Here is a 57,671-nt window from a genome sequence, read left to right as displayed (position 1 = left end):
GGATGTTCGTGATCGTATCGAGGAAATCGGTAGAAATATTGACAAAAACGGGAATTTTTTAGATGACGACAAACAACTTTTAGGTAACTATATTACTCATGAAGAGATTTGGGCTTGTACAACTTGTAATGCTTGTGTGGAGGCTTGTCCATTATTGATAAACCCTCTTTCCATACTAATTGATTTGCGCAGATATTTAGTAATGGAGAAAACTGCTGCTCCTAGCGAATTAAATTCTATGATGAGCAATATTGAAAATAATAATGCCCCTTGGCAATTCAGTCAAAATGATAGAGCCAATTGGACTAAAGAATAATTTTAATTTATTTTTGTAAATAAACGTAAAATATGGATCGACCTATTAAAACCATGGCAGAATTTAAGGCAGAAGGAAAATCCCCTGAAATACTTTTTTGGGTGGGATGTGCCGGAAGTTTTGATGATCGAGCCAAAAAAATAACAAAATCATTTGCTTCTTTACTTCAAAAGGCCAATATTGAATTTGCTATTTTAGGGCAGGAAGAAGGTTGTACCGGAGATCCGGCCAAAAGAGCCGGAAATGAATTTCTATTTCAAATGCAGGCCTTGATGAATATTGAAGTTTTAAATTCATATGAAATAAAAAAAATTGTTACCGCTTGTCCTCATTGTTTTAATACATTAAAAAATGAATATCCTCAATTAGGAGGAACATATGAAGTTTTACATCATACACAGTTTTTACTTTCTCTTTTAAATGAAGGAAAAATAAAAGTTAAGGGAGGAATTTATAAAGGAAAAAAGATAACTTTCCATGATCCCTGTTATTTGGGAAGAGCTAATGATGTGTATGAAGCTCCTCGTGAATTGTTGGCCCAATTGGAAGTTAATTTGTTAGAGATGAAAAGATGTAAACAAAACGGTTTATGTTGCGGTGCGGGTGGAGCACAAATGTTTAAAGAACCGGAACCCGGTACCAAAGATATCAATGTTGAGCGAACAGAAGAGGCTTTACAACTTAATCCCGATATAATAGCAACGGGATGTCCATTCTGCAATACGATGCTTACAGACGGTCTTCAATCAAAAAATAATAACTCTCAAATCTATGTTAAAGATTTAGCAGAGTTATTGAATGAAAATTTAAGCTAATCTTATCCACCTCTCCTACTTATAATTCTTTTTTATTATAACTGTATCTTATTCAGTTAAATATATCATAATCTGTCTTAAATATTTATTTTTTATTTTGAAATATTATTAGTTTATTTGCTTTAAAATAAAATATTTATTCCATTTATTACTATTTATATTATATATCGAATTAGAAAAAAAACTATTATATTGTATTAAAATTATAGTTCTTGAATAGTAATCTTTAGTTGATCAATTTCTTTAAATTTATCATAAATCATTTAAAAATTAATTACGTACACCAAGCCAATAAAAACCACCACATGAGAAAAACTAACCGAAAAATATATTTTGTTATCCTATATTTATTCACAGCGATAGGTATATATGCTCAACATATTAATGAAAAGAATAACATACACGAAGATTCCCTATTATCCAAAGAAAAAAAAGATTCGCTTAAGATTCAAGAACTTAAAATGCAAGTTCAGGAATTAAAATTAAGCCAAATTGCCCTTCTGAATGAAAAGAAAAATATGGGAAAAACAGATTCCCTAAAAAAAGCATTACAAAAAAAACAAATTGATTCATTACGGGCGATCACCAAAGGGTATCCTGTTGTAATTGATAATGACACTTTATTCAATTTATATGCTCGGAGAGGCGGCGTAATGCCTGCAGACCGGGCAAGTAAGGTAAAGGAAGTGATAATAGCGGAAGGAAAAAAACTAAAGCTTAAACCCGATTCTATATACATGTATGAAACCGAATACGTTACAGATATTATGTCCGGAGACAAGGTTATAATTACTTTATCGGATCAAGATGGTTTATGGCAAAATACCACTCGTCAAGATCTTGCCAAAAAATATACAGCAATTATTTCTAAAAAAATATCTGAATTACACTCCAAATATGGTCTTCAACAAAAAATTAAGTCATTTTTAATTTTATTTTTAGTCATTATTGCTCAAATAATTGCCATATACTTTACCCAAAAATTATTTATAAAAATTAAGAGTCGCCTCAAGAAAATAATTAATGAGAAATTCAAAGCAAATAAATTTCTTACGAATGATCGACAGGAAGTTTTATTGGTTTCTATAACAAAAGTTACCAAATATTCATTTATCATTGTCCAATTAATTATATCTATTTTTATCATATTTTCGATTTTCCCTGAAACAGAAAAATATGTATATCACATGTTTACTTTTATGGGAAATCTTGCTAAAGATATGGGAAATACCATTATACATTATATTCCCAATTTAGTTAAGATAATTTTTATATATCTAATTTTCAAATACATAATAAAAATATTAAAGTATTTTTCAGGAGAAATAGCTGAAGAAAGAATTAAAATCAAAGGCTTCTATCCGGATTGGGCGCATTCAACGTTCAACATACTTCGATTCTTACTTTATTCTTTTATGTTTATTATGATTTGGCCTTTACTTCCTAATTCTAATTCTCCCGCCTTTCAAGGGATTTCCGTATTTATCGGTCTTATTATATCGTTAGGATCCACTACCGTAATAGGAAACTTAATGTCCGGATTGGTTATTACTTATATGCGTGCATTTAAAATCGGAGATCAGATTAAGCTGAATGATACGATTGGTAATGTCGTAGAAAAAACACCTTTTGTAACGAGAGTTAGAACTTCAAAAAATGAATTGATTACTATTCCTAATTCTTTTATTCTTTCTTCTCAAACAGTTAATTATAGCGCTTCGGCAAGAAATTACGGGATTATAATATATTCAGATATTACGGTGGGTTATGATATTCCCCGCAAACAAGTGGAAGATTTACTTATTGAAGCAGCTACTAATGCAGAAGGAGTGTTAAAAAATCCTGCTCCATTTGTATTGGTGAAAGAATTGGAAGATTTCTATTGCTGTTATCAGATTAACGCTTATACGGATCGGGATTTGGCTATGCCTAAAGTTTATTCAAATCTTCATAAAAATATTATGGATCGTTTTCATGAAGAAGGAATTGAAATTTTATCGCCTCATTTTTATGCAGAACGCGATGGAAATGAAATTGTAATGCCTTCCCAATATAAACACCAATCTAATGATTGAACTGACACAACACAATAAAAAAAGGCCTTAAAAAGGCCTTATCTTCTTTTATTTTTATAGTTTAAATTGGGAATCGTCTAGTTTAGGGTTTATTTTATAGCTGGTTATCGTTTGAACCGCTGTTTGGCCGGGTACTTTGGTTTTTATTTTGGTGGAGAACTTATATCCTTCAAAATCTTTGTAATCTAAATATTCTTTTGATACAACTTCATTTTCTTTTAAAGTTTCTTCTTTTACTTTAAATCCCGTTTCTACATCGAAATAAAGAATAGTTTTAATGGGTCCTTCTGTAACCGTAATTTTATAAACTTCTTTACCGTCTAAATTTTTTTTACCTTCTAACACCGCATTATCTTTGGTAATATACAATTCAGAAAAAATCCCTTTCTTAACTTTCATTTCATTTAATTCATCTTTTTCACCGGTTGCAGGTAAATTTGAAAATAATTTTTTCCCGTCAAAACCTTTAATAATGGTTTGACCCATGATTGATATTTTAGATACAAATTTATTAGGTGCTTTGTATTTAATTTCTAAATCAGCAGGTTCCGGCAACTGAGCAAATGTTATTTTGCCCTCAGAAATCAAAGTGGTTATTTGTTGTAATTTTTCTTTACTGCCGGCCACAGCAACGTAATAATGATTTAAAACGGATTCCAACGTTGGTTCTTTTTCAATCTCTTTGGATAAGACCGTACAATGAGTACCGGTTACTACATTTGCTTTCGCTATAAAAGAAATAACCAGTAATAAGGTAAGTATTTTTCTTTTCATTTTATTTAATTATTTAAAAAATTAATATGTATTATTAAAAATTGATAATTTACAGAGTTACTAATAAAACAACCATTGAATTCGACCGGTATATTCAACTGTTTTCTTATTCATAATTTCTTTTCAGAATTATTCTTAAATAACGATCCTATTTCCAAATATTCAGAACATTTAGAGACTTAGGCTTCTATATATTATCTTTCCCTTTGTGCTATTACTTCCTTTAAAATATTTAATACCCCATCTTCATCATTGGAATCTGTTTTAAATTTGGAAATTTCTTGTAATTTAGGATGTGCATTTTTCATTGCGTAACTAAAATAACTTTCCTGCATCATTCCTATATCATTTAAAAAATCTCCAAAAGCCATAGTTTCTGCTTTAGATATGTTTAATATTTCTTGAACTTCTTTTAAAGCAAATCCTTTATCGGCATTTTTAACGGAAATATCCAGCCAAAATTTACCTGATACAACTACTTGGTAATTTTCGCTAAGGTGTTTCACATAAGGCAAAATATTTTCTTCCGAACCTACACTGTTGTATATCGCCATTTTGACTATCTGATCATCAATAGGCTCCTGAAAGCTCGGAATAATTTTCCTTTTAGGATAATAAGGGGCTATTTGTTTTTCAAATTCCGAAAATCCTTCTTCAATATATGCACTTTTTATACCGCATAAAAGCATTTGAGTATCGGGTAAGGGACGTATCAGTTGGGCTACTTCATGGATAACATTTTGATCCAATTCATGTATAAATAACTGCTTTCCTTTGTGTACTACGTTTCCTCCATTTTCAGCAATAAAATATATTTCATTCTTAATTTTTTCAAAAACCCCTAAGAGACTTTCATACTGTCTTCCACTTGCTACGACAAAATTTATATCCAACTTTTTCAGTTTTTCATATATTGTAAAGAACTCTTGATTGAGTGTATAATCTGAATGAAGCAGTGTTCCATCCATATCTGTAACTACCAGTTTTAACTTACTATAGTCCATATATTATTTTAGTTAGCTTTTAAATTATGTTTTATTGTTAATCCGTTTATAAAATCTGAAATTCCCATTCTTTTCTTTCCTTCTAATTGAACTTCAGTTAAAAAATAGAATCCATCGGCGGCTGCAATTTTAAATGTTTTTTTGCCTTCAATACATACAGTTCCAATATCTAGAATATGTTTTTCAATTTTATAATGCCCCTTATAAATTTTTAATATTTTAGACTCTCCATTTATCGACAAATGGGTAAAAGCAGCAGGATAAGGACTTAAACCTCTTATTAAATTGTGTATATTTTCTAAAGGTGCATCCCAATGTATTTGACAATCTTCTTTAAATAATTTAGGAGCATATTTATATTCAACCCCCTCTTTTAAAATTTGTTTTTGAGGTTTTAATGTTCCTTCTGAAAGGCCTTCAAGAGTTTTTACTACTAATTGTTTTCCTAAATTTTTTAGTTTATCATGTAAAATTCCGGCGTCATCGGAATCATTAATTTCAGTCTTAGCTTGCAACAAAATTTCACCGGTATCAATTTTATCATCAATAAAAAATGTGGTAACCCCCGATTCTTTATCTCCATTGATAATAGCAAAGTTAATAGGTGAAGCTCCTCTGTATTGAGGCAATAAGGATGCATGTAAATTAAAAGTTCCTAATTTTGGAATAGACCAAACTTCTTTAGGCAATAAACGAAAAGCTACAATAACGATTACATCCGGATTTAATTGTTGAAGCTGATTTATAAATTCGGGATCTTTCATTTTTGCGGGTTGGAACAAAGTCAAATCTTGACTTACTGCATATTTTTTAACGGCTGATTCAGCCATTTTTTGTCCTCTTCCTGCCGGTTTATCAGGAGTAGTTACTACTCCCACTACTTCATATCCGGATTTTATTATTTCTTCTAAAGGAGCTACAGCAAACTCCGGAGTTCCCATGTAGACTATTCTTAGAGCTTTTCTTGTCATGTAAAATACGCGTATAAATTTTGTATAATACAAAGGTAAACATTGTATTTTTTGTATTATACATTTATCACTTTTTTATATTTATACATTTTACATTTTTGTTCTGAAAAAAATCATTATATTTGCAGTTCAAAAAAAACGAAAATTTTATGTATGCAATTGTAGAGATAGCAGGGCTTCAATACAAAGTTGAGCAAGACCAAAAATTGTTCGTAAACCGTTTAAAAGCAAATATTGACGACGAAGTAACTTTTGACAAAGTATTGCTTACCGATAATGGTTCTGTAACAGTTGGCGCCCCGGTTATTAATGGAGTGACAGTAGTCGCTAAAGTTTTAGATCAAGTAAAAGGAGACAAAGTAATTGTTTTCAAAAAGAAAAGAAGAAAAGGTTACAAAGTAAAAAACGGTCACAGACAACAATTTACTCAAATTCAAATTGTTTCCATAGGTGGTGCAGAAGCTCCTAAAAAGGCAGCAAAAAAAGCAGCTCCTAAAAAAGAAAAAGAAGCGGAAGTTAAAGAAGTTAAAGCAGAAGATTAATTTAATAAAGTAATTAAAGCATGGCACACAAGAAAGGAGTTGGTAGCTCCAAAAACGGTAGAGAATCACATTCCAAAAGATTAGGAGTAAAGATTTTCGGTGGTCAAGACGCCAAAGCAGGTAACATCTTAGTGAGACAAAGAGGAACAACTCATCACCCAGGTGATAATGTTGGAATGGGAAAAGACCATACTTTGTTTGCTCTTACAGATGGTGTAGTAGTTTTTAGAAAAAAACAAAATAATCGTTCTTATGTTTCAATACAACCTAGTACTGAAGCTCAAGCTTAAAAATTTAATACGATTATATTAAAAATATGAAAATCCGGTAGTAACTATCGGATTTTTTTTATTTATTAATTTTTAAATAAAAATCGACTTTATTGGTTTAACTTTAAATCAACAACAACTAAAAACTATGAATACATACCCTTAGGATTGAATTTTAATTAGTTATCTATGTACTATGATTTTTTTAAAATAATCTAATGGAGACATTATGAATTTAACAATTTTAAATGTTGCCAGATATAAACAAGTAATGACAATTATAGCTGTAACACCTAAATTTAAGAGAAAGTTTGGGTTAAAATTCAATAGAGGAAATAATTCAACATATAAAAAATTTATAATAATGTGATGCATCAAGTAAATTTCCAAAGTTTTAGAACCATATTTACCCAGGGTATCCGGTATTACATTTATAATTCCAATTGAAACCGTTATTGCTAAAACATACGCTAAAATCCTATATAAAAATCCTTCATATCGGGTACTATAATTTTTTATGTAAGGATCTTCCCCGAATAAAGAAATCAAAAATTCTTTATTTACAATGAAGTAAATACTAATAAATACTACAACCAAAAATAATATTGCATATAATTTATAGATATTCCTTATCCTTACAATACTGACTTCCTTACAAAAAGCACCAAGTAAAAAATAAGGAAAAAAGGTAAGTATTCTAAACATGAATATTTCGGTATCTAAGAATCCTACGCCCAAAGGGAATAAAAAAGAGATTAATAAAAAAGAAACTTTTGAAACCTTATCTTTTGCAATTAAAAATAAAAAACGCCATACTAATAATCCAATGATATACCATCCTTTGGGTTTAATAAAAAAAATTATCCAATTTTTAAATCCTGTAAAAATTATAGGAAATGAATAAATAAATTGGAATATGGTAAAAGTAATTATTAATGATATAAAAGATTTTTTATATTTTTCCCAAGTAATATTTTTTGAAAAATAACCGGATATAAAAATAAATAACGGCATATGAAAGGTATAAATAAAACCAAAGATCGTATCCACTATATGCCCGCTATTATATTGCAAGGTATGTCCATAAACCATTAAGAATATTAATACGAATTTTAACGAATCAAAGAGCTTATTTCTTTTCATAAGAACTATATTTTATTTCCAAAGAATGTTATTATCTTTCATGTAATCATAGCAGCAGTATTTAGTATTAGTAGTAGTTTTATTTATTTTTATAATTTAAAAATTTTTTCGGCATTTTCAGAAGTTATAGCCCCTATTTTTTCAGGCAACATCTCATAGATATCTGAAAGTTTATCGGCAATAATTTTTAAATAGGATGATTCATTTCTTTTGCCACGAAAAGGAGAAGGTGCCAAATATGGAGAATCTGTTTCCAAAACAATCTTTTCAATAGGAATTTCTTTTAAAAACTGATCTATTTTTCCATTTTTAAAAGTAACAACTCCTCCGATTCCCAAATAAAAGCCTAAATCTATAAACTCTTTTGCCTGTTCTAAGTTACCCGTAAAACAATGAATTATGCCATACAAGTTTGCATCTTTTTCTTTTCTTATGATTTCCAATACTTCATTAAAAGCTTCTCTAACATGAATAACGATCGGAAGTTTATATTGTTTAGCTAATTGAATTTGTTTTACAAAAGCATACTTTTGAATTTCCAAAGTTGAAGTATCCCAAAATAAATCCAATCCTATTTCTCCAACAGCCGCAAATTTTTCCTCGGAAAGTTTATTTTCAATAAATGCTAACTCCTTTTCGTATGAATCTATTTTTACATCGCAAGGATGAAGCCCCATCATTAAAAACATGTTTTCAGGATATTTATTTTTAAGCTCTTCCATCTTAGGATAATAAGATGAATTTATGGAAGGTAAGTAAAAACGTTGTACTCCATGATCCAGGGCTCTTTGAATCACTTCTTCTCTATCGTGATCAAACTGTTCAGAATATAAATGAGTATGACTATCTATCAATAGCATTGTTTAATTTGGGTATTTTTTAATTTTTCTTAATAAGAATCATTCATTTTTTTTCTTAATTCCTGATATTCTTCTTTAAAAGCACCCGGTGGTAAAAGAGGCTCTAAATTCTGAATATTTTTTACGATGCTATATAAAAATTTTTTATAGGCTATCGTGTGAGTATTTTGAATTTTGTGTTGTAAAGAAGTGTTTACTTTTTTCACCATTTGCATGGTTGAAAATTCATCAGGTGAAATATGGGCATTTTTAAATTTCTCCCAAATATATTTTATGGCTACATCATTTGGATGTATTAAATCTTCTTTATAAAAACGATAATCCCGTAAATCATCCATCATAAATTCATACGATGGGAAATATTCACAATTATCGTATGATTCGACCACTGAATGGATGGCACATAAAAGTTTGGATTTACTTATATTATTTTCAACCATACCATCTTTACTATGTCTTACCGGACTTAATGTAAAAAAAATCTTCATGTTTTTCTTTCCCATATCCGTCAACATTTCAATGATGTTTTTCAAAGAAGTTTTTATTTGATGTTCTGCCAATAATAATTTAGAAAAATGTGTATTCGGAATTTTATGACAATTAGCTACTATTATATCAAATTGATTTAATTTGTATACAAATGAAGTTCCTAAAGTAATTATAACCATATCGGTCTCTTGAAGAAACTTATTAGCTAAATTTATATTCTTATTGATATGAGATAATACCCTATCTTTTGATATATCATTAAAAGAAGAATGATGATCCCAACTTAAATATAATTCTTCATATTTGAAAAGTTCTGATGATTGATATTCTTCCTGAGAATAAATTCTCATGATTGCATTTTCAACAGCTAAAGGATGGAATATAACACCAAAAGGATTATGAAATACTGAAAACTTATACTGAGATAATTTATTGGAAATTTCGGTAGCGAAACAGGAACCTATAGTAAATATTTTACTTTTGTAATCAAGTTTAATTGAATTTGGATTATATGGTAATTCTGTTCTAAATATCATCTTTATTAACTTTCCCTAACTAATAAATAATCGATCAGTTTATAAAAAGACTGTTTTTTGGTAGCATCTGCTTTAACTTTATCTAAATAGTTTTTTGCTTGATCTGAATAGGTTTTAATTAATTCTAAACATGAATCTCCTACATTCAAATCATTAAAAATAGCTAAAACTCCTTTTACTTTGTTTATATTTTCTCCTGTAATAGTATACCAACCATTTAATTTTTGCCTCTGTTCTTCATTTGCTTTTTGTCGAGCTAAGATGTATAAGATCGTTTTCTTATTTTCAACAATATCTCCTGCATGTTTTTTCCCTACAGATTTTTGATTTCCAAATACATCCAAATAATCATCCATTATTTGAAAAGCAATTCCCAACGATTTGCCAAATTCATACATATTTTTTGAGTCCTCTTCATCTGCTTCTGCTAATAATGCGCCCATTTGAAAAGCACAAGCACACAATACAGCCGTTTTTCCGGTAATCATGTTAATGTATTCTTCATATGACACATCCGATTGTTTTTCAAAATTCATATCATACTGCTGTCCTTCACAAACTTCTAAAGCAGTTTGAGAAAACAAATGAAAACATTTTTTAAATAATTGAGGTTCCAAGTCCTCTAACATTTGAAAAGACTTAACCATCAACGCATCACCCGATAGAATTGCAACATTTTCATCATATTTAACATGAACGGTTTCTTTGCCTCTGCGCAAAGTGGCTTTATCCATAATATCGTCATGCATCAAAGAGAAATTGTGAAAATACTCTATCCCTAAAGCAGGTTTTACGGCTCTTTCAATATTTTCTTTAAATAGATCACACGACATTAATAAAAATATAGGACGTAATTGTTTTCCGCCTATTGATAAAATATAATTGATGGGGTCATAAAGTTGATGGGGAGGATTTGTTAATTTATGTTTACTTATAGCATCTCTAATAATTAATCTATATTTATCTAAAAAAGGCATTTTTTCGTATTTTCCTATATATATTGTTACAAAGATAAGGTTTTGTAAAATATTCTTCCTACCCTTGTGAATAAATTTACTATCAATATTTTACATTTGATAGGAATAATTAATTTTTTATAGATTTTAAATATAAATAAATAGTTTTTTTTTAAATGAACACTATGGTAGAATTGGATAACATAATCCCACAAAAAGAATTTGCTAAATTTTCATATCCTATAAATTGGAAAATAACACCTGTCCAACATTGGGCTGTCATTGGACCAAATGGAGCGGGAAAATCTTTATTGATTGATATTTTATTAGGTAAATATGCTTTACAAGAAGGTAAAATTAATTATACTAAAAAATTTAATCGTCTCTCTGATTTTATAAAAATAGTTGCTTTTAAGAATATTCATGCCCTTTCCAAGACTCAAAACAGCTATTACCAACAAAGGTGGAACAAAGGATTGGAAGATGAAACGCCCCAAGTTAAGGATCTATTATTCAAGAATACTGATTTACAATGGATGGAATATCTCATTTCCTTAGTAGGAATTGAAGACTTAATGGAGAAAAATATTGATCTCCTTTCGAGCGGAGAACTCAGAAAATTTTTAATTATTCAATCTTTATCCACTAAACCCGAAATTCTAATATTAGACAATCCGTATATTGGCTTAGATACTAAAGCCAGACAAGTTTTAGATCAGATTTTACTCAACCTTAAAAATTTACAAAACTTACAGGTAATAGTACTCATCTCAAACATTGCTGATATTTCTCCAATCATTACTCACGTTTTACCCATTAACAACAAAACATTATTCCCAAGTAAAACCTCTCAAGAATTTTTTGAAGATAAAAAACTGCAAAATGAATTGTTTCCTCATTTTAATTATGAATTAAAAAAACTTCCATACCCCTCTAATCAACCAAAGGAAATTAGTTATAACTATGCTTTACAATTAAATAATTTAAATATCCGATATGGTAACCAAACCATTTTGAAAAACATATCTTGGAAAGTTAAAAAAGGTGAAAAATGGGCATTATCCGGTCCTAATGGCTCCGGAAAATCAACTTTATTGAGTGTAATTGCTGCCGATAATCCTCAAGCATATGCCAATGACATTCTCCTTTTTGATAAAAAAAGAGGAACAGGAGAAAGTATTTGGGATATTAAAAAGCATATGGGATATATATCACCTGAAATGCATTTATATTATCAAAAAAATGTAACATGCTTAGAAGTAGTTGGATCGGGATTTTTTGATACTATTGGTTTATACAGAAAATGTGATCAAGAGCAAATAAAAGTATCCTTGCAATGGATGGAAATTTTGGGAATTGAAAAACTTAAAAATTCTTCTTTTCTCTCTATATCTACAGGAGAACAACGTTTAGTTTTATTAGCTCGTGTATTTGTAAAAAATCCTTCGCTCGTTATTCTTGATGAACCCCTTCATGGACTGGATATGAATAATAAATTTCGTGTTCTGCAAATTATCGAAAAATTTTGCGATCCAAGCAAAGCTTTGATCTACGTGACCCATTATAAAGAAGAACTACCTTCTTTAATAAATCACGAACTGTCCCTAACTAAAATACAATAAAATTCTATTTCCAAAATCAAAAAGGTGTTTTATAGGCATGGTATGTATAAATTGTGTTGGGGACCAGCTCCCACCTAAGGGCAACCCAATAAATAAGATAATATATTTATTTAATGCGCAAACCTTAGCAGGTATTGATATATTTATAGATTTAAAAAAACTGTTAGATGAATTTACCTGTACTAAGGTAAACAAAGTTATTATATTAGAAAGCCAAAACCATCTAACATAATCAACAGCAATCAAGCATATCAAAAGAATAGCTATATATTGACATGCTAAAAATGAAAATATATTATTTGATTTTAAACGAAAATTTTTTTTCAAATAAATAAACATGCTTAAAAAAATTAAACATGTATTTAAAAAAAAGCCTAAGAGATAAATTGGATGTTTTTTAAAAATAGGGATTTTCCACATAATTACCTCATCTGTTGAATTAAAGACCCAATAAAGCTCTTTAATACTATTCAAATGATCTGTTCCAAATTTATTCCAACTGTTTATAATTATATTTATATCCTTATTGCTGCCATTAAAACAAATTCCTACCAATAAAAAAACAAAAAAAGAAGGGATTAATAATGAAATTTTCTTAATAGATACACTATTTAAATTAGCAATATTGAGACAATAAAGCAAAGGGAAAAAAGTAAAAACAAAATAAGCTTCATGTATAAGAATCATAAATATGCTCATCAAATTACATATCACAATTTTTAATTTAAAAGCTTTTATTTTGTTAATAACATATAATTGGAAAAGAAAATAAATAATCAATAAAACATCTAATGTAAAAAACATTTTATAAGCAATAACATTGATAAGCATAAAGCTTCCAAATAAAATATAAGGTTCTAACTTATTTATGTAAAATTCTTTTATTATAAAATACATCAAAAGAATTATAAGTATAATTTCAAAAATAAGTTGAAATTTAAAAGGTTCAATAATAGGTGTGTTATTAGCTAAAAAAAATAAAATACTCCCGAATAATCCCCTTCTAATAAAACCTGCTTCATAATTTATATAAAACCCTTTAATAATTAACCATTCATTGGAATAATAACCTATAAACTTTAGTATAACTTCAATTAAAATAATTAAATATACTAATAAAGTAATCTTTTTTATCATAATTACATTTTCACGCTTATTGTAATAATAAACAAAAATAATTTCAAATATAATTTATTTAAAATAAATTATAGTGATATTAATTTTTATTATTCATTAATATATAATTACTAAATTAAAATATTATATGACTATTAGCTTAATAATTTTTTGAATAATGGATAAAACAATAAGATATGAACCCATTTTTTATTACATTTTGATAAATTTCAGATTTATAATTTCACAAACCCAAAAAGTAATGCCTTAAAAAAATACACAAATCAATATAAAGTAAAAATATTTTTTATTAAATTTATTTTGGCAATTAAAAAAATTATCATAATTTAGCGCCCAATTATAATTAATACAAAGAATGTCATTGTTTACTAACATAATTAGCATTATTCTGATTCTGGGTCAAGCTCAGGGTGAGTAATGCTTGTGTTGTAAATTATACAAAATATAAAAAGCCTTTCTCACTCTAAGGAGAAAGGCTTTTTAATGTTTTTTAATCACAAAAAGAAAACGATACCAAGGATGGATAAATTATTCATTTTCGACACTACTTTAAGGGATGGAGAACAGGTCCCGGGGTGTCAATTAAATACAATTGAAAAAATTGAAATTGCTAAAGCACTAGAAGAATTAGGGGTCGATGTTATAGAAGCCGGTTTTCCCATTTCGAGTCCGGGAGATTTCACTTCTGTAGAAGCTATTTCCAAAGCTGTAACAAACCCTACCATTTGCGCTCTAACCCGTGCTGTTGAAAAAGATATAGAAGTAGCTGCCGATGCTCTCAAATATGCCAAGAAAAAAAGAATACATACAGGAATCGGAACTTCTGATTTCCACATAAAATATAAATTTAACTCTACCAGAGAAGAAATCATAAAAAGAGCCGTTGCCGCAACAGCATATGCAAAAAAATTCGTTGAAGATGTTGAGTTCTATGCTGAAGATGCGGGAAGAACTGACAATGAATACTTAGCCCAAGTGGTCCAGGCAGTTGTAAATGCAGGAGCAACAGTTATCAATATCCCTGATACCACCGGATACTGTCTACCTACAGAATATGGCGAAAAAATAAAATACTTAATTGACCATGTAGATATGAAAAATGCCATCTTATCTACTCATTGCCATCAAGATTTAGGAATGGCAACAGCCAACTCACTTATGGGAGTTATCAATGGCGCCAGACAAGTAGAGGTAACCATTAACGGAATTGGGGAGAGAGCAGGAAATACATCACTTGAAGAAGTTGTTATGGCTATAAAAAGTCATAAAGAATTATCTATTGACACAAATATTAATACAAAGAAAATATACCCGGTAAGCAAAATGGTTTCCAGCTTAATGAATATGCCTGTTCAACCTAATAAGGCAATAGTTGGTAGAAATGCTTTTGCCCATTCTTCCGGAATTCATCAAGACGGAGTATTAAAAAATCTTTCAACTTACGAAATCATTGATCCTAAAGAAGTTGGAATAGATGACAATGCTATAGTGCTTACCGCCCGAAGTGGTCGTCATGCCCTTAAAAGCAGACTGAACTTACTAGGAATTAAAGTAGAAGCGAATGAATTAGCCAATATATACGAACGATTTTTAGAACTTGCTGATAAAAAGAAAGATATTAATGACGATGATCTTTTAATATTAGTAGGAAAAGAACCTAATGAAAGTAACCGTATAAAACTCGATTACTTACAAGTTACTTCCGGAAAAGGAATTAAAAATGCTGCAATTGTTACCCTAAATATAGCCGGCGAAAAATTCACTTCGACTTCTTTCGGAAACGGACCTGTAGATGCAGCAATTAACACCGTGAGAGACATTCTTAAAAAACAAATGACTATTCACGAGTTTTTAATTCAGGCTATTAACAAAGGAAGTGACGACTTAGGAAAAGTTCACATGCAAGTTGAATATAAGGGTAAAAATTATTACGGATTTTCAGCAAATACCGATATTGTGACTGCTTCCGTTGAAGCTTATCTTGATGCGATAAATAAATTTACCGTTTAACACTATATACAAAACCAATTAAAAAAGAGAATATACCATGAAAACACTTTTTGACAAAATTTGGGATGCTCATACGGTTACGTCCATACAAGATGGGCCTACCCAATTATATATAGATAGGCATTTTTGCCATGAAGTAACCAGTCCCCAAGCCTTCAACGGACTAAGAGAAAGAGGATTAAAAGTTTTTAGACCTTCTCAAACAACGTTAACTGCCGACCACAATACACCCACTTGTAATCAAGATCAACCGGTAAAAGATCCTGTATCCAAAAAACAATTAGATACTCTTTCTAAAAATGCGGAAGAATTTGGTCTTACCCTTTATGCTCTTGGAAATGAGAGAAACGGAGTGGTTCACATTATTGGTCCTGAAAACGGCTATACCCAACCGGGAATGACCATCGTTTGTGGAGATAGTCACACTTCTACACACGGTGCCTTCGGAGCTATTGCATTTGGAATCGGAACCAGTGAGGTTGAAATGGTTTTGGCCACTCAATGTATTCTTCAAAGCAGACCCAAAACAATGAGAATTAATTTTAACGGAGCCCTAAGTGAAGGAGTAACAGCTAAAGATTTAGCATTATATATGATATCTACCCTTACCACAGGAGGAGCTACCGGTTATTTTGTTGAATATGCAGGAGAAGCTATTCGAAACCTTAATATGGAACAACGAATGACTCTTTGTAATTTAAGTATTGAAATGGGCGCACGAGGCGGATTAATTGCACCGGATGAAACTACATTTGAATATCTTAAAGGTAAAGACTTTGCTCCTAAAGGAGATAAATGGAAGGAAGCAGTTGAATACTGGAAAACGTTGAAAACCGACGAAGGAGCCCAATTCGATAAAGAATATACTTTTGACGCTACTAAGATTGAACCTATGGTTACCTACGGTACTAACCCGGGTATGGGAGTATCTATAACCGGATCCATACCTACTTTAGACGGATTGGATGAAACCGGTAAAATATCTTTCAAAAAATCATTGGATTACATGGGCTTTAATCCGGGAGAAAAAATGGAAGGAAAACCCATTGACTATGTATTTATTGGAAGTTGTACCAACGGAAGAATTGAAGATTTTAGAACCTTTGCAAATTTTGTAAAAGGCAAGAAAAAAGCAGAAAATGTAACCGCTTGGTTAGTTCCCGGAAGTCATCGTGTAGCTCAACAACTTATCGACGAAGGATTATATAAAATATTAGAAGAAGCAGGATTCGAAATTCGTCAACCCGGTTGTTCTGCTTGTCTTGCTATGAACGATGATAAAGTTCCGGCCGGAAAATATGCCGTTTCCACCACTAACCGAAACTTTGAAGGAAGACAGGGTCCCGGAGCTAGAACAATTTTGGCCAGCCCTTTAGTAGCTGCTGCTGCTGCTGTAACAGGAAAAATATCCGATCCTAGAAAACTAAACTAATCCTCTAAAAAAACAAAATGGAAAAATTTAAAACGATAACATCAACCTATGTTCCACTACCAATTGAAAATGTGGATACAGACCAAATCATACCCGCACGTTTCTTAAAAGCTACTAATAAAGAAGGTTTCGGAGATAATTTATTCGCTGATTGGAGATATGATAAAACCGGAAATCCAAAACCGGATTTTGTATTGAATAATCCAACATACAGCGGGAACATATTAGTTGCAGGAAAGAATTTCGGAAGCGGTTCCAGTAGAGAACATGCTGCTTGGGCAGTTTCCGGATATGGCTTCCGTGCAGTGGTTTCCAGCTATTTTGCTGATATTTTTAAAAATAATTCCCTTAACAACGGATTACTTCCGGTAGTAGTAAGTCCTGAATTTTTATCGGATCTTTTCGAAAATGTCCATTCAGACCCTAATAATACTATTACTATTGATCTGGAAAAGCAAACAATTACCAATAATAAGACGGGAAAAACGGAAATTTTTGACATTAACTCTTATAAAAAAGAGTGCCTTCTTCAAGGGCTTGATGATATAGATTATTTATTATCTAAAAAAGATAAAATTGAAGAATATGAAAAAAACCGTGTTTTTCAATACTAAATTAGATTCGATTTTATCATCTCATTTTTCTAAGTAAAGGTCCCATTGGGTCTATCACGTATCATTAATAAAAACAACAGTATGATAGAAATTATGGATACCACTCTCCGTGATGGAGAGCAAACTTCCGGGGTTTCATTTTCCATGCAAGAAAAACTAAGCGTTGCCCGTCTACTCATAGATATGGGATTAAATAGATTGGAAATTGCTTCTGCTAAAGTTTCTGAAGGAGAATTTTTAACTGTTCAAAAAATAGCCTCTTGGGCAGAGAACGCCGGACACTTAGATAAGTTAGAAATTTTAGGATTTGTTGACAAAGGGGTGTCCTTAGATTGGATAAAAAGAGCCGGGTGTAAAACTATCAATTTATTAACCAAAGGGTCTCTTAAACATGTAACAGAACAATTACGCAAAACACCCGAACAACATGTAAAAGATATTAAGCATGATATTTCACTTGCAGAATCCATGGGGATTTCGGTGAATATATATTTGGAAGATTGGTCTAATGGTATGATTCATTCAAAAGACTATGTTTTTTTTATGATAGATCAACTGAAAGACCTTCCTATCCAACGTTTTATGCTTCCTGATACTTTAGGAATTCTTAACCCCCTTAACACAAAACTTTTTTGTACGGAAATAGTTCTTCGTTACCCGAATATTCACTTTGATTTTCATGCGCACAATGATTACGATTTGGCTGTTGCCAATGTAATGGCCGCAGTAGATTCCGGAATTCAAGGAATTCATGTTACCATGAACGGATTAGGAGAAAGAGCCGGAAACGCTCCATTACCCAGTGTAATTGCTGTTCTCCATGATCAGATGAAGATAAAGACTTCCGTAAAAGAATACATGTTAAATAAAGTAAGTCGTGTGGTAGAAACCTACTCAGGACTAAATATTTCATCCAATCAACCGGTAATCGGAGAAAATGTTTTTACCCAAACAGCCGGAATACATGCCGACGGTGACAATAAAAACAATCTATATTACAATGATTTGCATCCGGATCGATTCGGTCGAGTTCGAGAATATGCTCTGGGTAAATTATCCGGAAAAGCTAATATTAAAAAAAATATTGAAGCTTTAGGAATTGAATTGGATGAAAAAGATATGATTAAAGTAACCAACCGAGTTATTGAATTAGGAGACAGAAAAGAAATTATTACACAAGAAGACCTCCCATTCATCATTTCGGATGTTTTAAATACCAATGAAAATGAAAAGAAAGTGAAAATACTTTCTTATGCTTTAGTTTTAAGTAAAGGTTTGCATCCAACAGCATCCATTCGTATGGAAATTGACGGAAAAATGTATGAACAAACAGCATCAGGTGATGGACAATACGATGCATTCTCTGAAGCTATCAGTCTCATTTATGAAAAATTGAACAAGGCTAAACCTATTCTTACTAATTATAAAGTAATTATTCCACCCGGAGGACAAACGGATGCTCTTGTACAAACGGTTATATCTTGGAAGTTAAATGATTACGAATTTAAAACTAGAGGACTGGATGCTGATCAAACAGAAGCTGCTATAAAAGCGACTGAAAAAATGCTGAATATAATTGAAAACCTTCATTAAAATTGGTAATTATTTAAGGAAATTAGGTTTTCAACTTATATAATTTAAAAATTTTAATCGTTTATATAATTTTGATACGGAAATTATTTCCAAACTAAAATGTACTAACGCTTTAAATTCAGGTATGATGAAAACTTTTTAATCCTAAACCGGTATAAGGATTAAAAAAGCATAACAAATAAAGAATATAAATATAAAGAATATACAAAATGAAATTAAATATAGCCGTATTACCCGGAGACGGGATAGGCCCTGAAATCATAGCTCAAGCCTTAGAAGTAACTAAAGCTATATGCACAAAATTTAATCATGAGCTTACTTTTAAAGAAGCTTTAGTTGGAGCAATAGCTATAGACAAAACCGGAAATCCATATCCGCAGGAAACCCATGATTTATGTATGGATTCAGATGCCGTCTTATTTGGAGCTATCGGAGACCCTAAATATGACAACAATCCATCTGCTAAAGTTCGTCCGGAACAAGGTCTATTAAAAATGAGAAAAGAGCTAGGGTTATACGCAAACCTTCGTCCTATAAATACCTTTCCATCCTTACTACATAAATCTCCGCTTCGTCCTGATCTTGTTGACGGTGCAGATTTTATGTGCGTAAGAGAATTAACCGGAGGTTTATATTTTGGTCGTCCTCAAGGAAGAAGTGAAGATGGTAATACCGCTTACGACACTTGTGTATATACCAGAGAAGAAATTGAAAGAATTGTTAGGCTAGCTTATAAACTTGCAGGACAAAGAAATAAAAAACTGACTATAGTTGATAAAGCAAATGTACTTTGCTCTTCTCGTTTATGGAGACAGGTATCTCAAGAGATTGAAAAAGAATTTCCCGATATCGAAACTGAATATATGTTTGTTGATAATGCTGCCATGCAAATTATTCAATGGCCTAAGCGTTTTGATGTTTTAGTTACAGAAAATCTTTTCGGAGATATACTCACCGATGAAGCTTCCGTTATAACCGGATCTTTAGGAATGTTACCTTCTGCCTCAATCGGTATTCATACTTCCGTTTTTGAACCCATACATGGTTCCTACCCGCAAGCTGCCGGAAAAAATATAGCAAATCCACTAGCTACCATACTTTCTGCGGCATTAATGTTTGAATATGCTTTTGATTTAAAAGAAGAAGGAGCACTAATCAGAAAAGCGGTGGACGCTTCAATGGAACAAAAAATAGTTACCGAGGACATCGCATTCGATGGTAAAGCTTATTCAACTTCTGAAGTTGGTAATTGGATTGTAGAATATATTAAAAATTCATAGTTTAGTTAATAAAAGGGCTTTCATATAATGAAGTCCTTTTATTTCTTATTTGATTTATAAAACTTTAAAATCTAGTTATAACCAAAAGAAATTCTACTTTAAAGAATAACTGTCTTTTTCAATTAATAAATTATCTGTTTACCTTACTAATTAGATAAATAAAATTATTTAGGTTACTTGTTTTTTAATTAATTATTATAAAAAGATTCATAAATTTCAGAGTATATCCAAAATACAAAAAAAATCACCATTGAATAAATCAATACAATATAAATAGCAAACTTTAATTTATATTTTTAACATTAAATTTTAATTTAATTTCATCAAATATTATTTTATTTACAAATAATATTTGGACATAACAAAAAACAATCTTAATTTTGTCCCATTATTATAAAATTTATACTTAAAACCAATGTATCAACATAACTACATACTATTACTTCTTCTCGTTCTGGTCAATATGTATTAATCAGAGAAAGGGATATACGTAAAATCAATTGTAGTTATTAAAAATATTCATAAGCCCTTTCTCTTATTAAGGAAAGGGCTTAAATTTTATAAAAAATAAAATAAACTAAAAAAATGAAATACCAGTTAAGAAGTCACACCAGTACACATGGTCGAAGAATGGCTGGAGCCCGAGCTCTATGGAGAGCTAACGGTATGCGCGAGGAACAAATGGGGAAGCCTTTAATCGCAATTGTCAATTCATTTACTCAATTTGTACCCGGACACGTGCACTTGCATCAGATAGGTCAATTTGTAAAATCAGAAATAGAAGCTTTAGGCTGTTTTGCTGCCGAATTCAATACCATTGCCATAGACGACGGAATAGCCATGGGACACGATGGAATGCTATATTCTCTTCCTTCCAGGGATTTAATTGCCGATAGTGTTGAATATATGGTAAATGCGCATAAAGCAGATGCCATGATTTGCATAAGTAACTGTGATAAAATTACTCCGGGTATGCTTATGGCCTCCATGCGCCTCAACATACCGACTATATTTGTTTCCGGAGGTCCTATGGAAGCCGGAGAATTAAATAATCAACATTTAGATTTAATAGATGCTATGATTAAATCTGCAGACTCAACGGTTTCAGATAAAGAAGTGAATGCCATTGAACGATCTGCCTGTCCAACTTGCGGATCATGTTCCGGTATGTTTACGGCTAATTCCATGAATTGTTTAAACGAAGCAATTGGATTAGCACTTCCCGGAAATGGAACTATAGTGGCCACTCACGCAAACAGAAAAAAATTATTTAAGGATGCAGCTGCCCTAATTGTTAAAAACGCTTATAAATATTATCAAGAGGGAGACGAATCGGTTTTACCTAGAAATATTGCAACGAAACAAGCTTTTTTAAATTCAATGGCGCTAGATATAGCAATGGGAGGTTCTACAAACACTATCCTTCATTTATTAGCTATTGCCAATGAAGCTGAAGTAGATTTCACTATGGACGATATTGATGCATTATCAAGAAAAACGCCATGTCTTTGTAAAGTTGCTCCTAATACAACAAAATATCATATACAAGACGTAAATAGAGCGGGAGGAATTATAGGTATTTTAGGAGAATTGGCTAAAGCTGATTTAATAGATACATCTACCCACCGTATCGATGGTTATACTTTAAAAGAAGCAATAGATATATACGATATTACTAAACCAAACCCTACTCAAGAAGCATTGGATTTATACCAATCGGCACCGGGGAATAAATTTAACTTAGTAATGGGATCACAAAATTCAACCTATTCTACTCTGGATATCGATCGTTCCGAAGGATGTATTCGAGATTGGAATCATGCCTATACTAAGGATGGTGGTTTAGCAATATTGAAAGGAAATATTGCCCTGAACGGCTGTGTTGTTAAAACCGCAGGTGTTGACGAAAGTATATTTAAGTTTACAGGAACTGCTAAAGTATTTCAATCTCAAGATGCCGCTTGTGAGGGTATTTTATCGGGAAAAGTTCAATCGGGTGATGTAGTAATTATTACTTATGAAGGACCTAAAGGAGGACCCGGCATGCAAGAAATGCTCTATCCTACTTCATACATAAAATCTAAGCACTTAGGAAAAGAATGCGCCTTAATTACAGATGGTAGATTTTCGGGAGGAACTTCAGGTTTATCTATAGGGCACGTTTCTCCCGAAGCTGCAGCCGGAGGAGCCATTGGTTTGGTTGAAGATGGAGACATCATTGAAATCGATATTCCTAATCGAACCATTAATGTTAAAATATCCGATGAAGAATTGAAATTCCGAAGGGAACAAGAAATTTCCAAAGGATCAAATGCATTTAAACCGCAAAGAGATCGAAAAATTTCAAAAGCTTTAAAGGCTTATGCTAGTATGGTTAGCTCTGCTGATTTAGGGGCAGTAAGAATAATATAATAAATGACTAAACAATAAGAATAAAGACTATGAATACTAATATTTCAGGAAGTGAGGCTTTAATACAATCCTTACTTAAAGAAGGGGTAGATACCATATTCGGATATCCGGGAGGCGCTATTATGCCGGTATTCGATGCTTTATACGATTATAAAGATAAAATCAATCATATTCTTGTACGTCATGAACAGGCGGCGGCACATGCTGCACAAGGCTATGCCCGTGCCAAAGGAAAACCCGGAATCGTTTTGGTAACTTCTGGTCCGGGTGCCACTAACACAGTAACAGGGATAGCAGATGCCATGATTGACAGTACTCCCCTGGTAGTAATTTCGGGACAAGTGTTTTCCGGTTTACTGGGAAGTGATGCTTTTCAAGAAGCTGATGTGGTAGGAATAACCAAGCCGATCAGTAAATGGACGTATCAGATACGAAATGCAGAAGATATTCCCTGGGCTGTAGCCAGAGCTTTTTATATAGCCAGTAATGGTCGTAAAGGTCCGGTAGTTTTAGACATAACCAAAGATGCTTTGCAAGGACAAATCGAATATGCCCCTGCAAAAATCAATTTTATAAGAAGTTATCAACCCATTCCGGATTTAAAACCGGAAGAAATCCGTGAAGCAGCCAAACTTATCAATGAAGCTAAAAAACCGTTGGCGTTAATCGGTCAAGGAGTTATCTTAAGCGGAGCGGAAGAAGAACTTAAAAAGTTTTTGGAAAAAGCTGATATTCCCGCCGCATCCACGATGTTAGGTTTATCGGCCATTCCTACTGACCACCCTTTAAATGTGGGACTTTTAGGTATGCATGGTAATGTAGCCCCAAATGTGAAAACTAATGAATGTGATGTTTTAATAGCTATAGGTATGCGATTTGATGATCGGGTAACCGGTGATTTAAAAACGTATGCTAAACAGGCAAAAATTATTCATTTTGATATTGATCCTTCCGAAATTGATAAAAACGTAAAAACTCATGTAAAAGTTTTAGGTGATGCAAAAGCAACTTTAGCAGAGGTAACCCAATTAGTTAACGAAAATAAGCACACCGAATGGTTAGACAGTTTTAAAGAATATTACGAGAAAGAATACGATGCTGTAATTGAAAAAGAATTGTATCCTGAATCCGGAAGCTTAAAAATGGGAGAAGTCGTAAGAAAAGTATCTGAAGCTACCCATCATGAAGGTATTTTAGTTACCGATGTTGGACAAAACCAAATGATGGGCGTTCGATATTTTAAATATAAACAAAGCCGAAGTGTTATTACTTCCGGAGGACTTGGTACTATGGGATTTGGTTTGCCGGCTGCCATTGGAGCAAAAATTGGTGCTCCTGATCGAACCGTTTGTTTATTTGTGGGCGATGGCGGAATTCAAATGACAATTCAAGAATTGGGAACAATCATGCAATATGACATTGATGTAAAAATTATCATATTAAACAACCATTTTCTAGGTATGGTGCGTCAATGGCAAGAATTGTTTTTTGACAAAAGATACTCTGAAACTCTTATGAAAAATCCAAATTTTGAAGCTATTGCAAAGGCCTACAATATTAAATCTAAAACCATAAGTAAAAGAGAAGAGTTGGATCAGGCAATTGAAGAAATGATTAATCATAAGGGATCTTACTTGTTAGATGTTCAGGTTGAAATTCAGGGTATGGTATATCCGATGATTCCGGCCGGTTCGTGTGTTACTAACATTTTATTAGGAGAAACTAACCAAATATAAATCTATGTTATGGAAACTATTGAAACTCAATTTAACTCTGTCGCCCAACAATACGATAAACAGCGAAGAAAATTAATTCCCTGTTTTCAAGATTTTTATAAAATAGCGGTTGAAAATATAAACCTTTCATCATCTTCTCCTAAAATTTTAGATTTAGGGGCCGGTACCGGATTATTATCCGAATTTGTTCTTCAAAAATATCCAAATGCTCAAATTACTTTGGTTGATCTGTCAGAAAAAATGTTAGAAGTTGCTAAAAATAGGTTTGAAACTAATACCTCTATCCATATAATTCGACAAGATTTTACCACATATACATCGACACAACCATTTGATGCCGTCGTGTCCTCATTGGCTATTCATCACTTGGAAGACTCGGATAAAATTAAACTTTATAATTCCATTTTTTCTTATCTTAAAGAGGAGGGCACATTTATAAATGCAGAGCAAGTTTGCGGTGAAGATGATTATTTTTCAAAATTTTATGATACCCGTTGGAGATATCAAATTGAAAATAGCGGACTTACCGCTGATGAAATTAATGCTTCGTATGAAAGAATTAAATTAGACAAAAGAAGTCCCATACTTGCCCAATTAAAATGGCTGAAAGATGCGGGTTTTAAACATGTTGATTGTCTTTATAAATATTATGACTTTGCTGTTTTATATGCTAAAAAGTAGAAATAACCATGAAAAATAAAACGTTATATACTGTAACTATATTTTCTGAAAACACTGTAGGACTTTTAGGTCAAGTAACCAGTGTTTTTACCAGAAGATTTTTAAATATTGAAACTTTATCGGTATCGCCGTCAGCTATTGAAGGCATACATAAATTTACCATAACGGTACTTTGTGATAAAGAAATGATTGAAAAAGTAGTAAAACAAATCGACAAATGCGTGGATGTGTTGAAATCTTACTATAATACCGACGATGAATTAATTCATCAGGAAATTGCTTTGTATAAATTACCCACTCCTGAATTTTTAAAAATTGGTTCGGTGGAAAATTTAATTAGAAAATATAATGCTCAGATACTTGAAATTAACGAGATTTGTGTTGTCATTCAAAAAACAGGGCATTACACCGATACGCAAGCTTTGTTTCAAGAATTGAGTGAAAATATTAAAGTATTGCAATTTATTCGTTCTGGAAGAATAGCTGTAAATACTTCAAAAATAGAACGCTTAAGTGATATGTTAAGTGAATTAAAAATAAAAGAATCTTTAATAAAAAATTAAAAATACTAACAAAATGGCACAAATGAATTTTGGTGGAGTAATTGAAAATGTAATTACTCGTGATGAGTTTCCTTTAGAAAAAGCTAGGGAAACATTAAAAGATGAAACCATTGCTGTTATTGGATATGGAGTACAAGGTCCCGGACAAGCATTAAATTTAAGAGATAACGGCTTCAATGTAATCGTTGGACAACGTAAAGGAGGTAAAACCTGGGATAAGGCTATTGCAGACGGTTGGGTTCCGGGTGAAACTTTATTTGATATAGAAGAAGCAGCATCAAAAGGAACTATTATTCAATATTTATTGTCAGATGCCGCACAAATTGAGGTTTGGCCTAAATTAAAACCTCACTTAACTGCCGGTAAAGCTTTATATTTTTCTCATGGTTTCGGTATTACTTTTAACGACCGCACCGGAATTATACCTCCTAAAGATATTGATGTAATTTTAGTTGCACCTAAAGGATCAGGAACCAGCCTTAGACGTATGTTCTTAGAAGGAAGAGGGTTAAACTCCAGTTATGCAATTTTCCAGGATGCTACCGGTAAAGCTAAAGACAGAACTATCGCTTTAGGTATTGGTGTTGGTTCAGGATATTTATTTGAAACTGACTTTAAACGTGAAGTTTATTCTGATCTAACTGGGGAAAGAGGTACTTTAATGGGGGCTATTCAAGGAATTTTATTAGCTCAATATGAAGTGTTACGTGAAAACGGACATACTCCATCTGAAGCTTTCAATGAAACAGTAGAAGAACTTACACAATCTTTAATGCCTCTTTTTGCTGAAAAAGGTATGGACTGGATGTATGCAAACTGTTCTACTACTGCACAAAGAGGTGCATTAGATTGGATGACTCCTTTTCATGATGCCACTAAACCTGTATTTGCTAAATTATATGCAGAAGTAGCTTCAGGAAATGAAGCACAAAGATCAATCGACACCAACTCTAAGCCTGACTATCGCGAAAAATTGGAAGAAGAACTTAAAGCTCTTCGTGAAAGCGAAATGTGGAAGGCCGGAGCTGTTGTTAGAGAATTACGACCGGAAAATAACTAATTAATAAAATTTAAAAAGGAATATATAAAGTAATATATTCCTTTTTTTATTTTCTATTTTTTCAAAATTACATTTAAATTTATAACTAATAATCTTCAACATTTCTAACTTAAGGTGTTATTAAGTTAGCCGTTAATTAAATGTAAATGTATAGGATAATACTATAATTATATATGTTCTTATATACTATGTTAAGATAAAAGATTTTATTCAAATTATACTTTATTTTAATTATTATAAAAACAAAATAAAAGATTTGTAAATTAAACGTTTAAATAATTATCAAATATCTATTTTCTTTGTTACTTTTGCGTAGAAAAATATAGAAAATGTCAGAAATCAGAGTTCGATTTGCACCCAGTCCTACCGGATATTTACATATTGGAGGAGTAAGAACCGCTTTATATAATTATCTCTTTGCAAAAAAAAATAAGGGAAAATTTATCTTGCGTATTGAAGATACCGATCAAAACCGCTATGTTGAAGATGCCGAAAAATACATAAGTGAATCGTTGAAATGGTGTGACTTAGAATTGGATGAAAGTCCGGAAAAAGGAGGGCCCTATGCTCCATATAAACAATCTGAAAGAAAAGACATCTATAAAAAATATATCGAAGAAATACTTAAAACAGATTTCGCTTACCTGGCTTTTGACACGCCGGAAGAATTAGAAAAGTTACGAAAAGAGTATGAGGAACAAGGCAAAGTATTTTCTTACAACCATGAAATCAGAAATCAACTCAATAATAGCCTCTCTCTATCGCCCGATGAAGTCCAAAAAAAATTAAATGAGGGAGTTCCTTATGTGATCCGATTTAAAATCCCGCCACACAGAACTTTGGTTTTAAAAGATATTATTCGAGGCAACTTTTCTATCGATACATCTATTTTAGATGATAAAGTTTTAGTTAAGACTGACGGAATGCCTACCTATCATTTTGCCAATATAGTAGATGACCATACCATGGAAATTACCCATGTGATAAGAGGAGAAGAATGGCTTCCTTCCCTCGCCTTACATGTATTGCTCTATGAAGCACTGGGATGGAAATCACCGGAATTTGCCCATTTGCCTTTGATTTTAAAACCGGAAGGTAAGGGTAAATTGAGCAAACGAGATGGGGATAAATACGGATTTCCTGTATTTCCTCTTGCTTGGAAAAACGAAAAAGAAGGTACTTCCTCCATCGGATACAGAGAAGAAGGTTACCTGCCTGAAGCCTTTATAAATATGTTGGCATTATTAGGATGGTCACCTTCTAATGACAAGGAAATACTATCTCTGAACGAAATGATCCAAGAGTTTGAATTGGAAAAAGTCCATAAAGCAGGAGCTCGTTTCAATCCTGATAAAGCAAAATGGTTTAATCATGAATATATTATTAAATCCAAAGCCTCTGACTTACTCCCTGAATTTCAAAAAATTTTGAAAGAAAAAGGTATTAAGACAGAAGACACTAAAGATATTCGAATCATCGAACTATTAAAAGAAAGAGTTAATTTTGTAAAAGAAATATGGGAAGTAGGTTCTTTTTTCTGGATTACGCCTTCAACTTACCAAGAAAAAAGTTATAAAAAGGTTGTCAAAGACGATACTAAAGCAATACTTACTCAATTAATTTCTAATCTCGAGTCTGTTTCTTTCACCGAAAAAGAATTACATGACAAGATTCATAAATTTGTGGAAAACTCAGGATTGGGATTTGGAAAAGTAATGCAACCCTTACGTTTGGCTCTAGTTGGTGATCTTAAAGGACCGGATATTCCGGTTATTATGGAAATAATAGGAAAAACAGAAAGCTTACAACGTTTAAAAAATTTAGAATCAAAAATTTAAAATAATAGGTCATGAAAATCGCATTAGCTTCAGATCATGCAGGATTTGAATATAAAAATTATATATTTAAATATCTCACTGAAAAAGGAAACCAGGTACATGATTTTGGAACCTATTCGGGAGAAAGTGTAGACTATCCGGATTTTGTACATCCTTTAGCTATTGCTGTTGAGAAAAATGAATTTGATTTCGGCATACTTTTCTGTGGCAGCGGCGAAGGGGTATCCATAACCGCAAATAAACATTCCGGAATACGTTGTGCCCTTTGTTGGCAAACAGATATTGCCCGTTTAGCCAGACAACATAACAATGCGAATGTGCTTTCCATTCCTGCGCGTTTCATTGCCAAAGAATTAGCTCAGGATATAATTGATACTTTTTTATCCACTCAATTTGAAGGGGGAAGACATCAAATGCGTGTAGATAAGATATCCAAATGGTAAAGCGAATTTTATAAATATGACAAAATTTCATAAATAATTTTTGGAATAGATATTGACTTTTTATGTAATACAAAATATTGTATATTTGAAATAATAAATAACTAAGCAAATGGATTATAAAGATTACGGAAACACTCTTGAACCATCGTTTCAAAAAAATGCCATAGCTAAACAGCAAGCTACATTTATATCTAAAGTATATATGTGGATGAGCTTGGCTTTATTTATAAGTGGTTTTACTGCTTATTTCACAGCAAATTCTCCGGGATTATTAAGCTTAATGTTTGGTACTACCGGCCCTACTTTCTTATATTATGCTTTAATTTTAGGCGAATTAGGATTAGTATTTGCTTTAAGCGGAGCAATCCATAAAATGACTTTAGGATTAGCATCGGCAGTCTTTTTGTTTTATTCTTTTTTAAACGGAATGACTTTGGCTATGATTTTCTTGGCTTATACCTTTTCATCTATAGCTACCACATTTTTTATTACTGCCGGTACATTTGCTATAATGAGTTTATATGGTTATTTTACCAAAACAGATCTTACAAAATTTGGAAGAATTCTATTCATGGCTTTACTAGGTGTACTATTAGCCATAGTTGTCAATATTTTCTTAAATAACTCCATGTTGGATTTAATTATTTCAGTAGTTGGAGTTTTAATATTTGTGGGATTAATTGCTTATGATACTCAAACTCTGAAAAATATAGGATCACAAATAAACTCTGAAGATGGAGAAAGTTATTCTAAAATTGCGATTCAAGGTGCCTTGTCTCTCTATTTAGATTTTATTAACCTTTTCTTATTTTTACTTAGATTTCTTGGTTCAAGAAGATAAATTTACTTTTTGAAAACGTCAAAATAGTTTAATAGGTGAATAAAGTTTTTATTCACCTATTTATATATAATAAAATACCATTATTAAAACAAAATATAAATCTAATAGAAACTATAAAATTTGTAATTTTAAATTTATTTATAAATAAATATGGAGAACAATCCACAAGATAATAAAAATAATAAAAAAAAGCCCTTATTAAAAACAATCCTTGGTTTAGTTTTATTTAGCTTTTCCATCATCTTATTTATTTCATTCCTCTCATTTTACTTTAATTGGAAAGAAGATCAAAGCCAATTAACTTCTTATCTAAATAAAAATGTTACAGCGCAAAATATAATCGGTAAAACAGGCGCTTACTTAGGGGAAATATTTATTTTTGATGGTGTAGGAGTTATTGCATTTTTTATTCCGTTCTTCTTATTTATTTTATCTTTTAAAGTATTATTTAATAAAGAAATTCTAAAAATATGGAAACTTCTCTCTCATGGAATTTTCTTTATTATTTGGACCCCTATATTTCTAGCTATGATTTTCGGATCTAAATGGTTGCTTTCCGGTTTGATAGGCTATGAAGTATATGACTATTTAAAATCATTATTGGGCAGTGTGGGTACAGGTATTATATTGTTGCTGACCCTGTCAATATATTTTATCCTTGAATTTAATTTGAGCGTGGATCATGTAAAATCTAAATTGCATTCAACACCTTCTTTCAAACCGTCTAAAAAAGAAAAAGAAGAGGATGTTTTAAAAGAACCTTTTGAAGAAGACCAAATTTATGAGAAAATAAAAGAGCCTAAAACCGTTCAATCTGAAACTGTTATCTCAAAAGTTCCAACAAAAAATGAAATTCAAGAAGAAAATTTAACAGGTATACAACAAGCCGAATCACTAATAGAAGAGGAAAGTAATCCTATAAATTTATCCAATACCAATATATCGGTAGAAGAATCTTCCCATCCTGACACAACCACTCATTCTACAGAATTAGAAATTGATATTCCTACTACAGAAGAAACGGTTGAAGATGATATTTCGCTGACTATAGAAGAAACTAAAAAAGAAGAAATTTTATCTGAAAATGAGCCTAATAAAAATATTTATGACCAATTCGGACCTTATGATCCTAAATTAGATTTACCTAAATATAAATACCCTACTCTTGATCTTTTAACTAATTATAATACGAATAATAACATTACGATAAACAGTGAAGAGTTAGAAGAAAATAAAAATAAAATTGTAACAACACTTGCAAATTATGGCATTGGAATTTCAAGTATCAAAGCAACGGTCGGTCCAACAGTAACTTTATATGAAATTATTCCTGAAGCAGGTATCCGTATTTCCAAAATTAAAAATTTGGAAGATGATATAGCCCTTAGTCTTGCAGCTTTAGGAATTCGTATTATTGCTCCGATACCCGGAAAAGGAACTATCGGTATTGAAGTACCCAATAGTACCGCAACGATGGTTTCCATGCGTTCGGTTATCGCTTCACAAAAATTTCAAAAAATCGATATGGAATTACCAATTGTTTTTGGAAAAACCATATCTAATGAAACTTTCGTTACAGATTTAGCTAAAATGCCTCACATGCTCATGGCCGGGGCTACAGGACAGGGAAAATCGGTGGGATTAAACGCCATTATAACTTCTCTGTTATACAAAAAACATCCTAGCGAATTAAAATTCGTGTTTGTAGACCCTAAAAAGGTGGAACTTACCTTATACAACAAAATTGAACGTCATTTTCTTGCAAAATTACCGGATACGGATGAAGCCATTATTACCGATACGACTAAAGTGATTAATACTTTGAATTCACTTTGTGTGGAAATGGATAATCGTTACAAGCTTCTCCAATCAGCTTATGTAAGAACCATCAAAGAATATAACCAAAAATTTAAGGAACGTAAATTAAATCCTGAAAAAGGTCATCGATTCTTACCGTATATTGTTTTGGTTATTGATGAATTTGCTGATTTAATTATGACCGCCGGAAAAGAAGTAGAGCTTCCTATCGCCAGATTAGCTCAGTTGGCCAGAGCCATAGGAATTCATCTTATTATAGCTACACAAAGGCCTTCCGTAAATGTTATTACCGGAATGATTAAAGCCAACTTCCCCGCTCGTGTTGCATTTCGCGTAACTTCAAAAATAGATTCAAGAACTATTTTAGATGGAAATGGAGCCGATCAATTAATCGGGAAAGGAGATATGTTGTTTACTACCGGTAATGAGTTGATACGTATGCAATGTGCCTTTGTTGATACACCCGAGGTTGATAAAATAACGGAATATATTGGTTCTCAACAAGGATATCCTGATGCTTATTTATTGCCGGAATTTTATGAAGAAAATTCAAGTGTAAGCTCAAACGATGCGGTTGAAGCAAAAAGAGATGAGCTTTTTAATGATGCTGCTCGAGTAATTGTAACCGCTCAACAAGGATCCACCTCTTTGATTCAACGTAAATTATCATTGGGTTATAATAGAGCCGGAAGAATTATGGACCAACTTGAAGCGTTCGGCATTGTCGGGGCTTTCGAAGGAAGTAAGGCACGTAAAGTTCTGGTTACCGACCTGGTTAGTTTGGAACAATTATTGGAAAATTTAAACCCCTAAAAAACATTACCTAATAATATGAAAAAGATATTTGCATTCTTATTTATTTGTTCTTCATTTTTAATATGGGCTCAAAAAATTGATCCGGAAGCAAAAAGACTTTTAGATACAGCTAGTGCGAAACTCAGCCAAAATTCAACATTTTACGTAAAATTCAATTATTTATATTCTATACCCGGACAAAAAAGTATATCTGAAATTGGACAGGTTTATGCCGCTAAAGAAAAGTATCATTTAATTCTGCCCAGTATTACCCAAATTTATGACGGAAATAAGATTTACACTATTTCTAAGGAAGATAAAGAAATCACTTCTTCTGATAAAGAAGACGGTGAAAGCCTATCTCCTACCAATATTTTAAGTCTTTATAAAAGCGGTTTTAATATTACTTTTGAAGGAAATACAACTATTAATAATGTTAAATGTTCCGTTATTAAATTGGTTCCTATTGATACCAAAAAATCAAAATCTATACTTCTTGCTCTTTCTAATAATAAGATCATAAGAGTATCTGAAAATTATAACGACGGAAGTTCTTTAATTTTAATGATCATTGATTTTAAAGAAAATTTAATTGTAAATAAATCTTTACTTACATTTGATAAAAATAACTATAAAGATTACACACTAACAGAGTTATAAAAGATGATTAAAAAGTTAGACTGGTATATTATCCGCACTTTTTTTGGTCCTTTTTTATTTATATTTAGCGTTTTAATGTTCATCTTTGTAGTTCAGTTTGCCTTTAACCAAATGGATAAATTTTTAGGTAAAGGACTGAACTTATGGGACATATCTAAATTATTATATTATCTGGGCTTGGATGTGATTCGTCTCGTTTTACCTTTAACTATCTTGTTGTCATCAATTATGACATTTGGTGGTTTCGGAGAGCGATATGAACTAGCTGCAATGAAATCAGCTGGAATTTCATTAGCCCGAATAATGTATCCTCTTTTTAGTCTTGTAGTCTTACTGGCCATCTGGTTATTTTATTTCTGTAACACCACACTTCCCGAAAACCAACGAAGAGCGCGTAATATGCTCATCAATATTGCACAAACAAGACCTGCCCTGAATTTTGAAGAAGGACGATTTATTAAAGAAATGAATCCTTTAAGCATTAAAATTGGCAGGAAAAGTGGTGAAAATGATAGTGAATGGGATCAAGTATTTATTCATAAAAATGCTTCTCCTTTTGAAGATCAACAAACCATTATAGCAGATAAAGGAAATATAATTTCCAAAGATAACCATTACTTAAAAATTGAATTATATAATGGATATATATATCAAGATAACATTAAAGGTAAGAATTTAAATGAACTAAAAAAACAACCGGGTAATTCTATTAAGTTTGACACCTTAACACAATATTACGATATTTCGGATATAATTAAAAAGTCATTAGATAAACAATCCGAAGGGGATAATTTTAGATATAAATCAGTATCCGAATTAAGCACTTATATAGATTCCATCAAAACTTCCAATACTGTGTACTTTAAAGGGCTTGGAGAAAATGGCATGAAGCTTTTATTAGGGGAAACAAACTCATTGGATTCCCTAGATTATAGTCATTATAATGAAGATTTTCCGTTTGAATGGTCCAACTTAGATGAAAACACTAAATATAATTTAGTTAAAGCCGCCATAAATCAGGTTACTCTTTCTAAGTATGAATTAGGTTCAAAAGCCACCGAAATGAAAGCGGTAGAAAAATTTATAGCTAAAATGATTTTATGGCAGCAAAAAAATATCATTTCATATTCCGTTACCTGTATTGTATTTTTCTTGATAGGAGCTCCGCTAGGATCAATCATTAGAAAAGGGGGAGTCGGTTTACCTGTAGTTGTTGCCATAATAATATTTATCATTTTTTATATTTTAGGGCTTTATATGGAAAATTTAGCAAAAAATCAGGTGATCGACGCCTATTGGGCTTCTTGGATTCCTAATGCAATATTTCTACCTGTTGGAATTTTTCTAACTATAAAATCCATGAGAGATTCTGAACTATTTGACGTGGATAATTATTTAAAACCTTTTAAAAGATTTATTAGTAAATTTATCAAACAAAAAAAATTAGAACACAGTAGATACCAATGATTATTACAGACTTAAAAATGAATACCATATCAGAAGCTCTTGAAGAATTAAGACAGGGAAAGGTAATTATAGTTGTTGATGATGAAGATCGTGAAAACGAGGGTGATTTTGTTGCTGCAGCTTCAACTATGACACCTGAAACTATAAATTTTATGACTAAGTACGGAAGGGGTTTGATTTGCACGCCTTTAACTCAAAAAAGAGCTGAAGAACTGGACTTGGAATACATGGTCGGAAAAAATACTGACCCTAAGCAAACGGCTTTCACTGTTTCAGTAGATTTACTTGGACATGGGATTACTACAGGTATTTCCGCTTCTGATCGATCCAAAACCGTTAAAGCTCTTGTCGATGAAAATATCAAGCCAAGTGATTTTGCACGTCCGGGTCATATTTTTCCTTTAGTTGCAAAAAAAGGAGGAGTACTTAAAAGAGACGGACATACTGAAGCTACAGTCGATTTATTACAATTAGCGGGACTTCCTTCTACCGGAGTTTTAGTTGAAATTATGAATGAGGATGGAACAATGGCTCGTTTGCCTCAATTAATGGAAGTTGCTAAGAAATTTGATTTAAAAATTATAACTATTAAAGACTTAATTTCATATCGTCTTAAAAATGATTCTTTGATTGAAAAAATCGACGATGAAATAATCAAAACCTATTATGGTGAATTACGATTTGTAACGTATAAAGATAAAACCAATGATCAAATTCATTTTGCCTTAGTGAAGGGAGAAATTAATGAAGATGAAATCATACCTGTAAAAGTTTGTGCTAATAATATATATTTGGATCTTTTCAAAACCCTTGCTCAAGGAGAAGAAACTATTGTAAATAGAGCTATTAATTTTATTAATGAAGAAGGTAAAGGGGTAATTATTTTTATAAACAATCCTTCCAATACAGATGTAATTGAAAATCATTTGAGCGAACTCAAAAAATACATATCGGGAGAAATAGCTGATTTTGGCATACAATCCGATGAAAGGGATTTAGGAATCGGTGCACAAATAATTAAAAATTTAAGAATAAAAAATATCAATGTCTTAACAACCAATCCTAATAAAAATTTCCCTCTAAGTAGTGGATATGGAATTAAGATTGTAAATGAAATTAAAATTTAAATTTCATTCTCATAAATTATAAATAAAGAAGCTATATAGTAGCTTCTTTATTTAACCAAGTATTGAATTATAAAATGATATTTTGGATCTGATTCGTTAATGACAAGTAAAGGATCTTTCTTCTTATTTCTTGCTTCTATAATTTTATTTTTATACTTCCTTAAATAAATATGCTTGTGTAAATCTTCTTCTGAGGCTGTTTGTAAATTTATTTTAAGAACTTGGAATGGATTTAAGACGAAAGAATCAAAAATTCTTGAGACCATTTCAGAAGTTATATCATAAACATCTTTAATTTGTTCCATCGACACAAAACCACCTAATCCTTTTCTAAAACTCAATATTCTTTTAGTTATGATTTCATTTTCAATTACGGAATTTATATCGTTAAAAGATGCTGTATTAATATCCTTTTTTTCATTGGAAATTTGTAGTACTTTTATATTTGATGCATTTTCAATATTTTGAGAAGGAAGCTTAATGTACGATTCCAATTCATTATATTTTACAGTTGATATCACATAACATTTTTTTAAATCCTCTTTGGATTTGAACTTTCCACCGATAGAATTTTTATATCTTATAATGCTTTCCGCTTGTTTTTCTGAAAAACCTATACGCATCCAATCGTTTACATTATATGTATTCGGGTCAAATGTTAATAACCGATTCTTCTTTACTTTACTAGAATTAGTAGTTGTTTCATTAAAGCCGTTCTCCGGTAATAACAGAAATGGAGATATTTTAGCATACATTTCCTCGGAGATTACATAGCAAGATTTAAGCTGTTCTTTAGAAGTAAATTTACCTCCAAGCATAGCCTTATAGTTAATAATTACCTGTGCTTGTTTTTTAGAGAAACCTAAACTCTGCCATTCTTCTGTATTATAATCAGTTGGATTAAAAGGTTCTATAAATTTATCTTTTTTATCCTTTACCTTAAAATTCTGTTCATTAATTTCTTCAACAAATTGAAAAGGAGTAGCATTATTATTCTCAAATATCGAAGAAATTAAAGCATTCCTATGAATTAATAATTCTAAAATACATATAATTATGAGCAACAAAAGAACACCTATACGTTGCTCTTTTATCATTTTAAGGCGTAAATTCATAAAAGTTAATATAAATATATAATTACAAGAGCTTAATTTTTAAAATGTTACCATTTATTATGGTAACGTAAAAAAATTATATTTTTATATTAAAAAAATGAAATACTATTTCTTTTAAATCGCTGTAAAATAATAACCTAAAATTCAAAATAGTTCATAGTAAGTTAACAATCCCTTTAAAATTGCGAACTCAATGGATACTTTACAAAACTATTATGTGAAAATTTAATTCAAAAATATTTAGCTATTTTTTCCTTTTTCTGCATAGCTCATATCATTAACCGATTCGATGATATATTTTCCATCTTCAAATACAACTTTACATACTGAAGCGTTTTCCAAATCCTTAACAAATAACCTTTTACCTCCCAGATTATGAAGCATTAGAGTTATACTTAATCCGTGAGATACGATCAGAACGTTTTTATTTTCCTTATTCTTACTTTCAATCTGTACGATATCCGATAAAGCTTTATGCGTTCTTTTTTCAACTGTATTAAAATCTTCTGCCATTTTCATAGGATCTAAAATACTTATGGTATTGACCGCTTCTTTATAAGTTATTTCTTTATTCTTGTCAAAGATATCATTAAATAAATCCTGAGCATTAGTGTAATGTAGATATAAGGCAACATCCTTAAACATTTCCGTAGCTAAGGCAGTTTCATACGCTCCAAAACAGATTTCTCTTAATTCAGGTTTTTCTGTAACCGGAAGTTCTTTTTGATCTGAATTCTTTAAAATTATATTGATAGTCTCTCTGGTTCTCCTTAAATCACTGCAAAAAGCTGAAGAAAATTTAACATCTTTCAATCCTTTACCCAAATTTTCTGCCACCTCAATCCCTTCTTTTGTTAACGGTGTATCACTCCAACCTTGAACTTTGTTTAATGTATTTAAAATTGTCTTACCATGACGTACTATGTAAAATGTAATCTTAGATCCCATATAAAAAATATTAGCATTTTAAATACAAAATTAGAAAATTTTGTTTGTTATAAGAATAGAATAATCATTATAGTTCACTAGTATTTCACACTGTTGATTTATTTAAACTTAAAATTAAAAAACAAAATATATCTTAAAAATAATTATTTTTAATCGTATAATTTTTAAAAAATTTTATTCGTATAAAAAAATAATTATTATTTTTGTTATGTTAATTTAGATTTTAAAAGTTAAAAATCTTAGTTATGTTATTACGCAATTTAACATTGCCGGTTAATAAAATTACCCTTTTATCTTACCCTATCTACTTCAGTAGGCAGGTTAGGCTTTGATTTTCGATTTTTCCAAAGCCGACACTTCCGTTTTTTATACAGTAATTTATCTAGTACTGTTTTTTCAATTTATCCATTTACTATATTATTTATACATAAGATGAATATTAATATTGTTGTTGCAACAGAAGAACATTATCAGTACGCTGAAGAAATATGCGAAACTATTTACCAATCGGCTATTGTAAGGGGTACAGGTATTGCTAAAAGAACACCTGAATACATCCAAAAAAAAATGGATCAAAGACAAGCGATTTTAGCTCTTGATAATACAAAATTTGCAGGTTTTTGTTATATAGAAAAATGGCAGAACGGAGAATTCGTCGTCCATTCAGGATTAATTGTTCATCCTGACTACAGAGGAATAGGTTTAGCCAAAAAAATAAAACATTTTATTTTTGATTATACCCGCAAAAAATTTCCTGAAGCTAAAATTTTCGGTATAACTACCGGTTTGGCTGTAATGAAAATTAATTCGGAATTAGGATATAAGCCGGTACCCTTTTCTGAACTAACTGAAGATCCTGATTTTTGGAATGGCTGTAAAACGTGTACGAATTTTAATATTCTACAAAGTAAACAAAATAAAATGTGCTTATGTACCGGAATGTTATTCGATCCTAAAGATCAAAAAAAAGATAATAATATCTCCCATAAAAATAGTTTCGATAAAAAGGTCATTACTCATCTCAATAAAATAAAAGAAGTATTTCACTTAAAATCTAAAAAGGATTGTAATAATTCCCAAATTAAAACCATCTAAAAAAATCTTGATTATGAAAAAAGCAGTTTTAGCATATAGTGGAGGACTTGATACTTCCTATTCCTTGGTTAAACTAACTAAAGAACACGATATGGAAGTTCATACAGTTATAGTAAACAGCGGAGGATTTTCTGAAGAAGAATTAAAACAAATTGAAAAACGAGCATATGAGCTGGGTTCCAATCATCATATAACCATTGATATTACTGAAAAATTTTATAAAAATTGTTTACGCTATCTCATTTATGGAAACATATTAAAAAACAATACCTATCCCTTATCAGTTAGTGCAGAAAGAATATTTCAGTCACTGGCTATAGCGGAATATGCAAAAAAAATAAATGCGGAATATATAGTTCATGGAAGTACGGGAGCCGGTAATGATCAAATTCGATTTGATGTAGCCTTTGAAGTCATTTCCCCTAAATCAAAAATAATTACACCGATTCGTGATGAAAATGTTTCTCGTCAAGAAGAAATTGACTACTTACAAAAAAACGGAATAAACATGAATTGGGAAAAAGCAAAATATTCCATCAATAAAGGAATATGGGGAACTTCTGTAGGAGGTGTTGAAACACTTTCCTCTGATCTCCCTTTGCCGGACGAGGCCTTCCCTACTCCCCTCTCTGAAACCACTCCTTCCATAATTGAACTTGAATTTTCTAAAGGAGAACCTATCGGATTAAATGGAGAAAAAATGAATCCGGTGGCATTAATTCAAAAACTGAATGAAATAGGAGGAAAATATGCCATTGGACGAGATATACATGTAGGAGATACCATTTTAGGAATTAAAGGAAGAGTAGGTTTTGAAGCTCCTGCTCCTATGTTACTGATTAAAGCGCATCATCTGCTGGAAAAACATACCCTATCCCGTTGGCAACTCTTACATAAAGATTCATTGGCCAATTGGTATGGTACTTTATTGCATGAAGCTCAGTATTTAGACCCTGTAATGCGTGACATTGAAGCGTTTCTTACGTCCTCTCAAAAACGGGTTAGTGGAACCGTAAAGATTCAGTTGTATCCCTATTATTTCCGCATGATCGGTATAAAATCTCCTTATGATATGATGCAATCAAAAGTTGCTACTTACGGTGAAGAAAATGAAGCTTGGGACAGTAGAGATGCCCGAGGATTCATTAAAATTTTTGGAAATCAATTAAAAATTCATCATAGTTTCAATGATTTAGAATAATTTACGAACTTTATCTTGAATTAAAGTAAATAAAAATTGAAAGTATAGTTTAGTTTAAAAAACCAATGAACAAAATAAAAGCCAGTATTGTGGGAGGGGCAGGATATACTGCGGGCGAATTATTGCGAATCCTCATTAATCATCCAAAAATAGAACTCACATCCGTTTACAGCACTTCCAATGCGGGAAATCCTGTCACAACGGTTCATGAAGACCTTATAGGTGAAACCGATTTAATTTTTTCTGAACGCATTGATAAAGAGGCAGATGTTGTTTTTTTGTGTTTGGGACATGGTAAATCCAGGGATTTTTTGACAGAAAATATATATTCTAAAAACACAAAAATCATAGATTTAAGTAATGATTTCAGGGTTAAACCTCATCATGTGTTTCAAGACAGGACATATATTTACGGTCTTCCCGAATTACAAAAAGAAGAAATAAAAAAGGCAAAAAATATTGCTAATCCCGGATGTTTTGCCACCGCCATACAATTAGCTTTACTTCCCTTAGCAAAGAAAAGTTTATTGTCGCAAGATATTCATATCCATGCTGTAACCGGCTCAACCGGTGCGGGGCAATCACTTTCAGCAACTGCTCATTTCAGTTGGAGAAATAATAATGTTTCCTTTTACAAAGAATTTAGTCATCAGCATGAGGCAGAAATTTCACAAAGTATTCATCAATTAGGAGCCAACCGACATCAACTCTATTTTTTACCTATGCGAGGCAATTTTACTCGAGGGATTCTTGCCGGCATATATTTAAAATCTGAAATTACAAAGGAGGAAGCTTTTTCTTTATATCGTGAATATTATCAGGATCATCCATTTACCTTTGTTTCCAACACTCCTCTATCAGTAAAGCAGGTAGTCAACACAAATAAATGTATGTTAGAAATACAAAAACATAAAGATACCTTATTAATTACTTCGGTGATTGATAATTTAAGTAAAGGTGCTTCGGGTCAAGCCGTACAAAACATGAACCTTATTTTCGGATTTGAGGAATCGGAAGGTTTACATTTAAAACCGGTGGCATTTTGATAAAATTAGAGTTATAAATTCACTATTTCCTCTTAATATGATTAACTAGAAAAACTAAAAATACAATATCAGTTTCCTTAGTTTATTTAGAAAGTTCTTATGGTTCTTTTAGAGATGTTAACTAAAAAAAGGATAAATTACTGATTTTAATGAATAATAAAAATTATATAATTAGTACAAAATTATAATATGAAAATAGCAATTATTGGAGCCGGAAATTTAGGACTGGCAATCGCAAAAGGAATTATTAACAGCAATTTTGCTGAATCATTATATATTACTAAGCGAAATATTAAAACCTTACATGAACTGGAAAATAAACAAAATATAATTCTTACCTCAGACAATAAAGAGGCAATTAAAAATTCAGAGATTATATTGTTTGCGGTTCAGCCTAATGTCTTAACCAATGTTTTACAAGAATGCCGGCATTTATTTACGGAACATCATACTTTACTATCAGTAGTTGCCGGATTTGATTTAAGTAAACTAGAAGAAATCATAGGCAATCATTTTCCAATTATTAAGGCCATGCCTAATACCGCTATATCGGTGAATAAATCCATGACCTGTCTTTGTTCCAATAAAAAAGGAAAGGATCGAATCAATATCGCGTTGGAAATCTTTAATCAACTGGGACATGCTGTAGAAATTCCTGAAGAGCAAATGCAAGCGGCAACAATTATTTGTTCCAGCGGTATAGCTTTTTGGCTGAGGATCATTCGTGCACATATGTTGGGAGCTATAGAAATGGGACTGGAACCGCAAGAAGCTCTATCCATGATTACTCAAACTTGTATGGGAGCGGCACAATTAATTGAGTCTAAAAAAAGTCATCCCGAGCAAGAAATTGATAAGGTTACAACTCCGGGCGGATGCACCATAGCCGGAATTAATGAAATGGATCATCAAGGAGTTAACTCTGCCATTATTAAAGGGCTTTTAGCTTCCTATACTAAAATCAATCAGCTGACTAAGAAATAAATAGTAAAGTTTCACATGAATACCACAAAAAAACAATAATAAAAATTTATAAAGGATACTAATATGAGTCTATTCGATGTATATCCTATCTACTCTGTAACCCCTGTTAAAGCATCAGGTTGTACCGTATGGGATGAAAAAGGAGATGCTTACCTTGACTTTTATGGTGGGCATGGGGTTATTTCCATCGGTCATTCGCATCCGACGTATATCAAACATTTAACCGAACAAATCAATTCCATCGGTTTTTATTCCAATTCAATTATAAATCCTGTTCAGGAAAAACTGGGTAATTTATTACCTCAAATTTGCGGATATCCCGACTATTCGTTATTCCTCTGCAATTCAGGAGCTGAAGCCAATGAAAATGCTTTAAAATTAGCCTCTTTTCATACCGGAAAATCAAAAGTTTTAGCCTTTAAGAACAGTTTCCACGGGCGTACTTCCGCAGCGGTTGCCGTGACCGATAATCCAAAAATTATTGCTCCTATCAACGCTCAACAGGAAGTGGTATTTTGCAAATTAAACGACATTAAAAGTGTTAAAAAAGAGATTGCTAAAGGGGGTGTATCTTCCGTAATTATTGAAGCTATTCAAGGAGTGGGTGGATTGGATGAAGGAAGCACTGAATTTTTTCGGGAATTGGAAAAAGTTTGTAAAAATAATAAGGTAGTTCTAATTCTGGATGAAATTCAATGTGGATATGGACGATCCGGTAAATTTTTTGCCCATCAATATCATGGAATCAAAGCAGATATTATATCGGTAGCGAAAGGGATGGGAAACGGATTTCCTATCGGGGGGATCTTAATTTCTCCTGAATTTACTTCTTCTTTTGGATTATTAGGAACTACTTTTGGCGGAAATCATCTCGCTTGTGCCGCAGCATTAGCGGTTTTAGAAGTTATGGAGGATGAAGATATTTTAAGCAATGTTCAAAAACAATATGAATATTTCATTAAAAAATTTTCTTCACTATCGAAAATTAAGAAAATTAAGGGTAAAGGATTAATGCTGGGATTAGAATTTGATTTCGAAGTCGCAGATCTCCGTAAAAAATTAATCTATGAAAAAAAGATTTTTACGGGTAATTCCAATAATAAAAATCTACTGCGTGTGCTTCCGCCGTTAACTATTTCCAAAAATGAAATTGATATGCTTTATGACAGTTTACAGTCTTGTCTTTAACAACCTTATAAAATAAGAAATAATGAAAAAGTATACTTCTGTCGATGATATTACAGACCTAAACGAGATGTTAAATTTGGCTAAGAAGATTAAAGCTACTCCTTTAGCCAACCAAGTTTTGGGAAAAAATAAAACTTTAGGGCTTTTATTTTTTAATCCGAGCTTAAGAACGCGATTAAGCACACAAAAAGCAGCTCGCAATCTGGGTATGGATTGTATGGTTATGAATTTAAACACAGAAGGCTGGACATTAGAATTTGAAGATGGAACGGTAATGGATGGTTCTGCTTCCGAACATATAAAAGAAGCCGCTAAAGTTATATCAGTTTATTGTGATATAATAGCCATTCGAAGCTTTCCCACTTTAAAAGATAAGGAAAAAGACGAAGCGGAAACAGTCATTTCTTCTTTCGTTAAATACGCCACCGTTCCGATCATCAGTTTAGAAGGGGCTACAGAACATCCTCTACAAGCTTTGGCTGATGCGTTGACCATTGAAGAATACAAAAAAACGGAACGTCCTAAAGTAGTGTTGAGTTGGGCTCCACACCCAAAAGCTCTTCCTCAATCTGTTTCCAATTCATTCGTGAAAATGATGAAAAAAATGGAGGTGGATTTTGTTATTACTCATCCGGAAGGATACGAATTGAACCCTGAAATTACCAAAGGTGTTCCCATTGAATATAATCAAGAAAAAGCATTTTTAAATGCTGATTTTATATATGCTAAAAATTGGAGTAATTACAACGATTATGGTAAAATATTAAATGAGGACCCTCATTGGACCATCGGAAAAAGACAAATGGAATTGACAAATCACGCTAAATTCATGCATTGTTTACCGGTACGAAGAAATATGATTGTAACTGATGATATATTGGACAGCGATGCCTCGATAGTTATACCTGAAGCAAATAATCGAACGTATTCTGCTCAAACCATTCTTACTCGAATACTGGAAGGGCTCACATAAATATTAATTATTTGATTTTTGGTAAAAAACAGGTATTTAACTAATTACTAACAAACAACCCAATAAGTTGAATATGGAAAAGAAAAAATTAACCGTTATAAAAATAGGAGGAAATGTAATTGATAATCAAAAAGTCCTTACTCAATTTTTACAAGATTTTTCTAAATTGGAAACCCCAAAAATTTTAGTCCACGGAGGGGGAAAAGCAGCTACAAGATTAGCGGGTAAATTGGGAGTTGAATCGATCATGATTGAAGGACGAAGAGTAACCAACGAAGAAATGCTAGATGTGGCAATAATGACGTATGCAGGACTTTGCAATAAAAAAATTGTAGCTCAACTTCAAAGTTTACAAACCTCTGCTATCGGGCTAACCGGTGTCGATGGAAATTCTATTGTATCGAAAAGGAGAGAAAATAGCACCTATGATTATGGATATGTAGGGGATATCATTGAAATTAACTCCGAATGGATTAAATGTTTACTCGATACCGATACGATTCCTGTATTCTGTGCAATTACCCACGATAAAAAAGGACAGTTGCTTAACACGAATGCTGATTCCATTGCACAATCTCTGGCTGTGGGCCTATCCGCTTTTTATGAAACCACTTTATTGTATTGTTTTGAAAAAAAGGGTGTTTTACAAAATATTGAAGACGAAAATAGTATTATTGAAACTATAGATTACAGTTCATATCAACAGTTAAAAAAGGATAATATTATTCACTCGGGTATGATCCCAAAACTTGATAATTGTTTTGAAGCGCTGAAACAGGGAGTTAAAAATATTATTATTTCTAACCCTGAAATAATTAACAACTTTAATCATTCTCATACTTGTATTACCTTATAATTAAGTCTTATGAAAACCATTGAACAACTAACTTATGAAGCAATTGATCTGTTAAAAAAATTAATTGCAACGCCCTCATTTTCCGGAGAAGAACATCATACCGCTTTATTGATTGAAGCTTGGTTCAGACATCATTCAATTCCTTATGAAAGAGAGAATAATAATATATGGGCATATAATAAATATGTGGATGAAAACAAACCTTATTTATTGCTGAATTCTCATCAAGACACTGTTTTTCCTAACAAAGACTATACTCATAATCCTTTTGATGCCATTGAAAAAGAGGGTAAAATATTCGGTTTAGGTTCCAATGATGCCGGAGGATGTTTGGTGTCTCTTTTAGCCACGTTTACCTATTTTTATTTACATAAGAATATGAAATATAATTTAATTATGGTGGCTTCCGCTGAAGAAGAAAACAGTGGAAAAAAAGGTCTAAACAGTGTGTTGGCTCACTTGCCACCATTAGAATGTGCTATTATAGGTGAACCTACTCAAATGCAACTTGCCATTGCTGAAAAAGGCTTGCTTGTTTTAGACGTTCTCGTAAAAGGAACTGCCAGTCATGCAGCTCATAATAATCCTGATAATTCCATTTATAATGCTTTTGAGGTAATTGAATGGTTTAAAAATTTCTCATTTGAAAAAATATCAGAAGTTTTAGGACCTATGAAAATGACAGTTTCTCAAATTGAAGCAGGTAAACAACACAATCTTGTACCTGAAGAATGTCGCTTGGTGGTAGATATCCGTGTGAATGATTGTTATACAAACGAAGAGATACTATCAATAGTAAAGAAAAATTTATCTTCTGAAAGGGTGATAATTACTCCCCGATCATTGAAACTTAAATCTTCTTCCATTCCCAAAACTCATCCGTTAGTTATATCCGGAATTGCTCTGGGGAGAGAAACTTATGGGTCTCCTACTCTTTCAGATCAAGCCGTCTTACAATGTCCTTCTTTAAAAATGGGGCCGGGAAATTCTTTACGATCTCACACTGCCGATGAATATATTTTTAGGGAGGAAATTGTAGAAGCAATTCCTCTGTATATAGAATTATTAAATCAAACGATCTTATAAAAGATAATTGAAACTATTAAATTTAAAAAAATGAAGCTTTGGGAAAAAGGTATACCGACTGATCAGAGAATTGATTTATTTACCGTAGGTAATGATCGAGAATTAGATATTGTTTTAGCTAAATATGACGTGTTAGGTTCGTTAGCTCAAACTAAAATGTTGTATCAAGTAGGGCTTATTACGGAAAATGAAAAAAAAGATTTACTTCAAGCATTAAATGAAATTCTCACAGATATAGAAAATCATACGTTTAAAATTGAAGAAAATTTTGAAGATGTACATTCTAAAATAGAATTTTTACTAACTGAAAAAGTGGGCGATGCCGGTAAAAAGATTCATACGGCTCGTTCCCGCAATGATCAGGTTTTAGTTGATATGAACTTATATCTGAAAGATGAATTAAAAGTGATTAAAGATCAAACTCGTAAACTTTTTGATCTTCTACTGGTTCTTGCAGAAAAAAATAAAAACATTTTATTGCCCGGATATACGCATTTTCAATTAGCTATGCCCTCTTCCTTCGGAATGTGGTTTTCTGCATATGCTGAAAGTTTGATTGATGATGTAATTTTACTTAATGCAGCTTTAAAAATAGTCGATCAAAACCCTTTAGGATCAGCAGCGGGATATGGTAGTTCTTTTCCTATAGATCGAACGTTTACTACTCGAGAATTGGATTTTAAAACATTAAAATTTAATTCCGTTGCCGCACAAATGAGTCGAGGTAAATCGGAAAAAAGCACGGCATATGCTCTTAGCAGCTTGGCCGGTACTTTATCCAAGTTAGCAATGGATGTAACTTTATATTTAAGTCAAAATTTTAACTTTCTTTCACTTCCCACCCATTTGACAACAGGTTCCAGCATTATGCCTCATAAAAAAAATCCTGATGTTTTTGAATTGATACGAGGAAAATGCAATAAAATACAAGCTTTACCTTATGAGTTGACTTTAATAACCAATAATCTTCCTAGTGGATATCATAGAGATTTACAGTTATTAAAAGAAGGAATTATTCCGGGAATACAAAATTGTAAGGCATGTTTAGAAATGGCTCATTATTCTCTTCAAGATATACAAGTTAATAAAAATATCCTCGATGATCCTAAATACGATTATTTATTTACCGTAGATGCTCTTAATGAATTGGTAGCAGAGGGAATTCCGTTTCGTGATGCTTATAAAATAATCGGTCAAAAGGTGGAACAGGGAACGTTTCAATCCCCTAAAAAAACTACTCATACGCATGAAGGAAGCATAAACAATTTGTGTTTAGAGGAAATTAAAAAGAAAATGGATGATTATTGGTTGGATTAAAACATCCTATATACGAGTAAAATCAAAGTTAAAAAAGATACACTTGTCCATAAGATAACTCCCAAAAGTAAAGGTTTTATACCAATTTTTTTTAAGGTTTGCAAACTTAATCCTGCTCCTATTAAAAATAAGGTTACGGTTAGTCCTCGTTTAGCTGCCATAACCAACCCATGATCGAAAGTGCTAAATACAGGAAAGTATTGGGGTAAATAGGTATTACTTATCATGGCCGCAATAAATAAAAATATAAAGTAAGGTAGTTTTATTTTCTTATGTATATTTTCCTTATCTTCTTTAAAAGTCAATATAATCAGAAAAGATAAGGGAATGATCCATAAGGCTCTTTCCAGCTTAACCATCGTCGCAATTTCTAAGGCTCTTGAACCATAGTGCTGTGCAGCGCCAACAACAGAACTTGTATCATGTATAGCCAATGCAGACCAATATCCGAATTGTTCTTGTGAAAGATGTATTAGATGTCCGATTGCCGGAAATATAAATAAAGCAATGGAATTTAAAATAAAAATAGTCGCTAACGACAGGCTGGTTTCTTCTTCATCTGCATGGATAAGCGGGGCAACGGCAGCTATAGCACTTCCACCACATATAGCAGTTCCTGATGATATCAACAAAGTTATTTTCCTGTCAATTTTAAAAAATTTTCCTATCAATATTCCCATGAATAAGGTAAGAAAAATTGATCCAACCGTTAATAACAATCCTTCTTTACCAACTTGAATAGCTGTATTTAAATTCATCCCAAATCCCAATCCTATAACAGAAAGTTGAAGAAGATAGCGCGTTATTTTTTTAGTAAAGGCGGGATAAGGATTACCAAAACTAAAGGAAAATAACATTCCAAACAATAACGCTAGAGGGGTGTCTATAGATACAACCAGGCAAAGTAAACCTAAAAGAATAAAAATTATTTTTTTTACCCGATCATTGGCGACTAATTTTTTCTTGGTTGTTGCTTGATTCATTGTACAAATATCCTTTACTGAATACAAATCTGCCAATGAAAAAATGTTATACCTTATAACGATGGGTTATAATGTGAAGTAGCAAATTTTATAAAAACATCTGAATTTCCTTCGGGAACTCCTTGCTTATAAACAAAGTAAAACCAGCGTTTTATATTTATACCCTCTATATCAATTATTTGAAATTCTCCTTTTTTTATATCTTTAGCTACTGCTGCTATGGATATAAAACCTATACTGTTGGTATGGGTAAGGTAGGACTTGATGCCTTCTGTACTTCCTAAATGCATAGCAATGTTCAGATCTTTAAGCTGTATATTGACAGCTTGGAAAGCATCTCGTATAATATCCAAACTTCCTGAACCTAATTCTCTCAAAACCAGGGGTACTTTTTGTAATTCCTCTAAAGTCAAAATTTCTATTTTTGAAATTTCCTGTGAGGTGTGTGCAATGGCAACAATTTCATCTTTTAAATAAGGAATGTATTTAAGTTGCTTATTTTTGGGTTTGCCTTCAACCATTCCTAACTCAATTTTTTTTTCAATCAGATATTTTTCAATTTCTTCTGTATTTGCGGTTATAAGAGACATTTTAATTTTCGGATATTTGGAATGAAATTGAGACATTAAAGCAGGAAGTAAATATTGGCCTAAAGTAGTACTTGCTCCTAACTGAAAAGTTCCTGAAAAATTTTCTTTTAGTAAATCAAAATCATATCGTATTTGTTTATAGATATTCATGATTTTTTCTGAATGGATCAATAATATTTTACCAGCATCGGTAAGCTCTATTTTATTTCCTTTTCGAAGAAATAGGGTTAAATCATATTCTGATTCCAACTCCTTTATATTTTTAGTCACAGCAGGTTGTGAAATATATAATTCCTCGGCAGCTTTGGTAAAACTTAAATTTTTAGCTACAGCATAAAATATTTTCAATCGGAAATCAGACATTATAATTTTTATTATTTCTTGCTAAGTAAATTACTATAAATATTTTATTAAATCATACAATTATTGATTTATGAAAAAAATTGAACCTATTCAAATTAACTTTTATCCTTCGATCCTGTTTTTCAACACAAGTGTAAATGTATATATATGGAATAATTTTTGTTTTGGATGGGTATTAAACAATGTTAATTTTAAATAGACCTAAAAAACCAAATTATGAAACAATTAAAAAAAATTTTATGGGCTTTTGCATTAATGGGTACGCTGAGCTTTTCTTTGACATCATGCAAAAATGAGCCTAAAGATTCAGATTTAGTTACCAAGGCAAAATCCGTTATTCCTGAAGGAGTTACTATTGATGTTAAAAAAGGGGTGGCTACACTTACCGGAGAGTATAACGATAATGACGCTAAACAATCAACTGAAAATGCTGTTAAAGCAATACCGGGTATTAAATCTGTTGAAGATAATGCAACGGTTAAATCAGAATCAGGTGATGTAGTGGTTTCCGTGGATTCTGTATTGAAATCTAAAGTAAATGATATTTTAAAAGGGTATACCGGTGTTACAGCGGATATAAATGATGGTGTGGTAACTCTTAACGGTGAATTAAATAGAAGCGAATTGCCTCGACTTATGCAAGCAATTAATACGCTGCAACCTAAAAAAATTGAACAAAAATTATTACTAAAATAGAAGTATGGCTTTACAAGATAAATACGCAGATTTAATAAATAAGGCGAAAAGTCTGGGAACAACCAATCTTTCTGTTAAAGAACAAAATAATGTTCTTTATATTGATGGAGAGGTTCCGAATGGAGAGTCTAAAGATCAGTTGTGGGCTGCTTATAATAAAATTGATCCTGATTTTAGATCCGCTGATTTAATTTTAAATATTAATGTATCACCTAATGCTCCTTCTTCAAAATATAAAGTAACCACTCAAAGTTCTAATTTAAATATTAGAAAAGGACCGGGTACGGATCAACCTATTTTAGGAAAAGCCGCACATCAATCTACGGTAACTTTTCTGAGCAAATATAACGATGATTGGTATTTAATACGATCTGAAGATGGAACCGAAGGATATTGTAATACTGAATATTTAACGGCTATATAAAATTATTATACTTAAATATTTTTTGAGAGGGCTGGAATTAATTTTCTTGCCCTTTTTTTATCTAATCAAATATACCGGAATTATATTTATATCTTTTTAAGATTGCTTTACCTGTTGATACTATGACTTTTTAAAAAACATTTAAATTTTTTGTTTATTGTTGCATCTAATAAAATTTAGATAGAATTATAGATTCTTAGGATTGATTTTTGCTAGTATCTTATCTAATATTTTTATTTAAACTGTTTTTATTTTTTTGTGTATAATTTTATTTTTTATTTACTATTGCCTTTGAATTTTGATCAACAGAGAACTAGTATTATTTTAATACCGATACATTAAATGAATTTATTCGAAAAGCAATTTCAAGATATTATACATTTTTTACAGTTTGACGATTATTCTTTAGTTTTAAAGAGAATTATTGACTTAACGTTAGATACGGAAGAGATATCTTTTTATAAGAAAACAAGTGATTTACTTCAATGGGTTGATTATAATGAATCCAACGAAAAAGGAAAAAAGGAAAAATATTCTGTCATCTTAAATGAACTTTATCAATTTCTTTCTAAAAAAGAAATTTCAGAACCGAAAAAACTTCTTGAAGCCGAAAAAGTTAAAAAATCATATAGTAAATCTGCTTTTTCTTTAGGGCCTATAAGCTTAAAAATTTCCGAAGGAGAAATTATTGGTTTAGTGGGAGAAAATGGAAATGGTAAAACTTCTTTGCTTAGACTTTTATGTGGAGAATTGGAAGCAACTGAAGGAAATATATCTTATACGCTGGATTTTAAAGATCGATATGAATTAAGAACTAAGTTGATTTATATTCCTCAAAGGCCGAATATATGGTACGGTTCTATATTAGATAATCTTCAATTTACTGCTTCTTCTTATAATATTAAGGGAGAAGAAAACGAGTTAATGGTTGATTTGATTACCTCCAGAATGGGATTGCGAAACTATCGGAAAATGAATTGGGCTAATCTTTCTTCGGGATATAAAATGAGATTTGAATTAGCCCGAATGTTACTTAGAAAACCCAAACTTTTACTGATTGATGAGCCTTTAGCTAATTTAGATATTCTTTCTCAACAAACGGTATTGGAAGATTTTAAAGCAATAGCAAAATCTCCATTCAGACCTTTGGGTATCGTTGTAAGCTCTCAGCAATTGTATGAAGTGGAAAAAAATTCCGATCAAGTGCTATTCTTAAAACATGGGGAACAAAAAAATATAAAAAGTGAGAGTTCTGATAAAAAAGAATTGCCTGAATTGATTATTGAGTTTGAATCGGAATGGCCTCAGGAAAAAATTTATGCTTCTTTATCTAAAATCTCTTTACTAAAATTACAATATAATGGAGGTTCTTATATTGCGCATTTTCCTGATACTACGTCGGTGAATAATTTTTTAACTCTTTGTATTGAGGATCAGATGCCCATTAAGTATTTTAGAAATATATCTGATTCAACTCGTAGATTTTTTATTTAATTCTTTTAAAAATCCGTGATCATGTTTACAAAAACACAAAAACGTTTGCTAGTAAATTACCCTATTTTATGGAATACAAAATTTGTTCCGATGGGTATAACAGTTCTATTTATTAATATTTTTTTCTTTATTACGGGTTATTTTTCCGGAGCTATTAATTTTTATGAAACGGATTATGATTTAAATAGCACCACTGTCATCTATCTTATTTCAGTTTTAGCTAGTTTATTAATTCTCATTATATGGTTAGTATTTTATTTAAAGAATAATGGCTTTAAGTCCTTTTACCCCAAACAGTCCAATGCTCTATATGTGGAATGGTTGTTGACTTTTATCTTACTCATCGGAAATCAATTATATCCTTACAGTTATTATCAGGGTATTACATATAAGGAAAGAGCCTTTGCTTCAAAACAACAAATCTATGAAGCTAAAAAAATATTGAATCAAATTCAAATATTAATACCTGATTCGTATAATTATTATCAATTCAATCCTATCGAGAAAACTATTGATTCTTTAGAAAAAGATCCTGATTCAACTCCCATGCACTTATCTCTTCTTAATTTTTATCCATATAATAAGGAGATTGAGCAGGTTAAAAATTGGTTAATTACCGAACAAGAGGATAGCATAAGAAATTTAATTAGGGAATATTTAGATCTTCAAAAAAAACATAGTCTTTCTACCAATCTTACTGTAAACAGTTGGATGAAATTAGTTTATAATCCACCCAATTATATTGTTACTCAATCAAATTATATTAGCAATACAAAAAATCAAAATGATGATAACATAAAAAATTACGTGGAATTTAAAAAACTCGATTTTGCTTATCAAAAAATGTTTGACGCATATAATAATGGAAATTTTTCCAATGAGTTTATTTTAATCATTTTATATATTGCTTTAAGTTTATCTATTGCAATATTATCCTTTCGTACAACAAGTGGAAAAGCCTGGTTAATCGCATTTATAACATTTGGATTACTAATTTTTATTAACGGAATTATTTCGGTTTTATTCCATCTATTTTCTTTTGAAATTAATGAGTATAATATCACTTATTTAATAACCATTTATTGGACATTGATACTCTTATTTATGAGCATTTATGTTGTACTTAAACTCTATAAAAAAAGCGCAAAGAATAAATCAATTGTACTGATAAATTTAATTTTATGGATACTACCCTATATGCCTATACTTTATTTTACAACGTTTATGATAATAATGAATGAAACCGTTTATAGTGAAAATCTGAACCATTTTATTAGTACTATATATCTTTACTTTTTTAATCATTCTATCGTCTTTTTTTGGATTAATCTTATATTTGTAGGTATCATTTTATTCTTTGTAGCTAAAATAATAAAAAACTGGAAAGCTTTGCCTGAAGAATAGAAGAATTAACCCTATTTTTTATTTTAAATGTACAAAAGATTCCCATTATCCTTGCGAATTTTTTTAGTGATGATCCTTGTTGAGGTCAGCACTATATTTGCCATGGGATTGATAACTTTTTATCAATATATAAGAATTGCAGAGGAATATAACAATAAAAGGCTAGAAAGAAAGGAACAATTAATTATAGAAACTTTCGATTATCTCATTTCCAATCGAAATACAAAACCGGAGGAGGTTAAAAATAAAATTGGCAATAAAATTTATGAAATTTCAGATATTAATAATATCGATATAAATTTTTATTCTCTGGATGGAAAATATATTTTAGGAAATAAATTACCCAATCCTAAGACTGAATTTGTCCCTAAAGAAATTTTAAAAAATCTGAATGTAAATAACGACCGTATAGAGGTTATAAACAAGCTTCCCAATTCAGAAGAAAGTTTTACGTCCGTATATAGATATATTTACAACAATGATTATCAACCTATTACAATTATAAATTTTCCTTTTTTACATGATGAAGCATTTCTAAAAAAAGATTTTTATTCCTTATTATATAGATATTTAGTTATCATGCTTATCGTATTAATTGTAAGTGGTATTTTCTCATGGTTCTTTTCACTTACTTTAACCAGAAAAATTAAAGATATTGCTTATCGGCTTAGGGATACCGGCGCACTTACTCATAATAGACCTCTTTTATATAATTATATTGACGAAGTGAGTCCATTGGTTAAAGCTTACAATATTATGCTGAATAAATTTAGAGAGCAAACTGATGCACTGGTTAAAAAAGAAAAAGATAATGCTTGGCAGGAAATGGCGAGACAGGTGGCTCACGAAATCAAAAATCCGCTTACCCCTATGCGGCTCGAAATTCAAAGTTTTCAATTAAGATTTAATCCTGAAGATCCACAAATTCATGAAAAGTTAGATTCATTAACCCGTTCATTAATACAACAAATAGATACTATTGCCTCGATTGCCGGCGCATTTTCGGACTTTGCAAAAATGCCTGTTAAAAAGGATGAAAAGTTAAACGTAATTGAAGTTGCTAAAATTTCGTTAGAAATATTTCCATCTCAACAAATTTCACTGGATACACTTGATGAATTGGTCATTTTAAATATCGATCCTAATTTATTGAACCGTATATTAACCAATTTAATAAAAAACGCTTTTCAATCGATACCGGAAGAAAGAACTCCCCATATTATTGTAAAAATCAGACAAGACATACGAATGGTTTATTTTTCTGTTATTGATAACGGAAATGGAATTCCGGAAGAAATAAAAAGCAAAATTTTTACTCCTCAATTTTCAACTAAAACCAGTGGAAGTGGTTTAGGTTTAGCTATCATTAAAAAACTAATTGAAGAATATAATGGGTCTATAACCTTTATGTCTGAAGAAGGGAAAGGAACTATTTTCAAATTTGAAATTCCTAAAGGTGAATAATATTTTTAAGTTTAAAAAATTTAATATATTTCAAAATAATTCTGTATTCAAAGTAGGTACAGATAGTGTATTATTGGGTTGTTTTGCTGATATACATAATGCCTCCCACATTCTTGATATTGGTACCGGTACAGGGGTACTTTCGTTAATGTGCGCGCAAAGAAATCCCATTTCTCATATTACAGCCATGGATTCTGAATACAATGCGTATTCTTTGGCCTTGGAAAATTTTAGAAATTCTTCTTTTTCTCAAAGGATCACAGGTATCCATTGCGATTTAGACCGTTTCTTTAGTGATATATTATTTGATTATATTATTTGTAACCCTCCTTATTTTAAAATTTCGGAAGTATTACATCGTAAACACCCTGTCGCCAGGCAACAAATAAAACTTAACTATCATCTTCTTATTAAAAAATCGGCATCATTACTATCTCAAAACGGAAAAATCGGATACATTTTTCCTATTGAAAATGAAAAAGAAATACTTGAACTATCAAATAGATATAATTTATTTCCCAATCGCATTATATATATTTCAGGAATAAGAAATGGAAAAATTAAAAGAATTTTTCTTGAACTTAGCAGAGATGATAAAAATCCTATAATTGAAAACTTTGTTATCGAAGAAAAAAGTCGTATATGGTCGGAAGAATATAAAAAATTAACATCAGAGTTCTATTTATAATATCATAGTAAAGGCGTCTTTTATATGTTCAATTTGCCATCTGTAATCTTTTTTTATGATGGAAATAATATCGAACCTTACATTGACATCCATTTCTTTACAAAGCACATATTCATTTGCTGCTTTAATCAATAATTTTCTTTTTGATCTGGTTACCGCCTCTATGGGGTCAATGATAGTTGTATAGTTTCTAGCCTTAACTTCAACCATTACCAACTCAGAAGCATTTTTAGCAATAATATCAATTTCTGCCTTATCATATTTCCAATTTCTATCTAATATTTCATATCCTATATCTAAAAGATAATAAAATGCTTTCATTTCTGCTTCTTTTCCAAATTCATTATGATAAGCCACACTATATTTTTTAGTTTATTGATTAAAATTATATTTATATGAAATACAAATATACTATATTTGAAAAAAAATCCTGTATGAGGAATACAACCCTATTATTTTTTAGTTTTTTTAGTTTCTTTATTTTTTTCTCCTGTGGAGACGAAAATTTTGAACCCTATCCTAATCATGAATTTGATAACCACAAAGGCTTATTACCTTCAGAATATATAAAAACTGAAATAGATAAAAATACGGGGAACAAAGTAACTGTAACTACTTCTATGCAATACGATAATTTAAATAGATTAATAAATATTAAATCGTCTATCTCAGATTCGATAACTAATATTCATATGATCTCTTATAATGAAAGTAATGGTAAAGTTTATACCGTTACTACCGAAAATGCCGGAGGAACTAATTTGTATTCTTATGAATATACAGAACCCGGTATTATACTTGAGCATAGAAGTTTTAAAACAAATCCTCTTCCCGGATATCCTGAAATTGAACCTTATACAAGAACGTTAACTGTTTCGGGCGATAAATTACTAAAAATAGAAGATCCAAAAGACGTACAAACCCATCTTTTCAAATACGACATATACGGAAATTTAATTCAATTTGATACTACTATTTATACTTATGATATCTTAAAAGGCTTGATGAACAACGTAAAAACTCCTCATTGGTTATTTGCAGCATTCGAAGGAAATTTTCCTTTCACTTACAATCTGGTTAATAATATTACCGGTGATAATAAGGGAACTGTTTATAATTATGAATATAATAAAGACTTACATCCTGATTATCCTACAAAAATTATTCTTAACAACACAGAAGAAATAATTATCAATTATATAGTTGCTAAATAAATCAAATTTTACCCTTTAAAAAATACACAAACTTTTAAATCTTAATACAATTAAAATTTATTATTGAAAGTAATAAACCATAAATTATTATTCTCAAATCTATAACATTAACTAACACTAAAAATGATTATATAATTACCTATGAGCTACATTTATAATGTAGCTTTTTGCATTTTATATCTAAAATATTAAGTTGCTTACTCAAAAGCGCGAATTACATTCTCATATAAAAAGTTGGATATTATAACCACACAATTTGTTTATATAGTTATATTCTCTATGCTTCTACGATGTAATCCTATATTTTTCTGTCCCGGTATTTTTTTTAACTAAATATTGCTATCCTAAATACAATTAAACAATATTTATTGTACTCAAAAATTATAATTTTCTTATGCTACCTCTGCTTATAAATTAGTCTATTTTATTATCAATAATGATCAGCATATACAAATAAAATTTAATTTTTTATAAATTTATTATATAAATTAATATTTATTTATGTGTATTTGAAAAATAAAATAACTATATTTACCCCATATTTTATAAATATTAATTTTTTTTAACGTAATTAAATTAAAATCCCATGAATCCTTTGGATAAAAAGAATTCGGTGAATCTTAACACTAAAGATTTGACTAAAAATATAGTTGATTCTTCCGG

At 31.2% G+C, this 57,671-nt stretch carries 52 protein-coding genes (1 of these 52 running past the window's edge); 39 read left to right on the top strand and 13 right to left on the bottom strand.

What is annotated here, in order from left to right; translation table 11 throughout:
* From J3U20_RS07500 to J3U20_RS07490, 3 genes are all read left to right on the top strand, one after another.
* Positions 1-316 carry the 3' end of a (Fe-S)-binding protein gene (locus J3U20_RS07500; RefSeq protein ID WP_160542750.1) on the top strand. It extends 1,004 nt beyond the left edge of the window, so only the last 316 of its 1,320 coding nucleotides appear in the window; the start codon falls outside the window, past its left edge; its stop codon occupies positions 314-316.
* A 32-nt stretch (positions 317-348) separates the two neighbouring features.
* Positions 349-1,131, top strand: a complete 783-nt coding sequence (locus J3U20_RS07495; RefSeq protein ID WP_160542751.1) for a (Fe-S)-binding protein — start codon at positions 349-351, stop codon at positions 1,129-1,131.
* A gap of 305 nt (positions 1,132-1,436) precedes the next feature.
* Positions 1,437-3,206, top strand: a complete 1,770-nt coding sequence (locus J3U20_RS07490; RefSeq protein WP_160542752.1) for a mechanosensitive ion channel family protein — start codon at positions 1,437-1,439, stop codon at positions 3,204-3,206.
* A gap of 54 nt (positions 3,207-3,260) precedes the next feature.
* Here J3U20_RS07490 and J3U20_RS07485 read toward each other — a convergent pair whose 3' ends face one another.
* The 3 genes from J3U20_RS07485 to fmt all read right to left on the bottom strand — a co-directional run bounded on the left by J3U20_RS07485 (position 3,261) and on the right by fmt (position 5,955).
* Positions 3,261-3,980 carry a hypothetical protein gene (locus tag J3U20_RS07485; protein WP_160542754.1) on the bottom strand — a complete coding sequence of 240 codons (720 nt, stop codon included), beginning with the start codon at positions 3,978-3,980 and terminating at the stop codon, positions 3,261-3,263.
* Between the two features lie 194 nt (positions 3,981-4,174).
* Complete coding sequence (locus J3U20_RS07480; protein ID WP_160542756.1) at positions 4,175-4,984, bottom strand: HAD family hydrolase; 810 nt, start codon at positions 4,982-4,984, stop codon at positions 4,175-4,177.
* 8 nt (positions 4,985-4,992) lie between these two features.
* Positions 4,993-5,955, bottom strand: coding sequence for a methionyl-tRNA formyltransferase (fmt, locus tag J3U20_RS07475; RefSeq protein ID WP_160542758.1), 963 nt, complete (start codon positions 5,953-5,955; stop codon positions 4,993-4,995).
* A gap of 149 nt (positions 5,956-6,104) precedes the next feature.
* On the opposite strand from fmt, the gene rplU reads away from it, so the two are divergent.
* Together rplU and rpmA are read left to right on the top strand one after the other, a co-directional pair.
* Complete coding sequence (gene rplU / locus J3U20_RS07470; RefSeq protein ID WP_105297179.1) at positions 6,105-6,497, top strand: 50S ribosomal protein L21; 393 nt, start codon at positions 6,105-6,107, stop codon at positions 6,495-6,497.
* Between the two features lie 20 nt (positions 6,498-6,517).
* Entirely contained in the window at positions 6,518-6,787 is a 270-nt protein-coding gene (rpmA, locus tag J3U20_RS07465; RefSeq protein WP_160542760.1) for a 50S ribosomal protein L27, read from the top strand.
* A gap of 162 nt (positions 6,788-6,949) precedes the next feature.
* Here the strand turns inward: rpmA and J3U20_RS07460 are convergent, their stop codons facing one another.
* The 4 genes from J3U20_RS07460 to J3U20_RS07445 all read right to left on the bottom strand — a co-directional run bounded on the left by J3U20_RS07460 (position 6,950) and on the right by J3U20_RS07445 (position 10,771).
* Positions 6,950-7,909, bottom strand: a complete 960-nt coding sequence (locus J3U20_RS07460) for an acyltransferase family protein (protein ID WP_160542762.1) — start codon at positions 7,907-7,909, stop codon at positions 6,950-6,952.
* A gap of 89 nt (positions 7,910-7,998) precedes the next feature.
* Complete coding sequence (locus J3U20_RS07455) at positions 7,999-8,769, bottom strand: TatD family hydrolase (RefSeq protein ID WP_160542764.1); 771 nt, start codon at positions 8,767-8,769, stop codon at positions 7,999-8,001.
* Between the two features lie 29 nt (positions 8,770-8,798).
* Positions 8,799-9,794 carry a GSCFA domain-containing protein gene (locus J3U20_RS07450; RefSeq protein WP_160542765.1) on the bottom strand — a complete coding sequence of 332 codons (996 nt, stop codon included), beginning with the start codon at positions 9,792-9,794 and terminating at the stop codon, positions 8,799-8,801.
* Positions 9,795-9,799: 5 nt separating this feature from the next.
* Positions 9,800-10,771, bottom strand: coding sequence for a polyprenyl synthetase family protein (locus J3U20_RS07445; RefSeq protein ID WP_160542767.1), 972 nt, complete (start codon positions 10,769-10,771; stop codon positions 9,800-9,802).
* 155 nt (positions 10,772-10,926) lie between these two features.
* Between J3U20_RS07445 and J3U20_RS07440 the strand changes: the two genes are divergently transcribed.
* The gene (locus tag J3U20_RS07440; protein WP_221410891.1) at positions 10,927-12,372 is read left to right on the top strand and encodes an ATP-binding cassette domain-containing protein; all 1,446 of its coding nucleotides are present in this window, start codon (positions 10,927-10,929) and stop codon (positions 12,370-12,372) included.
* Here J3U20_RS07440 and J3U20_RS07435 read toward each other — a convergent pair.
* Positions 12,355-13,509, bottom strand: coding sequence for a hypothetical protein (locus tag J3U20_RS07435; protein WP_160542769.1), 1,155 nt, complete (start codon positions 13,507-13,509; stop codon positions 12,355-12,357). The two genes, J3U20_RS07440 and J3U20_RS07435, sit on opposite strands and share 18 nt — an antisense overlap.
* 519 nt (positions 13,510-14,028) lie before the next feature.
* On the opposite strand from J3U20_RS07435, the gene J3U20_RS07430 reads away from it, so the two are divergent.
* The 17 genes from J3U20_RS07430 to ribB all read left to right on the top strand — a co-directional run bounded on the left by J3U20_RS07430 (position 14,029) and on the right by ribB (position 35,879).
* Positions 14,029-15,519, top strand: a complete 1,491-nt coding sequence (locus J3U20_RS07430) for a 2-isopropylmalate synthase (protein WP_105297171.1) — start codon at positions 14,029-14,031, stop codon at positions 15,517-15,519.
* Between the two features lie 37 nt (positions 15,520-15,556).
* Positions 15,557-16,951, top strand: a complete 1,395-nt coding sequence (leuC, locus tag J3U20_RS07425; protein WP_160542770.1) for a 3-isopropylmalate dehydratase large subunit — start codon at positions 15,557-15,559, stop codon at positions 16,949-16,951.
* Between the two features lie 17 nt (positions 16,952-16,968).
* A complete protein-coding gene (leuD, locus tag J3U20_RS07420; RefSeq protein WP_160542771.1) occupies positions 16,969-17,565 on the top strand; it encodes a 3-isopropylmalate dehydratase small subunit in 597 nt (198 codons plus the stop codon).
* A gap of 81 nt (positions 17,566-17,646) precedes the next feature.
* Positions 17,647-19,158 carry an alpha-isopropylmalate synthase regulatory domain-containing protein gene (locus tag J3U20_RS07415; RefSeq protein WP_160542773.1) on the top strand — a complete coding sequence of 504 codons (1,512 nt, stop codon included), beginning with the start codon at positions 17,647-17,649 and terminating at the stop codon, positions 19,156-19,158.
* Positions 19,159-19,367: 209 nt separating this feature from the next.
* Entirely contained in the window at positions 19,368-20,438 is a 1,071-nt protein-coding gene (gene leuB, locus J3U20_RS07410; RefSeq protein ID WP_160542774.1) for a 3-isopropylmalate dehydrogenase, read from the top strand.
* Positions 20,439-21,023: 585 nt separating this feature from the next.
* Complete coding sequence (gene ilvD, locus J3U20_RS07405) at positions 21,024-22,850, top strand: dihydroxy-acid dehydratase (RefSeq protein WP_160542776.1); 1,827 nt, start codon at positions 21,024-21,026, stop codon at positions 22,848-22,850.
* 29 nt (positions 22,851-22,879) lie between these two features.
* A complete protein-coding gene (gene ilvB / locus J3U20_RS07400; protein ID WP_160542778.1) occupies positions 22,880-24,586 on the top strand; it encodes a biosynthetic-type acetolactate synthase large subunit in 1,707 nt (568 codons plus the stop codon).
* A 9-nt stretch (positions 24,587-24,595) separates the two neighbouring features.
* On the top strand, positions 24,596-25,267 hold the full coding sequence (locus tag J3U20_RS07395; protein ID WP_160542780.1) for a class I SAM-dependent methyltransferase: 672 nt from the start codon (positions 24,596-24,598) through the stop codon (positions 25,265-25,267).
* An 8-nt stretch (positions 25,268-25,275) separates the two neighbouring features.
* On the top strand, positions 25,276-25,830 hold the full coding sequence (ilvN, locus tag J3U20_RS07390; RefSeq protein ID WP_105297163.1) for an acetolactate synthase small subunit: 555 nt from the start codon (positions 25,276-25,278) through the stop codon (positions 25,828-25,830).
* 13 nt (positions 25,831-25,843) lie between these two features.
* A complete protein-coding gene (gene ilvC, locus J3U20_RS07385; RefSeq protein ID WP_105297162.1) occupies positions 25,844-26,890 on the top strand; it encodes a ketol-acid reductoisomerase in 1,047 nt (348 codons plus the stop codon).
* Between the two features lie 329 nt (positions 26,891-27,219).
* Positions 27,220-28,728, top strand: coding sequence for a glutamate--tRNA ligase (gene gltX / locus J3U20_RS07380; RefSeq protein ID WP_160542782.1), 1,509 nt, complete (start codon positions 27,220-27,222; stop codon positions 28,726-28,728).
* Between the two features lie 11 nt (positions 28,729-28,739).
* Complete coding sequence (gene rpiB / locus J3U20_RS07375; RefSeq protein ID WP_105297159.1) at positions 28,740-29,171, top strand: ribose 5-phosphate isomerase B; 432 nt, start codon at positions 28,740-28,742, stop codon at positions 29,169-29,171.
* Positions 29,172-29,280: 109 nt separating this feature from the next.
* The gene (locus J3U20_RS07370; protein ID WP_160542784.1) at positions 29,281-30,012 is read left to right on the top strand and encodes a Bax inhibitor-1/YccA family protein; all 732 of its coding nucleotides are present in this window, start codon (positions 29,281-29,283) and stop codon (positions 30,010-30,012) included.
* A gap of 150 nt (positions 30,013-30,162) precedes the next feature.
* Positions 30,163-32,643 (top strand): FtsK/SpoIIIE family DNA translocase, encoded by a 2,481-nt coding sequence (locus J3U20_RS07365; protein ID WP_160542786.1) that lies wholly within the window; start codon positions 30,163-30,165, stop codon positions 32,641-32,643.
* An 18-nt stretch (positions 32,644-32,661) separates the two neighbouring features.
* The gene (locus J3U20_RS07360; protein ID WP_160542787.1) at positions 32,662-33,285 is read left to right on the top strand and encodes a LolA family protein; all 624 of its coding nucleotides are present in this window, start codon (positions 32,662-32,664) and stop codon (positions 33,283-33,285) included.
* A 3-nt stretch (positions 33,286-33,288) separates the two neighbouring features.
* Positions 33,289-34,752: an LptF/LptG family permease gene (locus J3U20_RS07355; protein WP_160542789.1), complete on the top strand. Its 1,464-nt coding sequence runs from the start codon at positions 33,289-33,291 to the stop codon at positions 34,750-34,752.
* A 2-nt stretch (positions 34,753-34,754) separates the two neighbouring features.
* Positions 34,755-35,879: a 3,4-dihydroxy-2-butanone-4-phosphate synthase gene (gene ribB, locus J3U20_RS07350; protein WP_160542835.1), complete on the top strand. Its 1,125-nt coding sequence runs from the start codon at positions 34,755-34,757 to the stop codon at positions 35,877-35,879.
* 47 nt (positions 35,880-35,926) lie between these two features.
* On the opposite strand, the gene J3U20_RS07345 is transcribed toward ribB, so the two are convergent.
* Positions 35,927-36,994: a helix-hairpin-helix domain-containing protein gene (locus J3U20_RS07345; protein WP_160542791.1), complete on the bottom strand. Its 1,068-nt coding sequence runs from the start codon at positions 36,992-36,994 to the stop codon at positions 35,927-35,929.
* A gap of 240 nt (positions 36,995-37,234) precedes the next feature.
* Complete coding sequence (locus J3U20_RS07340; RefSeq protein WP_160542793.1) at positions 37,235-37,942, bottom strand: histidine phosphatase family protein; 708 nt, start codon at positions 37,940-37,942, stop codon at positions 37,235-37,237.
* A 432-nt stretch (positions 37,943-38,374) separates the two neighbouring features.
* Here J3U20_RS07340 and J3U20_RS07335 point away from each other — a divergent pair, with 432 nt between their 5' ends.
* From J3U20_RS07335 to argH, 9 genes are all read left to right on the top strand, one after another.
* The gene (locus J3U20_RS07335; RefSeq protein ID WP_160542795.1) at positions 38,375-39,037 is read left to right on the top strand and encodes a GNAT family N-acetyltransferase; all 663 of its coding nucleotides are present in this window, start codon (positions 38,375-38,377) and stop codon (positions 39,035-39,037) included.
* 13 nt (positions 39,038-39,050) lie between these two features.
* Positions 39,051-40,238 (top strand): argininosuccinate synthase, encoded by a 1,188-nt coding sequence (gene argG / locus J3U20_RS07330; protein ID WP_185149852.1) that lies wholly within the window; start codon positions 39,051-39,053, stop codon positions 40,236-40,238.
* A 65-nt stretch (positions 40,239-40,303) separates the two neighbouring features.
* Positions 40,304-41,284: an N-acetyl-gamma-glutamyl-phosphate reductase gene (gene argC, locus J3U20_RS07325; protein ID WP_160542797.1), complete on the top strand. Its 981-nt coding sequence runs from the start codon at positions 40,304-40,306 to the stop codon at positions 41,282-41,284.
* A 189-nt stretch (positions 41,285-41,473) separates the two neighbouring features.
* Complete coding sequence (gene proC / locus J3U20_RS07320; RefSeq protein WP_160542799.1) at positions 41,474-42,268, top strand: pyrroline-5-carboxylate reductase; 795 nt, start codon at positions 41,474-41,476, stop codon at positions 42,266-42,268.
* 63 nt (positions 42,269-42,331) lie between these two features.
* Positions 42,332-43,456, top strand: coding sequence for an aspartate aminotransferase family protein (locus J3U20_RS07315; protein ID WP_160542801.1), 1,125 nt, complete (start codon positions 42,332-42,334; stop codon positions 43,454-43,456).
* A 22-nt stretch (positions 43,457-43,478) separates the two neighbouring features.
* The gene (locus J3U20_RS07310) at positions 43,479-44,429 is read left to right on the top strand and encodes an N-acetylornithine carbamoyltransferase (RefSeq protein WP_160542802.1); all 951 of its coding nucleotides are present in this window, start codon (positions 43,479-43,481) and stop codon (positions 44,427-44,429) included.
* Positions 44,430-44,502: 73 nt separating this feature from the next.
* The gene (gene argB / locus J3U20_RS07305; RefSeq protein WP_160542803.1) at positions 44,503-45,285 is read left to right on the top strand and encodes an acetylglutamate kinase; all 783 of its coding nucleotides are present in this window, start codon (positions 44,503-44,505) and stop codon (positions 45,283-45,285) included.
* A 9-nt stretch (positions 45,286-45,294) separates the two neighbouring features.
* Positions 45,295-46,371, top strand: coding sequence for a M20 family metallo-hydrolase (locus tag J3U20_RS07300; RefSeq protein WP_160542805.1), 1,077 nt, complete (start codon positions 45,295-45,297; stop codon positions 46,369-46,371).
* A gap of 30 nt (positions 46,372-46,401) precedes the next feature.
* Complete coding sequence (gene argH / locus J3U20_RS07295) at positions 46,402-47,688, top strand: argininosuccinate lyase (RefSeq protein ID WP_160542807.1); 1,287 nt, start codon at positions 46,402-46,404, stop codon at positions 47,686-47,688.
* On the opposite strand, the gene J3U20_RS07290 is transcribed toward argH, so the two are convergent.
* Both J3U20_RS07290 and J3U20_RS07285 read right to left on the bottom strand, forming a co-directional pair.
* The gene (locus J3U20_RS07290; protein WP_160542809.1) at positions 47,685-48,671 is read right to left on the bottom strand and encodes a YeiH family protein; all 987 of its coding nucleotides are present in this window, start codon (positions 48,669-48,671) and stop codon (positions 47,685-47,687) included. The two genes, argH and J3U20_RS07290, sit on opposite strands and share 4 nt — an antisense overlap.
* A 53-nt stretch (positions 48,672-48,724) precedes the next feature.
* Entirely contained in the window at positions 48,725-49,624 is a 900-nt protein-coding gene (locus J3U20_RS07285) for a LysR family transcriptional regulator (RefSeq protein ID WP_160542811.1), read from the bottom strand.
* Between the two features lie 216 nt (positions 49,625-49,840).
* On the opposite strand from J3U20_RS07285, the gene J3U20_RS07280 reads away from it, so the two are divergent.
* From J3U20_RS07280 to J3U20_RS07255, 6 genes are all read left to right on the top strand, one after another.
* Positions 49,841-50,320, top strand: coding sequence for a BON domain-containing protein (locus J3U20_RS07280; RefSeq protein WP_105297142.1), 480 nt, complete (start codon positions 49,841-49,843; stop codon positions 50,318-50,320).
* Between the two features lie 4 nt (positions 50,321-50,324).
* Positions 50,325-50,744, top strand: a complete 420-nt coding sequence (locus J3U20_RS07275) for an SH3 domain-containing protein (protein ID WP_105297141.1) — start codon at positions 50,325-50,327, stop codon at positions 50,742-50,744.
* Between the two features lie 342 nt (positions 50,745-51,086).
* On the top strand, positions 51,087-52,238 hold the full coding sequence (locus tag J3U20_RS07270) for an ATP-binding cassette domain-containing protein (RefSeq protein ID WP_160542813.1): 1,152 nt from the start codon (positions 51,087-51,089) through the stop codon (positions 52,236-52,238).
* Positions 52,239-52,259: 21 nt separating this feature from the next.
* Positions 52,260-53,642: a hypothetical protein gene (locus J3U20_RS07265; RefSeq protein WP_160542814.1), complete on the top strand. Its 1,383-nt coding sequence runs from the start codon at positions 52,260-52,262 to the stop codon at positions 53,640-53,642.
* A gap of 51 nt (positions 53,643-53,693) precedes the next feature.
* Positions 53,694-55,106 carry a sensor histidine kinase gene (locus J3U20_RS07260; protein WP_220233861.1) on the top strand — a complete coding sequence of 471 codons (1,413 nt, stop codon included), beginning with the start codon at positions 53,694-53,696 and terminating at the stop codon, positions 55,104-55,106.
* A complete protein-coding gene (locus J3U20_RS07255; RefSeq protein ID WP_160542818.1) occupies positions 55,099-55,794 on the top strand; it encodes a tRNA1(Val) (adenine(37)-N6)-methyltransferase in 696 nt (231 codons plus the stop codon). Before J3U20_RS07260 ends, J3U20_RS07255 begins: the two co-directional genes overlap by 8 nt.
* On the opposite strand, the gene J3U20_RS07250 is transcribed toward J3U20_RS07255, so the two are convergent.
* Positions 55,789-56,151 (bottom strand): YraN family protein, encoded by a 363-nt coding sequence (locus J3U20_RS07250; protein WP_160542820.1) that lies wholly within the window; start codon positions 56,149-56,151, stop codon positions 55,789-55,791. The genes J3U20_RS07255 and J3U20_RS07250 overlap by 6 nt on opposite strands.
* Positions 56,152-56,189: 38 nt before the next feature.
* Here J3U20_RS07250 and J3U20_RS07245 point away from each other — a divergent pair, with 38 nt between their 5' ends.
* Complete coding sequence (locus tag J3U20_RS07245; protein WP_160542822.1) at positions 56,190-57,008, top strand: hypothetical protein; 819 nt, start codon at positions 56,190-56,192, stop codon at positions 57,006-57,008.
* The last annotated feature ends 663 nt before the right edge of the window (positions 57,009-57,671 follow it).

Source organism: Apibacter sp. B3919 (assembly GCF_026537405.1).
Classification (GTDB): Bacteria; Bacteroidota; Bacteroidia; order Flavobacteriales; family Weeksellaceae; genus Apibacter.
The sequence above is the reverse complement of the archived record's forward strand: the minus strand, read 5'-3'. Positions and strand labels throughout refer to the sequence as shown.

Bases quoted from the DNA above. Each gene is read 5' to 3' on its own strand.
- J3U20_RS07495 (WP_160542751.1), top strand. From the start codon at position 349: ATGGATCGACCTATTAAAACCATGGCAGAATTTAAGGCAGAAGGAAAA.
- J3U20_RS07490 (WP_160542752.1), top strand. From the start codon at position 1,437: ATGAGAAAAACTAACCGAAAAATATATTTTGTTATCCTATATTTATTC.
- J3U20_RS07485 (WP_160542754.1), bottom strand. From the start codon at position 3,980: ATGAAAAGAAAAATACTTACCTTATTACTGGTTATTTCTTTTATAGCG.
- J3U20_RS07480 (WP_160542756.1), bottom strand. From the start codon at position 4,984: ATGGACTATAGTAAGTTAAAACTGGTAGTTACAGATATGGATGGAACA.
- fmt (WP_160542758.1), bottom strand. From the start codon at position 5,955: ATGACAAGAAAAGCTCTAAGAATAGTCTACATGGGAACTCCGGAGTTT.
- rplU (WP_105297179.1), top strand. From the start codon at position 6,105: ATGTATGCAATTGTAGAGATAGCAGGGCTTCAATACAAAGTTGAGCAA.
- rpmA (WP_160542760.1), top strand. From the start codon at position 6,518: ATGGCACACAAGAAAGGAGTTGGTAGCTCCAAAAACGGTAGAGAATCA.
- J3U20_RS07460 (WP_160542762.1), bottom strand. From the start codon at position 7,909: ATGAAAAGAAATAAGCTCTTTGATTCGTTAAAATTCGTATTAATATTC.
- J3U20_RS07455 (WP_160542764.1), bottom strand. From the start codon at position 8,769: ATGCTATTGATAGATAGTCATACTCATTTATATTCTGAACAGTTTGAT.
- J3U20_RS07450 (WP_160542765.1), bottom strand. From the start codon at position 9,794: ATGATATTTAGAACAGAATTACCATATAATCCAAATTCAATTAAACTT.
- J3U20_RS07445 (WP_160542767.1), bottom strand. From the start codon at position 10,771: ATGCCTTTTTTAGATAAATATAGATTAATTATTAGAGATGCTATAAGT.
- J3U20_RS07440 (WP_221410891.1), top strand. From the start codon at position 10,927: ATGAACACTATGGTAGAATTGGATAACATAATCCCACAAAAAGAATTT.
- J3U20_RS07435 (WP_160542769.1), bottom strand. From the start codon at position 13,509: ATGATAAAAAAGATTACTTTATTAGTATATTTAATTATTTTAATTGAA.
- J3U20_RS07430 (WP_105297171.1), top strand. From the start codon at position 14,029: ATGGATAAATTATTCATTTTCGACACTACTTTAAGGGATGGAGAACAG.
- leuC (WP_160542770.1), top strand. From the start codon at position 15,557: ATGAAAACACTTTTTGACAAAATTTGGGATGCTCATACGGTTACGTCC.
- leuD (WP_160542771.1), top strand. From the start codon at position 16,969: ATGGAAAAATTTAAAACGATAACATCAACCTATGTTCCACTACCAATT.
- J3U20_RS07415 (WP_160542773.1), top strand. From the start codon at position 17,647: ATGATAGAAATTATGGATACCACTCTCCGTGATGGAGAGCAAACTTCC.
- leuB (WP_160542774.1), top strand. From the start codon at position 19,368: ATGAAATTAAATATAGCCGTATTACCCGGAGACGGGATAGGCCCTGAA.
- ilvD (WP_160542776.1), top strand. From the start codon at position 21,024: ATGAAATACCAGTTAAGAAGTCACACCAGTACACATGGTCGAAGAATG.
- ilvB (WP_160542778.1), top strand. From the start codon at position 22,880: ATGAATACTAATATTTCAGGAAGTGAGGCTTTAATACAATCCTTACTT.
- J3U20_RS07395 (WP_160542780.1), top strand. From the start codon at position 24,596: ATGGAAACTATTGAAACTCAATTTAACTCTGTCGCCCAACAATACGAT.
- ilvN (WP_105297163.1), top strand. From the start codon at position 25,276: ATGAAAAATAAAACGTTATATACTGTAACTATATTTTCTGAAAACACT.
- ilvC (WP_105297162.1), top strand. From the start codon at position 25,844: ATGGCACAAATGAATTTTGGTGGAGTAATTGAAAATGTAATTACTCGT.
- gltX (WP_160542782.1), top strand. From the start codon at position 27,220: ATGTCAGAAATCAGAGTTCGATTTGCACCCAGTCCTACCGGATATTTA.
- rpiB (WP_105297159.1), top strand. From the start codon at position 28,740: ATGAAAATCGCATTAGCTTCAGATCATGCAGGATTTGAATATAAAAAT.
- J3U20_RS07370 (WP_160542784.1), top strand. From the start codon at position 29,281: ATGGATTATAAAGATTACGGAAACACTCTTGAACCATCGTTTCAAAAA.
- J3U20_RS07365 (WP_160542786.1), top strand. From the start codon at position 30,163: ATGGAGAACAATCCACAAGATAATAAAAATAATAAAAAAAAGCCCTTA.
- J3U20_RS07360 (WP_160542787.1), top strand. From the start codon at position 32,662: ATGAAAAAGATATTTGCATTCTTATTTATTTGTTCTTCATTTTTAATA.
- J3U20_RS07355 (WP_160542789.1), top strand. From the start codon at position 33,289: ATGATTAAAAAGTTAGACTGGTATATTATCCGCACTTTTTTTGGTCCT.
- J3U20_RS07345 (WP_160542791.1), bottom strand. From the start codon at position 36,994: ATGAATTTACGCCTTAAAATGATAAAAGAGCAACGTATAGGTGTTCTT.
- J3U20_RS07340 (WP_160542793.1), bottom strand. From the start codon at position 37,942: ATGGGATCTAAGATTACATTTTACATAGTACGTCATGGTAAGACAATT.
- J3U20_RS07335 (WP_160542795.1), top strand. From the start codon at position 38,375: ATGAATATTAATATTGTTGTTGCAACAGAAGAACATTATCAGTACGCT.
- argG (WP_185149852.1), top strand. From the start codon at position 39,051: ATGAAAAAAGCAGTTTTAGCATATAGTGGAGGACTTGATACTTCCTAT.
- argC (WP_160542797.1), top strand. From the start codon at position 40,304: ATGAACAAAATAAAAGCCAGTATTGTGGGAGGGGCAGGATATACTGCG.
- proC (WP_160542799.1), top strand. From the start codon at position 41,474: ATGAAAATAGCAATTATTGGAGCCGGAAATTTAGGACTGGCAATCGCA.
- J3U20_RS07315 (WP_160542801.1), top strand. From the start codon at position 42,332: ATGAGTCTATTCGATGTATATCCTATCTACTCTGTAACCCCTGTTAAA.
- J3U20_RS07310 (WP_160542802.1), top strand. From the start codon at position 43,479: ATGAAAAAGTATACTTCTGTCGATGATATTACAGACCTAAACGAGATG.
- argB (WP_160542803.1), top strand. From the start codon at position 44,503: ATGGAAAAGAAAAAATTAACCGTTATAAAAATAGGAGGAAATGTAATT.
- J3U20_RS07300 (WP_160542805.1), top strand. From the start codon at position 45,295: ATGAAAACCATTGAACAACTAACTTATGAAGCAATTGATCTGTTAAAA.
- argH (WP_160542807.1), top strand. From the start codon at position 46,402: ATGAAGCTTTGGGAAAAAGGTATACCGACTGATCAGAGAATTGATTTA.
- J3U20_RS07290 (WP_160542809.1), bottom strand. From the start codon at position 48,671: ATGAATCAAGCAACAACCAAGAAAAAATTAGTCGCCAATGATCGGGTA.
- J3U20_RS07285 (WP_160542811.1), bottom strand. From the start codon at position 49,624: ATGTCTGATTTCCGATTGAAAATATTTTATGCTGTAGCTAAAAATTTA.
- J3U20_RS07280 (WP_105297142.1), top strand. From the start codon at position 49,841: ATGAAACAATTAAAAAAAATTTTATGGGCTTTTGCATTAATGGGTACG.
- J3U20_RS07275 (WP_105297141.1), top strand. From the start codon at position 50,325: ATGGCTTTACAAGATAAATACGCAGATTTAATAAATAAGGCGAAAAGT.
- J3U20_RS07270 (WP_160542813.1), top strand. From the start codon at position 51,087: ATGAATTTATTCGAAAAGCAATTTCAAGATATTATACATTTTTTACAG.
- J3U20_RS07265 (WP_160542814.1), top strand. From the start codon at position 52,260: ATGTTTACAAAAACACAAAAACGTTTGCTAGTAAATTACCCTATTTTA.
- J3U20_RS07245 (WP_160542822.1), top strand. From the start codon at position 56,190: ATGAAATACAAATATACTATATTTGAAAAAAAATCCTGTATGAGGAAT.